At 68.7% G+C, this 56,753-nt stretch carries 51 protein-coding genes, 1 tRNA gene and 3 pseudogenes (2 of these 55 only partly in view); 27 read left to right on the top strand and 28 right to left on the bottom strand.

Translation table 11 applies throughout. The features are described 5' to 3' along the window. The 9 genes from der to L2Z93_RS09575 all read left to right on the top strand — a co-directional run. Nucleotides 1-482: the 3' end of a ribosome biogenesis GTPase Der gene (der, locus tag L2Z93_RS09615; protein ID WP_090592034.1), read on the top strand. Its footprint begins 952 nt before the window's first position; 482 of the gene's 1,434 nt are visible here — the last part of the coding sequence; its start codon lies beyond the left edge, outside the window; its stop codon occupies nt 480-482. A gap of 18 nt (nt 483-500) precedes the next feature. After that, nucleotides 501-1,268 carry a sulfite exporter TauE/SafE family protein gene (locus L2Z93_RS09610; RefSeq protein ID WP_162562010.1) on the top strand — a complete coding sequence of 256 codons (768 nt, stop codon included), beginning with the start codon at nt 501-503 and terminating at the stop codon, nt 1,266-1,268. Nucleotides 1,269-1,480: 212 nt separating this feature from the next. Further along, nucleotides 1,481-2,473: a sulfite exporter TauE/SafE family protein gene (locus tag L2Z93_RS09605; RefSeq protein WP_090592020.1), complete on the top strand. Its 993-nt coding sequence runs from the start codon at nt 1,481-1,483 to the stop codon at nt 2,471-2,473. Nucleotides 2,474-2,564: 91 nt separating this feature from the next. Beyond that, nucleotides 2,565-2,638, top strand: a tRNA-Pro gene (locus tag L2Z93_RS09600). 179 nt (nt 2,639-2,817) lie between these two features. Next, complete coding sequence (locus L2Z93_RS09595) at nt 2,818-3,978, top strand: NAD(P)/FAD-dependent oxidoreductase (protein ID WP_090592016.1); 1,161 nt, start codon at nt 2,818-2,820, stop codon at nt 3,976-3,978. Between the two features lie 21 nt (nt 3,979-3,999). Further along, nucleotides 4,000-6,360 (top strand): AAA family ATPase, encoded by a 2,361-nt coding sequence (locus L2Z93_RS09590; protein WP_234786230.1) that lies wholly within the window; start codon nt 4,000-4,002, stop codon nt 6,358-6,360. Between the two features lie 36 nt (nt 6,361-6,396). Next, nucleotides 6,397-6,939 carry a GNAT family N-acetyltransferase gene (locus L2Z93_RS09585; RefSeq protein WP_090592012.1) on the top strand — a complete coding sequence of 181 codons (543 nt, stop codon included), beginning with the start codon at nt 6,397-6,399 and terminating at the stop codon, nt 6,937-6,939. Nucleotides 6,940-7,243: 304 nt separating this feature from the next. After that, nucleotides 7,244-7,810 carry a metallophosphoesterase gene (locus L2Z93_RS09580; RefSeq protein ID WP_090592004.1) on the top strand — a complete coding sequence of 189 codons (567 nt, stop codon included), beginning with the start codon at nt 7,244-7,246 and terminating at the stop codon, nt 7,808-7,810. 25 nt (nt 7,811-7,835) lie between these two features. After that, nucleotides 7,836-8,690, top strand: a complete 855-nt coding sequence (locus tag L2Z93_RS09575; protein WP_090591999.1) for a hypothetical protein — start codon at nt 7,836-7,838, stop codon at nt 8,688-8,690. On the opposite strand, the gene L2Z93_RS09570 is transcribed toward L2Z93_RS09575, so the two are convergent. Both L2Z93_RS09570 and L2Z93_RS09565 read right to left on the bottom strand, forming a co-directional pair. Further along, nucleotides 8,687-10,279 carry an HNH endonuclease signature motif containing protein gene (locus tag L2Z93_RS09570; RefSeq protein ID WP_090591995.1) on the bottom strand — a complete coding sequence of 531 codons (1,593 nt, stop codon included), beginning with the start codon at nt 10,277-10,279 and terminating at the stop codon, nt 8,687-8,689. The two genes, L2Z93_RS09575 and L2Z93_RS09570, sit on opposite strands and share 4 nt — an antisense overlap. 258 nt (nt 10,280-10,537) lie before the next feature. Continuing rightward, nucleotides 10,538-10,939: a heme-binding protein gene (locus L2Z93_RS09565; protein WP_090591990.1), complete on the bottom strand. Its 402-nt coding sequence runs from the start codon at nt 10,937-10,939 to the stop codon at nt 10,538-10,540. A 168-nt stretch (nt 10,940-11,107) separates the two neighbouring features. Here L2Z93_RS09565 and L2Z93_RS09560 point away from each other — a divergent pair, with 168 nt between their 5' ends. Then, nucleotides 11,108-11,659, top strand: coding sequence for a dihydrofolate reductase family protein (locus tag L2Z93_RS09560; protein ID WP_090591930.1), 552 nt, complete (start codon nt 11,108-11,110; stop codon nt 11,657-11,659). Here L2Z93_RS09560 and L2Z93_RS09555 read toward each other — a convergent pair. From L2Z93_RS09555 to L2Z93_RS09535, 5 genes are read right to left on the bottom strand one after another with little or no spacing between them, the layout of a single operon-like run. Next, the gene (locus L2Z93_RS09555; RefSeq protein WP_090591926.1) at nt 11,643-12,158 is read right to left on the bottom strand and encodes a hypothetical protein; all 516 of its coding nucleotides are present in this window, start codon (nt 12,156-12,158) and stop codon (nt 11,643-11,645) included. The genes L2Z93_RS09560 and L2Z93_RS09555 overlap by 17 nt on opposite strands. A gap of 39 nt (nt 12,159-12,197) precedes the next feature. Beyond that, nucleotides 12,198-14,270, bottom strand: coding sequence for a PhoX family protein (locus tag L2Z93_RS09550; protein ID WP_090591922.1), 2,073 nt, complete (start codon nt 14,268-14,270; stop codon nt 12,198-12,200). A 42-nt stretch (nt 14,271-14,312) separates the two neighbouring features. Further along, entirely contained in the window at nt 14,313-14,582 is a 270-nt protein-coding gene (locus L2Z93_RS09545) for a hypothetical protein (protein ID WP_090591917.1), read from the bottom strand. Between the two features lie 3 nt (nt 14,583-14,585). Further along, a complete protein-coding gene (locus L2Z93_RS09540) occupies nt 14,586-15,509 on the bottom strand; it encodes a diacylglycerol kinase (protein WP_234786227.1) in 924 nt (307 codons plus the stop codon). Further along, nucleotides 15,506-17,116 (bottom strand): FAD-binding oxidoreductase, encoded by a 1,611-nt coding sequence (locus L2Z93_RS09535; RefSeq protein ID WP_090591913.1) that lies wholly within the window; start codon nt 17,114-17,116, stop codon nt 15,506-15,508. The genes L2Z93_RS09540 and L2Z93_RS09535 overlap by 4 nt, the downstream gene beginning before the upstream one ends. Before the next feature lie 17 nt (nt 17,117-17,133). Here L2Z93_RS09535 and L2Z93_RS09530 point away from each other — a divergent pair, with 17 nt between their 5' ends. Then, nucleotides 17,134-17,715 (top strand): TetR/AcrR family transcriptional regulator, encoded by a 582-nt coding sequence (locus L2Z93_RS09530; protein WP_090591910.1) that lies wholly within the window; start codon nt 17,134-17,136, stop codon nt 17,713-17,715. Next, on the top strand, nt 17,712-19,235 hold the full coding sequence (locus L2Z93_RS09525) for a glycerol-3-phosphate dehydrogenase/oxidase (protein WP_090591906.1): 1,524 nt from the start codon (nt 17,712-17,714) through the stop codon (nt 19,233-19,235). The genes L2Z93_RS09530 and L2Z93_RS09525 overlap by 4 nt, the downstream gene beginning before the upstream one ends. Here the strand turns inward: L2Z93_RS09525 and L2Z93_RS09520 are convergent, their stop codons facing one another. The 4 genes from L2Z93_RS09520 to L2Z93_RS09505 all read right to left on the bottom strand — a co-directional run bounded on the left by L2Z93_RS09520 (nt 19,236) and on the right by L2Z93_RS09505 (nt 24,112). After that, complete coding sequence (locus tag L2Z93_RS09520) at nt 19,236-19,853, bottom strand: IMPACT family protein (RefSeq protein WP_090591902.1); 618 nt, start codon at nt 19,851-19,853, stop codon at nt 19,236-19,238. It abuts the gene before it with no gap. Nucleotides 19,854-19,921: 68 nt separating this feature from the next. Further along, complete coding sequence (locus tag L2Z93_RS09515) at nt 19,922-21,148, bottom strand: NAD(P)/FAD-dependent oxidoreductase (RefSeq protein WP_090591899.1); 1,227 nt, start codon at nt 21,146-21,148, stop codon at nt 19,922-19,924. Between the two features lie 88 nt (nt 21,149-21,236). Further along, nucleotides 21,237-23,771, bottom strand: coding sequence for a DEAD/DEAH box helicase (locus L2Z93_RS09510; RefSeq protein ID WP_193438881.1), 2,535 nt, complete (start codon nt 23,769-23,771; stop codon nt 21,237-21,239). 56 nt (nt 23,772-23,827) lie between these two features. Then, a complete protein-coding gene (locus L2Z93_RS09505) occupies nt 23,828-24,112 on the bottom strand; it encodes a hypothetical protein (protein ID WP_306439032.1) in 285 nt (94 codons plus the stop codon). 139 nt (nt 24,113-24,251) lie between these two features. On the opposite strand from L2Z93_RS09505, the gene L2Z93_RS09500 reads away from it, so the two are divergent. Then, entirely contained in the window at nt 24,252-25,283 is a 1,032-nt protein-coding gene (locus L2Z93_RS09500; RefSeq protein WP_090591895.1) for a fused (3R)-hydroxyacyl-ACP dehydratase subunits HadA/HadB, read from the top strand. Here the strand turns inward: L2Z93_RS09500 and L2Z93_RS09495 are convergent, their stop codons facing one another. From L2Z93_RS09495 to tenA, 3 genes are all read right to left on the bottom strand, one after another. After that, the gene (locus tag L2Z93_RS09495) at nt 25,284-25,679 is read right to left on the bottom strand and encodes a PIN domain-containing protein (RefSeq protein WP_090591974.1); all 396 of its coding nucleotides are present in this window, start codon (nt 25,677-25,679) and stop codon (nt 25,284-25,286) included. Further along, nucleotides 25,676-25,903 (bottom strand): type II toxin-antitoxin system VapB family antitoxin, encoded by a 228-nt coding sequence (locus L2Z93_RS09490; protein WP_090591892.1) that lies wholly within the window; start codon nt 25,901-25,903, stop codon nt 25,676-25,678. Before L2Z93_RS09490 ends, L2Z93_RS09495 begins: the two co-directional genes overlap by 4 nt. Before the next feature lie 93 nt (nt 25,904-25,996). Further along, nucleotides 25,997-26,680, bottom strand: coding sequence for a thiaminase II (gene tenA / locus L2Z93_RS09485; protein WP_090591889.1), 684 nt, complete (start codon nt 26,678-26,680; stop codon nt 25,997-25,999). A 178-nt stretch (nt 26,681-26,858) separates the two neighbouring features. On the opposite strand from tenA, the gene L2Z93_RS09480 reads away from it, so the two are divergent. Next, the gene (locus L2Z93_RS09480; RefSeq protein WP_128111742.1) at nt 26,859-28,115 is read left to right on the top strand and encodes a DUF7373 family lipoprotein; all 1,257 of its coding nucleotides are present in this window, start codon (nt 26,859-26,861) and stop codon (nt 28,113-28,115) included. A gap of 93 nt (nt 28,116-28,208) precedes the next feature. Then, nucleotides 28,209-29,387 (top strand): DUF7373 family lipoprotein, encoded by a 1,179-nt coding sequence (locus L2Z93_RS09475; RefSeq protein WP_128111743.1) that lies wholly within the window; start codon nt 28,209-28,211, stop codon nt 29,385-29,387. A gap of 7 nt (nt 29,388-29,394) precedes the next feature. Here the strand turns inward: L2Z93_RS09475 and L2Z93_RS19300 are convergent, their stop codons facing one another. From L2Z93_RS19300 to L2Z93_RS19295, 4 genes are read right to left on the bottom strand one after another with little or no spacing between them, the layout of a single operon-like run. After that, the gene (locus L2Z93_RS19300) at nt 29,395-31,026 is read right to left on the bottom strand and encodes a serine/threonine-protein kinase PknH/PknJ (RefSeq protein ID WP_272938675.1); all 1,632 of its coding nucleotides are present in this window, start codon (nt 31,024-31,026) and stop codon (nt 29,395-29,397) included. Then, nucleotides 31,026-31,796: a DUF4333 domain-containing protein gene (locus L2Z93_RS09460; protein WP_090591880.1), complete on the bottom strand. Its 771-nt coding sequence runs from the start codon at nt 31,794-31,796 to the stop codon at nt 31,026-31,028. Before L2Z93_RS09460 ends, L2Z93_RS19300 begins: the two co-directional genes overlap by 1 nt. Nucleotides 31,797-31,813: 17 nt before the next feature. Then, the gene (locus tag L2Z93_RS09455) at nt 31,814-33,049 is read right to left on the bottom strand and encodes a DUF7373 family lipoprotein (RefSeq protein WP_090591874.1); all 1,236 of its coding nucleotides are present in this window, start codon (nt 33,047-33,049) and stop codon (nt 31,814-31,816) included. A 38-nt stretch (nt 33,050-33,087) separates the two neighbouring features. Next, nucleotides 33,088-35,055 (bottom strand): serine/threonine-protein kinase, encoded by a 1,968-nt coding sequence (locus L2Z93_RS19295; RefSeq protein ID WP_090591871.1) that lies wholly within the window; start codon nt 35,053-35,055, stop codon nt 33,088-33,090. Nucleotides 35,056-35,213: 158 nt separating this feature from the next. Between L2Z93_RS19295 and L2Z93_RS09445 the strand changes: the two genes are divergently transcribed. Next, nucleotides 35,214-35,858, top strand: coding sequence for a sensor domain-containing protein (locus tag L2Z93_RS09445; RefSeq protein ID WP_162562009.1), 645 nt, complete (start codon nt 35,214-35,216; stop codon nt 35,856-35,858). A 98-nt stretch (nt 35,859-35,956) separates the two neighbouring features. Further along, nucleotides 35,957-36,520 carry a hypothetical protein gene (locus L2Z93_RS09440; protein ID WP_090591867.1) on the top strand — a complete coding sequence of 188 codons (564 nt, stop codon included), beginning with the start codon at nt 35,957-35,959 and terminating at the stop codon, nt 36,518-36,520. Here the strand turns inward: L2Z93_RS09440 and L2Z93_RS09435 are convergent. Further along, nucleotides 36,517-37,152 (bottom strand): TetR/AcrR family transcriptional regulator, encoded by a 636-nt coding sequence (locus L2Z93_RS09435; RefSeq protein ID WP_090591864.1) that lies wholly within the window; start codon nt 37,150-37,152, stop codon nt 36,517-36,519. The two genes, L2Z93_RS09440 and L2Z93_RS09435, sit on opposite strands and share 4 nt — an antisense overlap. 53 nt (nt 37,153-37,205) lie before the next feature. On the opposite strand from L2Z93_RS09435, the gene L2Z93_RS09430 reads away from it, so the two are divergent. Genes L2Z93_RS09430 through L2Z93_RS09420 form a run of 3 tightly spaced genes read left to right on the top strand, consistent with a single transcriptional unit; the run spans nt 37,206 to nt 40,096 of the window. Continuing rightward, nucleotides 37,206-37,757 carry a YceI family protein gene (locus L2Z93_RS09430; protein ID WP_234786226.1) on the top strand — a complete coding sequence of 184 codons (552 nt, stop codon included), beginning with the start codon at nt 37,206-37,208 and terminating at the stop codon, nt 37,755-37,757. Nucleotides 37,758-37,763: 6 nt separating this feature from the next. Then, a complete protein-coding gene (deoC, locus tag L2Z93_RS09425; RefSeq protein WP_090591860.1) occupies nt 37,764-38,423 on the top strand; it encodes a deoxyribose-phosphate aldolase in 660 nt (219 codons plus the stop codon). Next, complete coding sequence (locus tag L2Z93_RS09420; RefSeq protein WP_090591857.1) at nt 38,420-40,096, top strand: phospho-sugar mutase; 1,677 nt, start codon at nt 38,420-38,422, stop codon at nt 40,094-40,096. The genes deoC and L2Z93_RS09420 overlap by 4 nt, the downstream gene beginning before the upstream one ends. On the opposite strand, the gene L2Z93_RS09415 is transcribed toward L2Z93_RS09420, so the two are convergent. After that, a complete protein-coding gene (locus L2Z93_RS09415) occupies nt 40,097-40,903 on the bottom strand; it encodes a siderophore-interacting protein (protein ID WP_090591853.1) in 807 nt (268 codons plus the stop codon). 23 nt (nt 40,904-40,926) lie between these two features. Between L2Z93_RS09415 and L2Z93_RS09410 the strand changes: the two genes are divergently transcribed. Together L2Z93_RS09410 and menC are read left to right on the top strand one after the other, a co-directional pair. Continuing rightward, nucleotides 40,927-41,742: a hypothetical protein gene (locus L2Z93_RS09410; protein WP_090591850.1), complete on the top strand. Its 816-nt coding sequence runs from the start codon at nt 40,927-40,929 to the stop codon at nt 41,740-41,742. A gap of 4 nt (nt 41,743-41,746) precedes the next feature. Then, a complete protein-coding gene (gene menC, locus L2Z93_RS09405; protein ID WP_090591846.1) occupies nt 41,747-42,853 on the top strand; it encodes an o-succinylbenzoate synthase in 1,107 nt (368 codons plus the stop codon). Between the two features lie 474 nt (nt 42,854-43,327). Here menC and L2Z93_RS09400 read toward each other — a convergent pair whose 3' ends face one another. The 6 genes and pseudogenes from L2Z93_RS09400 to L2Z93_RS09375 form a co-directional block, all read right to left on the bottom strand. Beyond that, nucleotides 43,328-44,230, bottom strand: a complete 903-nt coding sequence (locus tag L2Z93_RS09400) for an amidohydrolase family protein (protein ID WP_090591843.1) — start codon at nt 44,228-44,230, stop codon at nt 43,328-43,330. An 11-nt stretch (nt 44,231-44,241) separates the two neighbouring features. Continuing rightward, the gene (locus L2Z93_RS09395; RefSeq protein WP_090591839.1) at nt 44,242-46,467 is read right to left on the bottom strand and encodes a 6-phosphofructokinase; all 2,226 of its coding nucleotides are present in this window, start codon (nt 46,465-46,467) and stop codon (nt 44,242-44,244) included. 86 nt (nt 46,468-46,553) lie between these two features. Continuing rightward, complete coding sequence (locus tag L2Z93_RS09390; RefSeq protein ID WP_090591835.1) at nt 46,554-46,943, bottom strand: DoxX family protein; 390 nt, start codon at nt 46,941-46,943, stop codon at nt 46,554-46,556. 25 nt (nt 46,944-46,968) lie between these two features. After that, nucleotides 46,969-48,252: an acetyl-CoA hydrolase/transferase family protein gene (locus L2Z93_RS09385; protein WP_234786225.1), complete on the bottom strand. Its 1,284-nt coding sequence runs from the start codon at nt 48,250-48,252 to the stop codon at nt 46,969-46,971. Between the two features lie 4 nt (nt 48,253-48,256). Beyond that, a pseudogene (locus L2Z93_RS09380) lies at nt 48,257-51,021 on the bottom strand (SDR family NAD(P)-dependent oxidoreductase); the annotation flags it as partial. Between the two features lie 3 nt (nt 51,022-51,024). Continuing rightward, nucleotides 51,025-51,498 (bottom strand): annotated as a pseudogene (locus tag L2Z93_RS09375) (MFS transporter); the annotation flags it as partial. A gap of 135 nt (nt 51,499-51,633) precedes the next feature. Here L2Z93_RS09375 and L2Z93_RS09370 point away from each other — a divergent pair. From L2Z93_RS09370 to L2Z93_RS09355, 4 genes are read left to right on the top strand one after another with little or no spacing between them, the layout of a single operon-like run. Further along, nucleotides 51,634-52,242: a helix-turn-helix domain-containing protein gene (locus L2Z93_RS09370; RefSeq protein WP_202971886.1), complete on the top strand. Its 609-nt coding sequence runs from the start codon at nt 51,634-51,636 to the stop codon at nt 52,240-52,242. Further along, complete coding sequence (locus tag L2Z93_RS09365; RefSeq protein ID WP_090591827.1) at nt 52,235-52,966, top strand: B3/B4 domain-containing protein; 732 nt, start codon at nt 52,235-52,237, stop codon at nt 52,964-52,966. Before L2Z93_RS09370 ends, L2Z93_RS09365 begins: the two co-directional genes overlap by 8 nt. Nucleotide 52,967: 1 nt before the next feature. Next, nucleotides 52,968-53,633 (top strand): FMN-binding negative transcriptional regulator, encoded by a 666-nt coding sequence (locus L2Z93_RS09360; RefSeq protein ID WP_090591823.1) that lies wholly within the window; start codon nt 52,968-52,970, stop codon nt 53,631-53,633. Beyond that, nucleotides 53,630-54,514, top strand: coding sequence for an EamA family transporter (locus tag L2Z93_RS09355; RefSeq protein WP_234786224.1), 885 nt, complete (start codon nt 53,630-53,632; stop codon nt 54,512-54,514). The genes L2Z93_RS09360 and L2Z93_RS09355 overlap by 4 nt, the downstream gene beginning before the upstream one ends. Here L2Z93_RS09355 and L2Z93_RS09350 read toward each other — a convergent pair. Next, on the bottom strand, nt 54,469-55,872 hold the full coding sequence (locus L2Z93_RS09350; RefSeq protein WP_090591819.1) for a YhgE/Pip domain-containing protein: 1,404 nt from the start codon (nt 55,870-55,872) through the stop codon (nt 54,469-54,471). The genes L2Z93_RS09355 and L2Z93_RS09350 overlap by 46 nt on opposite strands. Nucleotides 55,873-55,972: 100 nt before the next feature. Between L2Z93_RS09350 and L2Z93_RS09345 the strand changes: the two genes are divergently transcribed. After that, nucleotides 55,973-56,578, top strand: coding sequence for a PadR family transcriptional regulator (locus tag L2Z93_RS09345; RefSeq protein ID WP_090591815.1), 606 nt, complete (start codon nt 55,973-55,975; stop codon nt 56,576-56,578). A gap of 1 nt (nt 56,579) precedes the next feature. On the opposite strand, the pseudogene L2Z93_RS09340 reads toward L2Z93_RS09345, so the two are convergent. Then, nucleotides 56,580-56,753 (bottom strand): annotated as a pseudogene (locus L2Z93_RS09340) (DMT family transporter); its annotated part runs 636 nt beyond the window's last position; the annotation flags it as partial.

Genomic DNA, 56,753 nt, shown 5'->3' with positions numbered 1-56,753 from the left:
TGATCGAAGCCGGCCGCGCGTTGGTGCTGGTGTTCAACAAGTGGGATCTGGTCGACGAAGACCGGCGCTACTCGCTGGACAAGGAGATCGATCGCGAGCTTGTTCAGATCGCCTGGGCGCCGCGGGTGAACATCTCGGCCAAGACCGGCCGAGCGGTGGCCAAGCTGGTGCCGGCGCTGGACCGTTCGCTGGACTCCTGGGACACCCGGGTGCCGACCGGCCGGCTCAACACCTTCTTCAAGGAGATCGTGGCGGCCACACCGCCGCCGGTGCGCGGCGGCAAGCAGCCGCGGATCCTGTTCGCCACCCAGGCCGCCACCCGTCCGCCGACCTTCGTGCTGTTCACCACCGGGTTCCTGGAGGCCGGCTACCGGCGGTTCCTGGAGCGACGGCTGCGCGAGGAGTTCGGGTTCGAAGGCAGCCCCATCCGGATCAACGTCCGCGTTCGGGAGAAGCGCGGGGCGAAGAGCAAGGGGCGCTAACAGGTGTCGATCGCCCACATGCTGCTGATCGCCCTGGCCGGCGTCGGCGCGGGGGCGATCAATTCGCTGGTCGGTTCGGGCACCCTGATCACCTTCCCGACCCTGGTCACCCTCGGCTTCCCGCCGGTCACCGCGACCATGTCGAACGCCGTCGGCCTGGTCGCCGGGGGGATATCCGGCACCTGGGCCTACCGCCGGGAACTGCGCGGCCAGTGGCATCGGCTGCGCTGGCAGATCCCGGCCTCGGTCATCGGCGCCGGGATCGGGGCCTGGCTGCTGCTGCACCTGCCGGAGAAGGTGTTCGTCACCGTCGTCCCGGTGCTACTGGTCGCGGCGCTGGTGCTGGTGGTGATCGGCCCGAAGATTCAGGCCTGGGCGCGCCGACGCGCCGAGCAGTCGGGTCAATCGGCGGACTACGTCAGCCCACGCAAGTTGGCCGCACTGGTGGCCGGCACCTTCGCCGTCGGCGTCTACGGCGGCTACTTCACCGCGGCCCAGGGCATCCTGCTGATCGCTGTGATGGGGGCGCTGCTGCCCGAGGACATGCAGAAGATGAACGCCGCCAAGAATCTGCTGTCGCTGCTGGTCAACATCGTCGCCGCGGCCGCGTACGTGCTCGTCGCGTTCGACCGGATCAGCTGGACTGCGGCCGGGCTGATCGCCGTCGGATCGCTGATCGGCGGCTGGCTGGGCGGTCACTACGGACGAAGGCTGTCCCCGAACGCGCTGCGCATCGTCATCGTCGTGGTGGGATGCGTTGGGCTGTACCGGCTGTTGACGGTGTAGGCTCTGCGAAGTTTCACAGCTCGAGGAAGGACGACCGATGGCCGATGGTGTGCGTCTCGCACCCGCGCCCTCGGATCTGTGCGCCCTGGAGCCGTTTTGGCCGTCGCGTCGACTGATGGCCTTCGATGAGCGGTGTTGTCCGCGTAGCTGATCTACGCGTCCACCCTTCCTTCGGTCATTTCTGACCACCTCATCGAAAGCACCAGAACATCATGCGTTCGCTCATCATTTTCACCCTTGTCGGCGTCGGCGCTCAGCTGGTCGACGGGGCCCTCGGCATGGCCTTCGGGGTCACCGCCTCCACCCTGCTGGTGCTCAGCGGCGTCGCCGCCGCCCAGGCCAGCGCCGCCGTCCACCTCGCCGAGGTGGGCACCACGCTGGCCTCGGGCCTGTCGCACTGGCGGTTCAAGAACATCGACTGGTCGATCGTGGCCAAGCTCGGGGTGCCCGGCGCCGTCGGCGCTTTCCTGGGCGCCACCGTGCTGTCCTCGCTGTCCACCGAGCGGGCGGCACCGCTGATGGCGGCAATCCTGCTGGCCATCGGCGTCTACGTGCTGCTGCGGTTCTCCCTGGGCCGCCCGCCCGGACTGCGCAGCACCCACACTCCGCACACCGCGAAATTCCTTGCGCCGCTGGGGCTGTTCGGCGGTTTCATCGACGCCTCCGGCGGTGGCGGCTGGGGTCCGGTGACCACCAGCACGCTGCTGTCCCAGGGCAAGACCGCTCCGCGCACCGTCATCGGCTCGGTGAGCGCCTCGGAGTTCCTGGTCGCGGTGTCTGCGTCGCTGGGCTTCCTGGTCGGCCTGCGCGAGGAGTTCCTGGACAATCTGCCGATCGTGTTGGGCCTGGCCGTCGGCGGCGTCATCGCGGCCCCGTTCGCCGCGTGGCTGGTCACCAAGGTCAGCCCGGCGCTGCTCGGCACGTTCGTCGGCGGGGTCATCATCCTGACGAACTCGCAGAAGCTGATCAAGTACTTCGGGATCACCGGGGCCGCGACGACGGCGGTCTACCTGGCGATCCTGGTGTCCTGGGCGGCGCTGATCGTCTACACCTGGCGCAGTTCCCGGGCCCCGGCCTACGTGCCGGACGCGCTGGCCGACGAGGTGGCCCAGGATCCCGAGTACGTCGAGGACCTCGCCGAGATCCAGGGCACTGCCGCGGCCGAGCAGCCCGCCGTCGCGCCGGGGGAGGAGCCGCAGCGGTGAGCGGCGACGCGCACGGGCGACCGGATTGGGGTGCCAGGGCGCGCCTAATGTAGGCTTCCTGAGGCTGCCGGGGCCTTAAGGCTCTGGAGCGCGGGCTGTGGCGCAGCTTGGTAGCGCACTACACTGGGGGTGTAGGGGTCGCAGGTTCAAATCCTGTCAGCCCGACCGCAGAACGACAGGTCAGGGGCGGTTTCGGAGAGATCTGGAGTCGCCCCTGACCTGTTCTCGGATGACGGAGCCCTGCCTTCGCCAAGTTCCCCCGCCGAACTGATCAACCCCGGATAATCGGACGCGATGCGAAACACGCCGACTCCCATCGCCCGCCTACGACACCGGGCCGCCGCATGATCACCGTCCCCGAGCGCGCGTCGGTCGTCGTGATCGGCGGCGGGGTGATTGGCACGTCGATCGCCTGCCACCTCGCCGAATCGGGAGTGCGGGATGTGGTGCTGGTCGAGAAGGGCGAACTGGGCGGCGGGTCCACCTGCAAGGCGGCCGGCGGCGTGCGGGCCACCTTCTCCAATGCGGCCAACATCGCGATCGGGCTGCGCGGGCTGGAGGTGTTCGCCCACTTCCCGCAGCGTTACGGCCAAGAGATCGATTTCCACCGCGACGGCTACCTGTACACGCTGTCGGATCCGGAGAACGTCGAGATCTTCACCGAGTCCGTCGCGCTGCAGAACAGCATGGGCGTGCCGAGCCGGATGATCGACCCCGCTGAGGCCCAACGGATTTCGCCGCTGCTGTCCACCGACGGCATGCTCGCGGCCTGCTGGTCTCCCGAGGACGCGAAGGCCTCCCCGGAATCGGTGGTGGCCGGCTATGCGGCCACCGCCCGCCGGCATGGCGCCCGGATACTGCGGCATTGCGCGGTGACCGACATCGAATCCGACGGCGGGACCGTCACCGGCGTCGTCACCGAGCATGGCGTGATCGCGACCCGGACCGTGGTGTGCGCGGCCGGCGCCTGGTCAGCTCAGATCGGCGCGATGCTCGGCGTCGACATCCCCGTCGTGCCGGTGCGCCGGCAGATCGCGTTCACCGAGCCGATCGCGGATCTGCCGAAGTCATCCCCGTCCCTGACCATCGACTTCCCGTCGAGCTTCTACTTCCATCCCGAGGGCGGCGGCCTGCTGCTGGGCTGGTCGGACCCCGACGAGCAGGTCGGATTCAACGAACATTTCGATCTCGACGACTGGCTGATGGGCCTCGGCGAGGTCGCCGGACGCCGAGCCCCGGCGATCCTCGACTACGGCATCCGCACCGGGTGGGCCGGCCTCTATGAGGTCACCCCCGACCGCAACCAGATCATCGACCGCTGCGACCAAGTCGACGGACTGCTCATCGCCACCGGCTACTCCGGCCACGGGTTCCTGATGGGCCCGGCGACCGGCGAGATCGTCTGCGACCTCTATCACGGCCGCGAACCCGGCTACGACATCCGGCCGTTCCGGTTGGACCGCTTCGCGGCCGTCGCCGGCCGTGGCGAAACGAACATCGTCTGACGCTGTCGATAGGGTTCGACCGTGGGGGCGACGAACGACGGCGTGCTGCTGACCGACGAGTTTCGGGAGGCATTGGGGTTGCTGGCTTCCGGGCAGCACCTGTTTCTCACCGGCAAGGCGGGCACCGGCAAGTCGACGTTGATCCGGCACTTCATGGCCAACACCGACCGCAATGTCGTCGTCGTCGCGCCGACCGGAATCGCCGCCCTCAACGTCGACGGACACACGATCCACCGGCTGTTCGGATTCCGACCCACCACCGCGCTGCCCGATGTGACCTCAGGCTCCTACCGGCCCGGGCGGTTCTCCGCCACGCTCGGCAAGCTGCAGACCCTGATCATCGACGAGGCGTCCATGGTCCGCGCCGACGTGTTCGACATGATCGCCGCGGCGCTGGGGCGGTTCGGCCCGGAACCGGGCGCTCCGTTCGGCGGCGTGCAGATCGTGCTGGTGGGCGACCTCTACCAGTTGCCGCCGGTGTCCACCGAGCTCGAGCAGCACCACTTCGCCAGCACCTATGACACGCCATATTTCTTCTCGGCGAACGCATTCGACCGTCGAGACTTCCCGACCGTTCAGCTGACGACGGTGTTCCGCCAACTCGGCGACGACCGAATGACGGCCATTCTCAACGAGATTCGCGAAGGTGTGCTGCTCGCGCACGCCAAGGAGCACCTCGACTCCCGCGTCGACCCCGACTTCGTTCCGCCCGACGGCGAGATGTGGTTGACGTTGGCGCCGACGAACAGGCTGGTGACGGCCCGAAACCGGCAGCAGCTGGAGCGATTGCCCGGTGAGGAAATGACGCACCGCGCCACCGAGTCGGGTGATCTTTCGTTGTTCGACAAGCCCATCGACGACGAGTTGCGGTTCAAGGTCGGCGCCCAGGTGATGATGCTCAACAATGATAAGGCGGGGCGCTGGGTAAACGGCTCGATCGGCCGGGTTGTCGGGGTGGGCTATGACCGTCATGGCGCCGTGGTCGAGGTTGAGTTCCCCGACGGCGCAACCGCCGAGGTGACCCCGTTCACCTGGGAGGCCACCCGTCCGGTCGTCGACGGCGGAGCGCTGCGTCGGGAGGTCGTTGGCACGTTCACCCAATTGCCGTTCAAGCTGGCCTGGGCGATCACCATTCACAAGAGTCAGGGCCAGACGCTGGACCGGCTGGTGGTGGATCTGTCCGGCGGGATGTTCTCCACCGGTCAGCTGTATGTGGCGTTGAGCCGGTGCACGTCGCTGTCCGGTCTGGTGTTGAAACGCCCTGTGCTGCCGAAGGATCTGAAGGTCGACCGCCGGATCGCCCGTTTCCTGCGGAGCGCCGCCGACACCGGTCGGGGGAGCCGGTTCTGCGCGATCGGTCTGCTCACGGTTGGCGAGGAGGGGCGGATGTCGCGGCCACGCCCGGTGGAGTTGGCGGTGGCGTTCGACGATGGCACGGCGGTGTCGACGCTGATCAACCCGCAACGCGACCTGTCCGACGCCCGCCAGGCGTACGGAATCGAGGTCGCCGATGTGTTGCTGGCGCCGACCCTGCGCGAGGCATGGTCGGTGATCGCCCCGATGCTGGCCGGGCGCACACCGGTGGGCGTGAAGGTCGATGAGACGCTGGATTTGCTGGATTTCGAGCTCAAGCGGTTGGGACAAGTGGTTCCGATACCCCTCGGCGTCGAACTGCCCGGTGTCACCGTCACGGGCAGGACCGCGTTGCAGCGCGCCAGATCCACCCTCGACCAGTTCCACGCGGCCGAGTCCGCCCCCGGTTCCTCACCGTTCGAGGAGCCCGAGGACACCGATATCCTCTCCGGGGTGCTGGTCAGCCGAGATCATGGTCTGGAAACCCCTGCGGCCCAGCATCTTCCGGCCCTATCGGCGTTGCTGCGGGTCAGCCGCGGCCTCGGACCCGTGCTGTTGGGGGCCACTCCCGCGGCTGAAGCGATCTCGGCGGGGGAGACGAGTTGGGAGCTCGCCGCTCGCCGCGCCGCCGCAGACCAACTATTGGCCGCGGCCACCAGGACCCGGCTACCCGACGAGGTGCGGGGCCGGCTGCGGGCTGCACTGGCCTCGCTGGGCGCCCCGGAGCTGGCGGCTGGCCTGGAGACGTCGTCGTTTCCCACGATTGAGGAGTCGCTGGTTCCCGGCGCCAGGATCTGCTTCACCGGCACCGCGGTGGACGGTCGAGGGCGGGTGATGGAACGTCCTGAAATGGAGCGGCTAGCCGCCTCGGCAGGCTTGGCGCCCGTCGCCTCCGTGACCAAGACCCGCTGCGAGGTCCTGGTGGTCGCCGAAGCGGGCACCCAGTCCGGGAAGGCCCGCAAGGCGCAGGAGTATGGAAAACCGGTGTTCACCGCCGCCGAGTTCTTCGACTGGGTTGCGAGGCGATAGCACCGGGGCTGGTCGCGACTGACTACCGTCGAGGGCATGGGTGAGCTGGCGTCTGCGATCCGGATCATCGAAGCTGATCCGGCTGACCCCGCCGCCACGTTCGCCGCGAGTCAGTACTACGCCGAGCTCGCCGCCCGGTTCGAGGAGGGATTCGATCCGGGCATCGGCGGCGCAGTCAGTGACCCGTCGATCGTCCCGCCGCGCGGCGCGCTACTGCTGGCAATGATCGGCGACGAGGCCGTGGGTTGCGGCGCCGTCACCTTCCACGACGCCGACACCGCCGAGATCAAGCGGGTGTGGACGACGCCGTCGGTCCGCGGCACGGGCCTGGGCCGCCGGCTGATCGAGGAGTTGGAGGCCCTGGCCGCCGCGGCGGGGGCGACGACGGTGCAGTTGGACACCAACCGCGCGCTCACCGAGGCCGTCGCCATGTACCGCCGGCTCGGGTACCACGAGGTGCCCGCGTACAACGACAATCCCTACGCCCATCACTGGTTCGCCAAGTCGCTGAGTCAATCCGCATATGGCCGGTCGGACCGCGGCGCGTCCGCTGCTTGGCGGTCCAGAGACTCTCGGTAACTGACGCAACCGCGTAGGAATTGCGGCCACGCTGGGACCGTGATCTGCGGATCGGTCTTCTCGGGCAAGAGATCCCACAGGTCCGGATGATGCCAGCAAAGGTCGTGGCCGGTCGAATCACGATGCTCGCGGATCCCCGCCCGTAGTCGCCGCACCTCGGCAACCAGGTCTGCCCTGGACATCGACTCGAGGTCAGAATCCATGGGTCGAGTATTCACCACTGGGTAGGGATCCATCGGATCCTCCGCGCGAACCTGGCGGAATTCACTCGCCCGACGCCGTGTCGACCAGCCACCATGGACGGGTGCACTACTTCACCGCCGACCTGCATCTGCAGCATCCGAAGCTCGCCGATCTCCGCGGCTTCGGCAGCGTCGCCGCGCACGACGAAGCGGTGATGGCGGCACTGCGTGTATTGGACCCGGAGAACGACGTGCTGTGGGTGCTCGGCGATATCTGTTCCGGCGGCGTCGGGTCGATGGAGTCGGCGCTGAGCCAGTTGAGCACGCTGGACGTGACCATGCACCTGGTGACCGGTAATCACGATCCGTGCGCGCCGATGTACCGAAACGCCCAGCGGCACTTCAGCGCCTTCGCAACGGTCTTCGCTTCGATCCAGCAACACGCCCGGACCAAGGTCGGTGACACCGGAGTTCTGTTGTCACACTTCCCATATCGAGGCACTCCCGATCGCCACGCTCGCGAGCACTTCGATCAGTACCAACTCCCGAATCTCGGGATGTGGCTGCTGCACGGGCATACCCACAGTGCGGAGCGACGGTCCGGGACGCGGTCGATCTGCGTTTCGCTGGAGGCGTGGGAGTTGAAGCCGGCCTCTGCCGACGATCTCGTGCAGGAGATGGCCAGGTGAGCCATCCACTACTCGGGTGCAAGCCATGACCGCGACGGAAGCGGCGGCCGAGCGGGTCGCCGCCGTTCGCGACGATCCCCATGGTCGGCGGGCGCTGCTGCGATCAACCTACGACGTGCCACGTGGTTTGCCGCACCGGCACGTTCCCTACCGGCGGGCCGCATTGGCATTCATGGACTGGCAGTTGCGTCGCGGACTACTCGACCCTGCGACTGGCAGCCCGTGGTGGCGAGCAGCCAATGCGGCGCTGCTGCGCGACTCCTGGGAGGCGCGTGAACTCGCCATGGCGGGCCAGGGCGACCCGAGCACTCCATCGGTGGCGGCCACGGTCGAGTTCATTCGACATCCTTCGGCGCCCCGCTGGTATCGGGCGCACAACCTGAGCATCGTCTCTGCCTACCTGGTCCAACGTGACCTTGCCGGATCCGAAGGACGGGTTGAGCGATTCTTCCTCAACCTGGTCCTGATGCGGGTTCTCTACGCCCATGCGCTTGTCGCCGCACCCAAGCTCGCGCTGAGCTGGTTGGCGCCGGCAGCCAGGCCGTTGGGGGACCCGCGCCTGGGCATGACGGCGATCTTCCTATCGCTGTCTCGCATTCTCCCGCACCGCTATCCCGTGGGTGACAACGTCGAGGAATACGTGCTGTCCGAGAACAGCTTTGGCCACCTTCTCGATGTCGGCGTGATCTCACCGAGGCTGCCGCAGCTGTACGAGTGGGCAGCCTCGGACCTCGAAACACCGGAGTTACGGACGTTGCTCGACGACGGGATCCCGGCGTACTCCTGGGATCCGAACGACCACGACGTGTGGACTCCGACCCCATCGGCTCTGGCCCGCCTGGCGCGTCGAGTGGTGCCCGCCCACCACCGATCGCTCTAGCGTGCTGAGCCCTGTGGCGGGTCTGTCCCGGGTGGGTGTTGGTGGCGGAACCGTTTGTGGAAGTGGGCGAGCATGTCGGCGGGCTGGTGATACGGGTTGACCCGCGGCTGCCCATGATCGAGGTGTTTCGGTGGGGTCCATTCGACGCGGCCGTCGGTGTTGAGGCGGGTGGTCCAGTTCTGTTGGTAGGCCATCCGATTGTCCGGGCCGCAGTCCAGCCCCAGCTCGTCGACATTCGTCTGGCCGTCCTGGCTGAAATTGTCGAGGTGATCGGCCTGGCACCGGTAGGCGCTGGCTGTGCACCCCGGCCGGGTGCATCCCTTGTCCCGAGCGAACAGAACCAACCGCTGATCAGCTGACGCGAGACGCTTGGTCCGACCCAGCCACAACGGCCGGCCACGTCCGTCGAAGATCACCAAGTAATGCAGGGCATGCGAGGCCATCCGCAGGAAATCACTCATCGGAACCATCGACCCGCCCGCAGTCACCGCCCACCCCGTGAGCGCCGCCGGCACGTCGGGGGCCGGTATCGCGGGGGTTCCGGAAGTTTCCGCCTGGCCGGGGGTTTCGGGCCGATCATGCCGCTGCGCGGTGTCCGGGCCGGTGATGGTGACGACGGGGTCGGTGATCGGCCCGCCGCCGAGGTCGGCGGGCACCCCACCGTGGGCCGCGGCGTTCAGCTCCGCAAGTGTCGTCGTCACAATCACGGTGACGGGTAGTCCGTTGTGTTGCCCGAGGTCGCCGGAGGCCAGCAGTGCCCGCATCGCGGCGACCAGGGCGTCGTGGTTGCGTTGCGACACCGTCCGCTTATCGCCTTGGATTTGTTCCTCGCTGGGTGTTCCGGAGACACAGGGGTGTTCATCGTCGGGATTGCACATGCCCGGCGCCGCTAACTTTTCCAGGATGGGTTCTAGGGTGGCCCAGGCTTCGGGGGTCAACCGCGCCCGCAGGTTGCGCATCCCGTCATGGGTTTGGGCGCCGACGGACAGGCCGCGGGCGGCGGCGCGGCGCCGATCGGCGAAGTCCCCGTCCGGGTCGAGGACCATGAGCAGCATGGTCGCCAGTTTGCTCAAATGCGAGGGCCCGTACTGCGTGGCGAGCTCGGCCAACTCCTTCTCGGCATCAGCCCGGGTCTCCGGATCCACCGCCGCCGGGATCTTCGCGTAGGTGTCTCGCACGATGGCGACCTGTTCCGGGCCGATCACCCCGTCCGCCACCCCTTGGGCGACCGACGGCATCACCGGCTCCAAAGGTTGCCCATCCACCGCGGTGCGCGGCCCCAGGTCGGCGGCCTCAGCCAGACGCCGTCGGGCGACGCCGCGGGAGATCCGCAGACGCTCCTCCAACACGAGGGTGAGGTTCGCCGCCCCCAACACCCCCGGATTGCCGTCGGCCACCAACCGGGCGAGCAGTCGGTGGTCGGCCGCCGGGGCCCGCCACGCGAGCGCCTCCCGGCGCGCGAGCACCTCCAAAATCTCCTCCGACGAGAGCGCGTCGAGGGACGCCGAAGCCAGGACGTGGTGGGCGGTTTCGGCCTGCGCGAGGGCGGCGAAGATCGCTTCCCGGTCGGCGTAGGCGTTGCTGCTCATAGCAAGAACGCTATACCTCGGGTCCGACAAGTTCCGTTGCGAGACAACGGAAAACGGGCCCTGTGGATTGAGAGTTCTATGAGAAAATTCGACCCTCGCGCGGGCACCGTCTCACTATCAGCGACACCCGCCCGAACCCCCACATGCTTCCGTCCGAACCCCCGAATGTTGGGCACCCGAACCCCTCGAATGCTGGGGCGCCCGCCCCCCCGAATGCTGGGGCGCCCCGCTACGCGGAAGGCGCCCCAACACCACGAGCTATCCGGCCATGAAGGTGCTGTACGCCGATCCCAGTTCGCCGGGGAGAACGCTCACCCCGCAGTTGCGCTGCACATCACCGAGCGGCGACAAGATGCCGCGCAGATCGAAGTACTCCGTCGGGTTGGCGGTGAAGTAGCTCCGCAGGTTCGCCTCCGCCTCGGGCCGCGGCTGGTTGAACGCCGCGGTGACGGCCTGGTTGGCTCCGGGATGGGCGTTGAGGTAGTCGCGCGCCGAGGTCGTGACGGTGCTGACTGTGCCGGAGATCTCGCTTGCGCTGCAGCCGGGCGCCGGGTTCGCACCCGCCGTCGGCGCCAGCGCCAACAGGGTCGCCGCGCCGCCGATCATCAACGCTCCGGCCCCGGTCCAGATCTTGGGCATGCTGCGGCCAGTGGAATTCATCATGAGAATGGGTCCTTTACATCGTGGACTCAAGGTCCGAGTGGCGGATGCGGCCCCGCCCGAATCCTCGTCTTCACAGGGGTTCCCCAGCTCCATCAAGCCCAAACATGCTGTCGGTGGCCCCGTGCACTATGGGATGCAGACGACCGGACGACGGGGACGGACCGCATGACCACGACCTACTTCACCGCCACCACGCTCGACGGGTTCCTCGCAGATCCCTCGGATTCGCTGGATTGGCTCTTGCGTCAGGATTTCGATGAGGACGGCCCGTTCAACGTTCCCGTCTTCCTGACCGGGATCGGCGCCACGGTGATGGGTTCGACGACCTACGAGTGGATCGTTCGGCGCCTGCGGGAGACCGGTGAGGATTGGCCGTACGAGATGCCGTCGTGGGTGATGACATCGCGTGAGCTTGAACGTGTTCCGGGAGCCGATCTCCATTTCAGCAAGGGCAACATCCGCAACGCACACGCCGAAATGACCGCTGCCGCAGGCGGAAAAGACCTGTGGGTGATCGGGGGAGGAGATCTCGCCGGACAGTTCGCCGATGCCGGTCTCCTCGATGAGGTGGTGGTCTCCTACGCGCCGGTCGTTCTCGGGGCCGGTCGCCCGCTGCTGCCCAGGCGACTGGACCTGGAGCTGATCGACAGCGCCCGGAATGGCGCGTTCATCTGCGGGCGGTACCGCGTCGCCGGCGCCCTCACCGAGGACCAGTAGCGCCGGAAGCCCGGGGCGCCCACATTCGGCTCCACAGTTCGCGGATGGCGACGCCGATCAGCACGACCACGAACGCCAGGGCCGGATTCAGCTGGATAGGCGCGCCGAATCCGGTCAGTCGCACCGCGACCAAGATGACCGTCGCTCCCGCGACCGGTGTCAGGACCGTCATGATCCGGGCGGGCCACCCACGCATGCCGATTGCTTCCACGACGGCCGCGAGAACGGTCACCAGCAGCGCGACCAGTCCGGCGCACACGATGAGGTTCGCACCGTAAAACGCGTCACCGACCAGCCACCCCGACCCGTCGGTCAACGGTGTGTAGGCGGTCCAGCCGAAATCTGACGATCCGAGGCCGGTCCCGAAGATCGAGTCGTCATAGTCGGCGTATCGCCGCGGCATCCCGAACGGGTACAACGAGGACATCAACGCGGCGACGACGAACACCCACCACGACGCGCTCCCGATGGCGCGCCCGAAGCGCGGGGCTGACACCATGCGGCCAAGCGTAAGCCAGCCCCCGCGGCGATGACGAGATCAGACGCCGATGTTCCCACCGTCGCGCCACACCGCGACGACGGCGGGCCGAGGAGCCGACGCCCCGCCGTCCGGCCAGTGCGACAGCGAGCTCTCCAGAGTGTGGTCGTCGTCCTCGCCGGGATGTTGCACGCACACGGTGACCAGGTCGTCGGTGACCACCGGGCCGCAGGTCTCCGCGCCCACCGGAACGGTCAGGAACTGGCGGGTCTCACCGCGACTTGGCCCGTCCAGGGCCACCGCGAACAACCCGTCATTGCTGCCCAACGCGTTTCCGTCGGTGGAGATCCACAGGTTGCCGTGGCTGTCGAACGCCAGGTTGTCCGGGCAGGAGATCGGGCTGACCTTCGTCTTGTCGAATCCGCCGTAGTAGGTGTCGGCGGCGGCCGGGTCGCCGCACACCAGCAGCAGATCCCAGGTGAACGACGTGCCGGTGTGATCGTCGGTGATCTCCAGCACCTGGCCGTTCTTGTTCTCGTTGCGGGGATTCGCCGCGTCGACGCCGGCCTTGCCGTCCGTGCCGCGTTTGTCGTTGTTGGTCAGCGCGACGTACACCTTGCCGGTCAGCGGGTTCGCCTCGAAGTCCTCCGGGCGGTCCATCTTGGTGGCGCCCGCCTTGTCGGCGGCGAAGCGGGTGAACACAGCGACCTCGGCGGCGTTCATGCCGGCGACCAAGGACTCGGCGCCGTCGGCTCCGCTGCGCAGCAAGGGAATCCAGGTCCCGGATCCCTGGAAGGACCCCGAGGACGGCAACGCGCCGGAGCCGTCGATCTCCGCAGCCGGGATGTCACTGGTGAGCTTCGCGACGTACAGCGTGCCCTCGTCGAGGATGGTCATGTTGTGGGCCATCGCTTCGGCGTTGTCACGGGCGGGCCCCGGATCCTGGATCTTCTTCGACGACACGAACTTGTACATGTAGTCGAATCGTTCGTCATCGCCGGAGTAGGCGACGACGGCGCCGTCGTCAGTGACGTAGATGTTGGAGCCTTCGTGCTTGAAGCGGCCCATCGCCGAATGCTTGATCGGGGTGGATTCGGGATCCCACGGGTTGAGCTCGACGACGTAGCCGAATCGGTTCACCTCATTGGGCGCCACGGCCAGGTCGAATCGGGGATCGAAAGTCTCCCAGAGCAATTCCGACGGTTCGGCGGCGACGCCGTAGCGCTTCTGCCGGTCCGCCTCCACCGGGCCGACGGCGGCGGAGCCCTCCGCGGCGCCGAAGTAGGAGTGGAAGTTCTCCTCACCGGAGAGGATCGTCCCCCACGGCGTCACACCACCAGAGCAGTTCGCGAAGGTGCCCAGCACGCGGCTACCCGACGGGTCGGCGGCGGTCTTGACGAACTCCGACCCGGCGGCGGGCCCGGTCAGCGCGAACGGGGTGTCGGCGGTGATCCGCCGGTTCCGCGGGCCGATCACCGGGCGCAGGGTTCCGTCGCTGTCACGCGAGACTTCGACCACACCCATCCCGATGGCGGCGATCTCGATGTCGAACTGGTCGCGGGTCGGCGCCTCCGAGTCGTAGCCGGCGAACATGAACTGCGGTGTCACGTACTCGAAGTTGGTCACCAGCAGGTAGTGGCCGGACTGGCCGGCGATCGGCAGCAGGCCGGCGAAGTCGTTGTTGAAGCCGAACTGGCCGCGCTGGGCGACGGCGGTCTGGTTGGCGACGTCGAACTCCGGGGCGCCGGGCAGCACCGGATCGCCCCAGCGGATCACCACCGACTGCCGGTAGCCGTCGGCGACGGTGACCGCGTCGTCGGTGTTGGCGGCGACGGCGGTGAAATTCATCCCGGGCGGCGTCGGCACGTCGACCGCGGCGGGTTCGGCGACGGGGGAGCGCGAGTCGCAGGCGGCCAGGGCGGAACCCGCGGCGGCCGCGAGCACCGTGACGCCGCTGGCGCGCAGCATGGACCGGCGTGACATCGCCTTGACCACATCGCCGAAGTACGCGTTATCGCTGGTGTTGGGCGCCGGCTTCGAGCAGGCGTCGCCGCACTTGTAGCGGCAGGTGATGTGCTGGCGGCGCGACTTCCCGTCGTGGGTGACAAGCAGGTTCAAGGGCAAAAGCGACAAGAGAGCATCCTTCTCGGGGGCTGGCCGGGGATGCGCCGAAAACTATGGGAGCCAAGCGAGCAGACGGTAAACGGCGGGAAAAGAACCGGCGGCCCACCACCGGCCCCCGAACCCGATCCAGAGGTGCACGAGCAGAGCCAGCCCGACGGTGATCACTGCCGCCTTGACGTACTGGCCGCTCCCTTCGACCGACACGATGAGAAAGGACCACAGGCAATAGACCGGAAGCGTGATGGGAAAGAGCACCGCCGCGACGGCCCAGTGGTAGTGCGCCGCGTAGCGGTCCCACGTCCACTGCCAGATGCGGTACATCGGTTACCCGACCGGCGGCAGGATGACCCGCAACGCCCCCGGCACTGCGCTCACCGTCACCGGCAGCGGCCCGATCAGCTCGCCGTCGGCGTAGGCGTTGATGCCCGGGCACTCGACGCGGGCGGTCCGCACCCGCGTGGTGATGACCTCGTCGAGCTCGACGTGTTTGCCGCTGAACACCTTGGGGAACAGGGTGATGAGTTTCAGCCGGGACGCCGAGTTCGTCATCGTGACGTCCAGCAGCCCGTCCGAGCGGTCGGCGCCGGGGCAGATCCGCATCCCGCCGCCGTAGCTGCGAGTGTTGCCGAAGGCCACCAGGGTCAGGTCGGTCTCGATGGGATCGCCGTCGTCGAAGGTCAACCGGTAGTGCAGCATTCGCAGTTTGGTCAGTTCGGCCACGATCGCGAGGTTGTAGCGCATCCGGCCGTGCGGCCAGGTCATCCGGTTGGTTCGGTCACTGACCAGGGAGTCGAATCCGCTGGCCATCACGCTGCCGAACCAGGTCGGCGGGGCGCCGTCGCGGTCCACCCGCCCCAGGTCGATCGTCTCGGCCCAGCCGGCCGCCACCACGTCGGCGGCCGCGGCCGGGTCCTTGGTGGGCAGGCCGAATTCGCGGGCGTGGTCGTTGCCGGTGCCGGCCGGGATGATGCCGAGCGGCACATCACCGCCGGCCAAAGATTGCAGCGCCAGGTGGATGATCCCGTCGCCGCCGACCACGACCATCGCGTCGGTGCCTGCGGCCAGTTCCTCGTCGACGAGTTCGCGGGCATGCGCCGCGTCACGCCCGACCACGGCGCGCACGTCGATGCCGAGCTGATGGAACCGCGTGATGGCGACTTCCGCGGCATGCTCGCCGTTTCCGTGACCGGAGGTCGGGTTGGCCAGCACGCTCACCCGCTCGATGCGGCGGTTCTGCGGCTCGGTCACGGAATCAGCTTGCCAGGATTCATGATTCCGGTGGGGTCGAGCACGTTTTTCACTGCCCGCAGCACCTGCACGCCCAGCTCGCCGATCTCGGCGGTCATCCACGGCTTGTGATCGGCGCCGACGGCGTGGTGGTGGGTGATCGTCGCGCCGCTGGCCACCATGGCGTCCGACGCGGCGGTCTTCGCCTTGCGCCACTGCTCGATCGGGTTGCCCCGTTGGCCGGCGACGACGGTGAAGTACAGCGACGCGCCGGTGGGGTAGACGTGCGAGATGTGGCACATGACCAGGGCCGGGGTGCCGCTGTCCTTCAGCGAGGCGATCAGCGCCTCGGTGACGGCGGCCTTCAGCGCCGGGATATTGGACCAGTCGGTCGCGGTCTCCAGCGTTTCGCACAGCGCGCCCGCGCTGAGCAGGGAGTCTCGCAGGTAGGGGGCGTTGAACCGGCCGTGTTCCCAGGCCTGGGCGGGGGCTTCGCCGAGCGAGGTTCCGCCGTGGGCGGCCAGCACCGCGCGGGTCTCCTCGTGCCGGCTGCGGGTGTGCGCGTCGTCGCCCTCGAAGACGGTGATGGCCAGGCAGCCGCCGGTGACGCTCTGTTCGCCGATGCTGTCGGCGGTGGCCAGGTTGATCCCGGTCTCCACCTCGTCGGACAGCCGGATGACGGTGGGGCCGGCGCCGGTCTGGGTGACCGCGCGCAAAGCCGCTGTGCCGGTTGCGAAGTCACCGAAGGACCAGGCCTCGTAGCGGGTGGTTTCCGGGACCGGGTGCACGCGCAGCCGCACCCGGGTGATGACGCCGAAGGTTCCCTCCGAGCCGACGATCAGCTCACGCAGGTCGGGTCCGGCGGCGGTGCCCGGGGCGCGGCCCAGATCGAGTTCGCCGGCCGGGGTGAGCACGGTCAGTCCGCACACCATGTCGTCGAACCGGCTGTAGCCGGCGGAGTTCTGTCCGGAGCTGCGGGTGGCGGCGAATCCGCCGATGGTGGCGAACTGGAAGCTCTGTGGGAAGTGGCCGAGGGAGAACCCGTGCGCGCTGAGCAGTTCCTCGGCCTGCGGGCCGGTGACGCCGGCTTCCAGTTCGGCGATGCCGGATTCGGCGTCCAGCGCGACGAGCTGGTCCAGTCGGCGCAGGTCCAGCGAGATGACGCTGGCGAAATCGCCGCGCACCGGGTCCAGGCCACCGACGACGCTGGTGCCGCCGCCGAAGGGCACGATCGCCACGCCGTGCTCACCGCAGTAGCGCAGCACATCGGCGATCTGCTGCTCGTCGGCGGGCAGCAGCACCGCGTCGGGGGCGTCCTGCTCGGTTTCCTTGCGGCGCAGCAGGTCCATGGTGGATTTTCCGCCGGCGCGCAGCAGCCGGTCGGCGTCGGCGGTGCGGCAGTTGCCGTCGCCGACGATCGCGGTGAGCGCGGCGCGGTGCTCGTCTGACAGCGACGACGGGCGCAGCCGGACCTCGTCGGGGGACAGTTCCTCGCTCTGCGAGCCGTCGATGCCGAGGGCGGCGGACAGCAGGCCGCGGATTCCGTCGGACAGCGGTTTGGCGGCGGCCGGGTCACCCCAGGCGTTCCACTTCATCGGGGGCGTCAGGTGGTCGTCAATCGAAGTCATGAGTTACAGTATTACAGATGATGTCAACTAGTAACGATGAGGTGGAGGATTTGGGCGACCAGATCCTGGACGCCGCCGTCAGCTGCGCGCAGGCGATGGGCTTCGACCGGGTGACCCTGGCGGCCATCGCCCGGCACGCCGGCGTCAGCCGCCCGACGGTGTATCGCCGCTGGCCGGACACCCAATCGATCCTGGCCGCCGCGCTGACCCGCCAGATCGTCCGGGCCTGGCGCGAGGTCGCCGTGCCCGGCGCCGGCAGGCAGGCGTTCGTCGCGCAAACCGTCGCCGTGGCCAACCGGCTGCGTCACGACGAGTTGATCGCCGCGGTGCTGCGCAGCGGACCCGACCTGGCGATGGTGTACATCGCCGAGCGGATGGGCTCCAGCCAGTACGCGATCGTGGACCTCGGCGCCGCGCAGATCAAGGCCGGTCAGGACGACGGCAGCGTGCGCGCCGGCGACCCCCGCCAATTGGCGGCGATGTGCCTGCTCATCACCCAGTCGACCATTCAGTCCGCGCAGATGGTGGCCGAGATCCTCGATGAGGACGCCCTGTCGCGCGAACTGGCCGAAACGCTCGAAAGGTATCTCAAACCATGACCAGCGCCCTGAACGCCGCACGCCGCAGCGCTGAACTCACCGCCCTGGCCGACGGCGAGACCGTCGACGTCGTCGTGATCGGCGGGGGCATCACCGGGACGGGCATCGCGCTCGACGCCGCCAGCCGAGGGCTGTCCACGGTGCTGGTGGAGAAACACGACCTGGCGTTCGGCACCAGCCGGTGGAGCTCGAAGCTGGTGCACGGCGGGCTGCGGTACCTGGCCACCGGAAATGTCGGGATCGCCCGGCGCAGCGCCATCGAACGCGGAATCCTGATGAGCCGCAACGCCCCTCACCTCGTGCGCGCGATGGCGCAACTGGTGCCGCTGCTGCCGGAGATGAGCCGCGGCTCCCGGGCGCTGGTGCGCACCGGTTTCCTGGCCGGCGACGGGCTGCGGAAACTCGCCGGGACCTCCGCCGGCACCCTGCCGCGATCCCGTCGAGTCGACGCCACCCGCGCGGTCTCGTTCGTGCCCGCCGTTCGCCGCGACGGCCTGGACGGCGCACTGCTGGCATTCGACGGGCAACTGATCGACGACGCGCGGCTGGTCACCGCCGTCGCGCGCACCGCCGCCCAGCACGGCGCCCGCGTCCTCACCCGGGTCGCGGCCTCCCACGCCACCGGCGAGGGGCTGCGGTTGACCGACCAGCTGACCGGCGAATCCTTCGACCTCGGGGCGCGCGCGGTGATCAACGCCTCCGGGGTGTGGGCCGGAGAGGTGGACTCGACGATCAAACTGCGCCCCAGCCGCGGAACGCACCTGGTGTTCGACGCCGCCGCGTTCGGCAATCCGACCGCCGCGCTGACGGTGCCGATCCCCGGCGAGCTGAACCGGTTCGTCTTCGCCATGCCCGAACAACTCGGACGGGTGTACCTCGGGCTGACCGACGAGGACGCTCCCGGCCCGATTCCCGATGTGCCACAGCCGACTTCGCAGGAGGTCAGCTTCCTGCTGGACACCGTCAACACCGCGCTGGCGACCAAACTCAGCACCGACGACGTGTTGGGCGCGTACGCCGGGCTGCGGCCGCTGATCGACACCGGGGGAGGCCGCACCGCCGACGTGTCCCGCGACCACGCGGTCATCGAATCGGAGTCCGGTCTGCTCAGCGTGGTCGGCGGCAAACTCACCGAATACCGGTTCATGGCCGAGGATGTGCTCGATCAGGCCGTGGCCAAACGCGGATTGACCGGCGGGCCGTGCCGGACGCGTGATCTCCCGCTGATCGGCGCCCCCGGCAACCGGGGCGCCGCGGCCGTCGGTGGCGACCTGCCGGATTCGCTGGTGGCCCGCTACGGCGCGGAGGCGGCCAATGTGTTCGCCACCGCGACCTGCGACCGCCCGACCGAGCCGGTGGCCGACGGAATCGACGTCACCCGAGCAGAACTCGAGTACGCGGTCACCCACGAGGGCGCGCTGGACGCCGGGGACATCCTGGATCGCCGCACCCGCATCGGCCTGGTGGCCGAGGACAGGGAGCGCGCGGCCGCCGTCGCCGAAGAGTTCACAGGCCGATGATCAGCGCCAGATGTGGCGCAACCGCTCCGGACGGCCACGACCGGCGGTGATATCTCCGACAGCGGAGGCGAATTCGTCGGGGTCGGCGCACGCGACGGTGAGTTCGGCTCGTCGACCGTAGGCCACCTCGAGGATTTCGTATCCGCGGGAGCGCAGTTCGGATTCGACGCGCCCGGCCTCGGCGTGGTCGGCTTCCAGCCGGCACACCTCCCAGCGCACCCGCGGCCGCAGCGCCGTCTGATCGATCGCCACGGTCACCGCGCCCGAGTAGGCGCGCGCCAATCCGCCGGCGCCCAGTTTGACCCCGCCGAAGTGACGGGAGACCACCGCGGCCACATTGACCAGATCGCGGCCCTTGAGCGCCTGCAGCATCGGCAGTCCCGCGGTGCCGCCGGGTTCCCCGTCGTCGCCGGAGCGTTCAATCCGGGACTCCGGCTCGTCACCGACGATGTAGGCGAAACAGTGATGCCCGGCGTCCGGTTCGGCGCGACGGGCCCGGGCGATCAGCGCGTTCGCGTCGTCGACACTGTCGGCGCGGCGCAGCCGGGTGATGAACCGTGACCGCTTGACCTCGGTTTCCACCACCGGCCGGTCGGCGGGGTCCAGCGAGTACGGCATGCCGGGCAGCCTATGAGATAGGCCGCTAAGTCATAAAATGCGCCGACGCCGCTATGACTTCCGGTTGATCACAGATCAGCCAGCGGGACCTCCGGGTCGGCGAGCCGCTGCGGGTCGACGGGCCGCTTCGAGCGGATCAACTCCTTGATGTCGTCGAGGCCGTCCCAGAGGTTGACGTTCATACCGGCCAGCACGCGCCCGTCCGCGCCGAGCCAGAACGCGGTGAACTCCCGTTTGCCGACGTCGCCGCGAGTGACGACCTTCTGGTAGCCCTCGGAATGTCCGACGTACTCCATGCCCAGGTCGTACTGGTCGGTGTAGAAGTACGGCAGTTCGTCGTAGGCCGCGTCGCGGCCGAGCATCGCCGCCACGGCGGTGGCCGGCTGTTTGAGCGCGTTGGCCCAGTGTTCGGTGCGGATCCGGACGCCCAGCGACGGGTGCTCGGCGGCGGCGATGTCGCCGACGGCGAAGATATCCGGGTCGCTGCTGCGCAGCGCGGCGTCGACGGCGATGCCGCCGTCAGCCAACTCCAGGCCCGCGGCGTCGGCGATGTCGATGTTTGGGGCGGCGCCGACGGCGATCAGCACGGCGTCGCATTCGACGGTGGCGCCGTCGTCGAGTTTGAGGCCGGTGGCCTTCCCGTCGGTGGTCACGATCTCGTCGACCCCGGTCTTGGTGCGCAGATCGACGCCGTGCTCGCGGTGCAACTCGGCGAACACCTCGGCCATTTCGGGCCCGAGCGCAGCAAGCAGCGGCAGTTCCCCGGATTCGACGACGGTGACTTCCACGCCGCGCTGGCGGGCCGAAGCCGCGACCTCCATCCCGATCCAGCCGCCGCCGATGACGCCCAGCTTGGGGGCGTAGGTCAGCGCGTCGCTCAACTTCTCGGCGTCACCGATGTCGCGGAGGTAGTACACGCCGTCGGCCTCGGCGCCGGGAAGATTCGGATGCTTGGAACGCGATCCGGTGGCCAGCAGCAGTTTGTCGTAGCTCACCGACTCGCCGTCGGGGAGCGTGACGGCGTGGTTGTCGCGGTCGATCCCGGTGACCTCCGCCCCGGGGCGCAGCGCGATGTTGTGGTCCCGGAACCAGGCGGCGTCGTGGACGGTGAAGTCCTCCAGCGACTTCTTTCCGGCCAGGAACTCCTTGGACAGCGGCGGCCGTTCATAGGGGAGTCGCTCCTCGGCGTCCAGCAGCAGCACGTGCCCGTCGAAATCGTTGTCACGCAACGCTTCTGCGGCTTTTGCTCCGGCCAGACCGCCGCCGACGATGACGAATGTGGTGTTCCTGGACATGGTGTTCCTCCCTGTCGTCTTTCACGCGCGCCGTAGACGCAGATCAGTTGACGGGTACCCGGGGCGCCTCCGGGCGAAACGGGGGTGCTCAGCAGTCCAGCTGCCCCGCGTCGACGATCCGCAGCACGGCCACGCCGGCCTCGTCGGAGGCCGCCAGGTCCACCTCGACGTCGAAGCCCCAGTCCCGGTCGCCGGCCGGGTCGTCGAGGATCTGGCGGACCCGCCACCCCTGGGGGCCACGGTCGATGATGAGCAGCGCCGGTCCGCGGGCGTCCGCGCCGGTCCCGACGTCGGCGTGCTCGGCGAAATAGTCCTCGCCGACCTCGGCCCACCGGTGCGCGGGCCAGCCCGAGCCGCTGTCGAGTTCGCCGAGCCCGGCCCAGTCCCGGCGGGCGAACAGCTGCACCCGGCGAAACAGAGCGTTGCGGACCATCGCGGTGAACGCGCGGTCGTTTCCGGTGACCGGACGCGGCGCCGCGGCGACGGTCACCGGCGCGTCCAAAGGTCGGTCCGGGTCGGTCAGCTGCTCCCACTCGTCGAGCAGGCTGGAGTCGACCTGGCGGACCAGCTCGCCGAGCCATTCGACGATCTCGGTCAGCTCCTCGGTGCGCGCCTCGGCGGGGATGCCGGAGCGCAGCGCCTTGTAGGCGTCGGACAGATAGCGCAGCACCGCGCCTTCGGAGCGGCTGAGCCCGTATTCGCTGACGTACTCGCGGAAGGTCATTCCGCGTTCCCACATTTCGCGGACGATCGACTTGGGCGACAGGTGACCGTCGGCGGCCCACGGATTGGTGCGCAGATACACCTCGAAGGCGTGCCGCAGCAACTTGTCCAACGGCTTGGGGTAGCTGATGTCGTCGAGCAGTTCGATGCGCTCGTCGTACTCGATGCCGTCGGCCTTCATCGCGGCGATCGCCTCGCCGCGGGCCTTCTTCAACTGCGCGGACAAGATCTGCCGTGGATCTTCCAGCGTCGACTCGATCACCGAAACCACTTCGAGGGCAAAGGATTCCACCGCGGCGTCCAGCAGCGAGATCGCGGCCAGCGCGAAGGTCGACAGCGGCTGGTTCAACGCGAAGTCCGGCGGCAGGTCCACCGTCAGCCGGTACCTCCGGCCATCCGGGTCGGGGGAGTCCAGGCGCTGCATCACCCCGGCCTGCAGCAACGCGCGGGCGATGCCGATCGCCTCCCGGATGAGCCGCAGCTGCCGCTTGCGGGGTTCGTGGTTGTCGGTCAGCAACCGGCGCATCGCTTCGAACGGATCGCCGGGGCGGTCCACCACGTCCAGGATCATCGCGGTGGACACCCGCATGTTCGACGTCAGCGCTTCCGGTTCGGCGGCGATCAGCCTCTCCATGGTGGTCTCGCTCCACGGCACCATGCCCTCGGGGACCTTGCGGCGCAACAACTTTCGCCGCTTCTTCGGGTCGTTGGCGACCTTGGCGAATTGTTTGAGGTTCTCCACCTCGTGGTCCGGAGCCTGCACGACGACGGTTCCCGCGGTGTCATAGCCGGCCCGTCCGGCGCGGCCGGCGATCTGGTGGAACTCGCGGGCCTTGAGCAGCCGGGTGCGCACACCGTCGTACTTCGACAGCGCGGAGAAGTCCACCGTGCGGATCGGCACGTTGATCCCGACGCCGAGGGTGTCGGTGCCGCAGATGACTTTCAGCAACCCGGCCTGGGCCAGTTGTTCCACCAGCCGGCGGTATTTGGGCAGCATTCCGGCGTGGTGCACCCCGATGCCGTGCCGGACCAGCCGCGACAGGGTGGCGCCGAAGCCGGAGGTGAACCGGAACCCGCCGAGGAAGTCGGCGATCGCGGCCTTCTGTTCCTTACCGCAGATGTTGACGCTCATCAGCGCTTGGGCGCGTTCCAGCGCGGCGGCCTGGGTGAAGTGCACGACGTAGATGGGGGCCTGGCCGGTGTCCAGGAGTTCCTGGATCGTCTCGTGCGCCGGGGTGGTGGCGTAGGAGTAGAACAGCGGCACCGGGCGCGCCGCCCCGGCGACCAGGGCGGTGGGGCGGCCGGTGCGCCGGGTGAGGTCCTCGCGCAGGAAGGTGACGTCGCCGAGGGTGGCCGACATGAGCAGGAACTGGGCCCGCGGCAGTTCCAGCAGCGGCACCTGCCAGGCCCAGCCGCGGTCCGGGTCGCCGTAGAAGTGGAACTCGTCCATCACGACGAGGTCGATGTCGGCGTCGGCGCCTTCGCGCAGCGCGATGTTCGCCAGCACTTCCGCGGTGCAGGTGATGATCGGCGCGGCGGCGTTGACGGCCGCGTCCCCGGTCAGCATCCCGACGTTGGCCGCGCCGAACACTTCGCACAGCGCGAAGAACTTCTCGCTGACCAGCGCTTTGATCGGCGCCGTGTAGTAGCTGCGGCCGCCGGTGGCCAGGGCGGCGAACAACGCTCCGGTGGCCACGAGCGACTTGCCGGAACCGGTCGGGGTGGCCAGCACCACGTTGGCGCCGCTGTACAGCTCGATCAGCGCGTCTTCCTGCGCCGGGTACAGCGGAGTGCCCGCGTCCTGGGCCCAGCCGGCGAACTCCATCAGCAACGCGTCGCGGTCGTCGCCGCGGGCGCGCAGCCCGGACAGGTCGTCGGGGTCGTCAATGAGGGCGGCCATGATGGGTCTCAGACTTCCATCATGGCCGCCGCGGGGGAATCCGAGGGGTGACGGTGCTACAGGCGCGGAGCCTGGCTGATCTTGCTGTCCGGGGTTCCGACGGTCTGGCAATAGGTGTTGATGGAGGTACGGACGGCCGCGAGCTCCAGGTTCGCCGGCGCGTTCTTGCCCTCGTCGGTGAGCATCTTGGTGATGGTCTCGTTCTGGTCCTTTTCCTCCGAGGCGAGGAAGTCCTTGCACGAGGTGTCCCCGCCCTGGTTCAAAACCCCGCCCGAGGAACACCCGGTCAGCACGGCGGCGGCGGCAAGGCCCGACATCACAATCATTGGCATGCGTTTCATGCAGACACAATTCCCGCTTTGCGCGCCCGTCAAACAATCCGGGCTCCGGTTGTGGCGCGCGACACCTTTGACCTGTCCCGATGCGGGAGAGCAGGCCCTGTCCGGTTTACGATCTCCCCAAACGACAGTCGGAGAAGCAATGACAACCGCAGCGGACGCCCCGGCCCTTTCGGAGCGCGTGGGCCATTTCTACCAGGCCGATCACACCTACCCGGTCGACCGCACCAAGGTGGTCGAGTACGCCCGCGCGGTGCAGGACTACAACCCGGTGCACTGGGAGGACGACGCCGCCGCGGCCATGGGCTACGGCGGCCTGGTGGCGCCGCTGGCGTTCACCTCCATCCCGGCGATGGCCGCGAACCGAAAGCTGCTGCGTGAGGTTGTGGTCGGCTATTCGACCTACGTGCAGACCGAAGAGGTCTTCGAGCAGCATCGCCCGGTCGTGGTCGGTGAGGTGCTGCAGACGGAGGTGGAGCTGACCTCGGTGCGCCGGGTCGCCGGCCGCGACATGATCACCATCACCAACACCTTCGTCGACGAGGACGGCGAGACCGTGCACACCATGCACACCACCGTCGTCGGCGTCACCGCCGAGGAGGTCGACCCGCGGATCAACGACGCGGTGGCCAAGGTGATCATGCACGACGTCGACGTGTTGTCCCTGGAGGAGTCGGCGGCCAACTACGTCAAAACCGTTCGCCCCGAAGGCCAGCAGCGCATCTCGACCGTCGGCCAGACCCGCAACGTGGGCTCACTGAACTTCGACGACCTCAATGTCGGCGACCAGCTGCCGGTGCACAACACCAAGGTTTCCCGCGGCGACCTGGTGAACTACGCCGGCATCGCCGGCGACGTGAACCCGATCCACTGGGACGAGTCGATCGCCAAGCTGGCCGGTCTGCCCGACGTCATCGCCCACGGCATGCTGACGCTGGGCCTGGGCGCCGGGTACGTCTCGGCGTGGACCGGCGATCCGGGCGCGGTGTCGCGCTACGCGGTGCGGCTGTCCGCGCCGCTGATCGTGCCGGCCGACGGCGGCGGGGCCATCGAGTTCAGCGGCCGGATCAAGTCGCTGGACCCCGAAACCCGCAGCGGCGTCATCATCGTTGGCGCGAAGTCGGGGGAGAAGAAGGTCTTCGGCATGGCGACGATGAACGTGCGGTTCGCCTAGTCATTCGAGTTCACGCGCGTCGAATCCCGACCGGACCTCGGCGATTCGGGCGTAGTCGCGGTCTTTGTGCAGCACCCCGGCGCCGTGGTGGATCGCCGTTTCGGCGATGAACAGGTCGGGCAGCGCCGTTCGGTGCCACATGCCGTGGTGATGTGCCAGGTCGCGCTGCAGTCGGCTGACCCGGTCGAAGACGTCTGGTGGAGCTTCGAGCACGGGATACGCCTGCCGCAGGGAGTGGAGTTGATTGTCGTAGTCCCGCGCGGACCGCGTCGAATACAGCCATTCGAGTTCTCCCATCTGGCACATCACCAGATCGGCTGGATCGATTTCCGGGGGTATTGACGCGCCAGCAAGGAGCCGGACCTGCGCGCTCTTATCGAGTATCCATTGCGTCATCGCCACGCCTCGTCGCCGAGCAATGCCTCGGTGTCCACTGCGCTGCCGGCGCGAGCAAGGTGATCGGCGATTCGCCGTCGGCGCGCTTCCCGCTCCTCCTCAGCAGCGGCCACCAGCCGCCGCAATGCCTCTTCCACAGTTCCGCGCACCGTGTCACCGGTGGTCGCCTGCGCAGCGCGCACCAATTCGTCGTCCAGTTCGATCGTCGTCCTGCGGATCGTCATAAGTACATATTACTACTCTATGTGTACATATGCCGATTCCGCGATCCCCGGTCGACGATTAGTGACGACGACAACTCGTCGGGTCCCTAGACCTCAGACCGGCCAGGACTCCCGCCGGTACGCCGCGTCCCAAAACATCCACTCGTACCGCGAGGTGGTCACAAAGTGCTCGCGGGCGGCGGCCTCTTCGTCGGCGGCCAGCCCGGCGCCGACGGCGTCGGTGAGCTCCAGCACCTCGGCGACGGTCGCGGCGAACTCCTCGCCGCCGTAGCTGCCGATCCACAGCGCGTACCGCGGATCGGGGGAGCCGCGGCCGAGTAGCTCCGCGCCTACCCGCGCGTAGATCCAATAGCAGGGCAGCACCGCGGCCAGTCCCTCGGCGAAGGCGCCGCCGTAGGTCGCCGCGAGCAGGTAGCTGGTGTAGGCCCGAGTGGTGGGCGACACCGGCACCCGATCCAGATCGGCCGGGTCGAGCCCGAGCTGGGGGAGCAGTTCGCGATGCAGGCTCAATTCGACGTCGTACACCTCGGCGGAATGCCGAGCGAACATCGCGGTGGCCGCCAGCGTCGGCGCCTTTGCCGAAACCAGCGACAACGCCCGGGCGTACTCCCGCAGGTAATGCACGTCTTGGGCGACGTATTCGGCGAACACCGCCGGGTCGAGAGTTCCGTCGGTCAGCCCGGTGATGAACGGATGCGTCAGAATTTCGGCGTAGATCTGCTCGACGTCCGACCACAGGCGCGCCGACCAGGATCCGGATGGCTGGGTGTTGCTCACCGCTGCCAAGCTACCGGGTTGCGACACCGTGCGGAGTTGCCGTCATGTTCGCGGGTCAGGTACCGGTAGATTCCTCTGCTATGGGGCGGAATCGGTTGCGGTGGGGAGTCATGCTCGGCAAAAGCGTCCCGCACGACTTCATTTGCTGCCCCAAGAGGCGAAATAGAGGATGGTTCAAGTGAGATTCTTGCGGCGATCGCGTTTCGTGGTTGCAGCGGCAACTGTTGCGCTGCTGGCAGGGTGTACCAGTGTTGACACTGGATTCGCGGTCCGGGACGTCAACTACGATCCACTGGCAGTAAACGCGACCCTCCTCGACACAGGGCCGTACGCCACCGAACCGACTGAGCTCGGAAGCGCCGGAGATGTCAACACCGGCCGGCGGCTTGAGTCCGTGCGGCTGGCAGAATACGTGACTCTGCCGTTCGACGCTGACCCGACGCTGGTAGTGGGCGGCGCGGTCCGAACAGGTGACTCCGGACCTTTGGTCGGGGCGAGCTCATTCGACCTCGGCGACCTTCTGGGTTCACCCACCGCACCTGCCAAGTCGATCAACACCGACGAGCTCATCGCAGGTTTCGGGTATCGGGCAGGGATGAAGGAAGGCGTCTACAAGGCCACCAATAACGTGCTGCGCTTCGCTACCGCCGACCAGGCTCAGCAGACCGCCGACCGAATGATGACCGCAGCCGCAGTTGGATTCATGGACGAGTCGATTACACGGCCGGTCGAGGTCCCGGGTCACCCCGAAACCCGCGCGCTTCTTGAGCGGACCAGTCCTACGTCTAGCTTGGCCTATGTCACCGCGATCACCGTCCGCGGGGACATCATCATCAGCCAGTACATCACCGGATCGAGCACCGAATCTGACGCTTTCGGTGGCGGTGAGAAGCTCGCGGGCAAAATCCTAGACCTGCAGATCCCGCTGCTCGAGAAGTACCAACCGACCCCTGTCGACAAGCTCGCCGAATTGCCGCAGGACCCCACGGGTCTCCTGGGCCGGACGGTGCCGATGGCGCAAACCGAATCGTCCACCGTGAAGGCGAAGGTCGGGACCTACGGCCCTCGATCGGCGCTGGCCTACCAATTGGATATCGGCACATCGTCGGCGGCCTTTGAGTCCGCTGGTATGTCCACCATGCTGCTGCGGGGGACCCGGATCTTCGTCACCAATGACAATGCCAGCGCGCGCGAACTCACCGACGTGCTAGGAGCCGAAGCGCTTTCGGACAAGCGCATTGCTACGGAGGGGATCAACGGGTTCCCCTCCGCGGAGTGCTATGAGGTGAAAAAGGATGAGAAGCTCTACGAAGCACACAATTACTGCATGGCCGCAGTCGGCAAGTACGTGATCGTATCCTCGGCCGACGAGACGCGGGCTGCACGTCAGATGCTGTCCGCGCAGTACGTGCTCCTGCCCGACGACGCGAAGTAGAGGCCTATGCGGTCAGTTTCCACATGGTTGCGGGTAGCGGTGTCGGCGACTGCACTGGGAGTCGTCAGCGGTTGCACCAGCATCGAATCCGGTATGCCCGTTCGCGATCCGAACCACGACCCTTTGGCGGTCAATGCGGTATTGCTGGATCCAGGCCCCTTCTCCACTGAGGTGCGCCCACTTGGAAATGCCGGTAGCTTCCACGCCGGCAGACGACTTGAGTCCATCCGCCTCGGCGAGTATGTGGTGAGCCCCGCACAGGTCGAACCCAGTCTGCTCAAGGGCTCTGTCGGATATCCCGACGCCTCGGGTCCTCTCACCGAACAAGCGAAACGACTGATCGAATACTTCCATCAGAGCGAAGTCGCAGAAGCGGTGGACCTGAATGACGTGGTCGCCGGATTCGGCTTTAAAAACGAGGTCAAAGAGTCGTACTCCTATAGCGGCGGGGCCGCGGTTCTGCGATTCAACACCCCTGAGGCTGCCCAACGCAATGCCGACGCCCTGGTTGCCGCCGCCAAGACGGACACTAAAGGCACCGATCCCCGCATGGCCGCGATCCCCGGACATCCGGAGACGAGCGCGGTCATGGTCAACCGCGAGTTCGGACGCGGTAACACGTTTCTCACCGCCGTGACTGTGCGCGGCGATTTGCTGTTGTTGCAGTCGGTCAACGGTAGGGACCCTGAGCTGGATTCGCTGGCGTCCTCTTTCGGGACCGGAGAGGCATTAGTTGGACGAATCCTCGACCGCCAGATTCCCCTGCTGGAGAAGTACCACCCCACACCTGTCGCCGACTACGCCAACCTCCCCGAAGACCCGACGGGCCTGCTTGCCCACACGGTGCCGTTCAATCGGGACACGAGCGCGTACGAGACGCGCAAGGAGGGAACGTACGGGCCGCAGAGCGCTCTCGCCTACCAGGGTGATCCGCTCGCGATAGCCGAGGCGTTTGAAAGCTCTGGCACCACCAGCGTGCTGATCCGCCGAACCAGGATCTTCCTCACCCGCGATAGCGCCTCCGCCACAGAACTCGCCGAGGCTCTGGCCGCTCAGGCGCAGGGAGACAACCGGACCTTCGACGGGGGGATCGACGGGTTCCCGACGGCTCGCTGCTACCAAGCCAGTGATGGTAAAACTCCGCGCGATCTGACGTCCAATTACTGCCAGAGCGTCGCCGGCAAGTATGTGATCGATGTATTTGACGACGGGGACGCCCGCAGGATCCGACAACTGCTGTCGGCGCAGTTTCTACTGCTTCCCCAAGGCTGACGCGCGACTACGCAGTCGGAACCCGATCCGCGATCTGCGTCGCGATGGTTTTCGCGTCATCAAAGTAAGCGTCCCCGGACCGGCAGACAAAGGTATCAATCAGCACATTCCGCCGTAGTGCCAGCGCGTGTTGACAAGACTTCGGATCAACACCGCGAGTGCTGGTCACTGTCAGCACGTCCGAACGTGTGTCAACCTTGCTGATGGCCCAATTATCGCGAACAGCCGTGTTGTCCGGTCGAGGAATCGACCCAGTCGTGCCCAGGCATGGCGGCCAGAATTGACGTTGGCGGTTGACCGCTTCCTTGGCGAGATCCTCGGAAGGAAACGCGACGACAGACTGGATAACCCCGACACCGTCCGAGCCCGTTGGTTGGCCATATTTTTGGCTCAGCGCTTTTGAATAGCCGCTATTGGAGTACTGCGACTTCTGCAGCGGATACATCGCATTCGTGCACGAGTCCGACATGGTTGAGCGGGAATCGTCGTACAGATCGGAATAGGGGTCTTGGTCCTGCGCCTTCAGCGGTGTTCCTGCGATCGCGTCGATCTCCTCCGTGCTCAGCAAGAACTTCGACAGATCGTCATCTGGCACGATGGGCGCGGCCGATGCTTCCACCGAAGGTCCTACCGGACCATTCTGGCCGGAGTCCGAGCCCGTCACCATCACGCCGACGGTCGTGCCACCGAATAGGAGCAACGCCACGCCACCGACTGCTAGCCAACGCTTGCGCTGACTCGAAGCTTTAGGACTCGGGTGCCCGAGAGCCGCAATTGCCGCCGTCGGGCCATCGGCGGACACTGTGCCGAATGCCGCCCGGGCAGCGGCCACAAGATCCAGGCACGACCCGAACCGCTGGGCGGGGTCCTTAGCCATCCCGGTGGCGAAGACGCCGTCCAGCGCGGCGGGCAGCCACGGCGCGGTCTCGCTGACCCGCGGCGGGGGAGCGGTCAGGTGCGCCATCATGGTCGCCGCGACGCCGGTCGCCGAGTCGAACGGCAATCGCCCGGTCAGCATTCGGTAGAGCGAGCAGGCCAGCGAGTATTGGTCGGCGCGGCCGTCGACCTTGACGCCCTCGATCGCTTCGGGACTGGCGTACGGCATGGTCGCCATCACCGATCCGGTTGCGGTGTGATGGGCGGCGTCGTCCAGGGCGCGGGCAATCCCGAAGTCGCCCAACAGGACTCGCTCGTCATCGCCGATCGGACCGGCAAGCAGGAAGTTCGCCGGCTTTACATCCCTGTGCACCATGGCTCGACTGTGCGCGTAGTCCAGCGCGTCGGCGACCGCCGCCGCAATGTGCAGGGCGCGCTGGGTGGTCATGGTCCCGGCCTTCAGCGCGTCGTCGGCGTCGGTGCCATCGACGAACTGCATGGCGATCCACAGCTGCCGATCGCGGGTTTCGCCTCGGTCATACACCGACACGATGTTCGGGTGATCGAGCACCGCGGCGATGTCCGCCTCCCGCAGGAATCGCGCACGGAATTGCGGATCCGCGGATAACTCGCTTGAGAGCACCTTGAGGGCGTCAACCCGCGGCAACGCCGGATCGTCGACCGCATACACCGTGCCCATCCCACCGGACCCGACGGCCCGGCGGACCCGATAGCCGGCGATATAGGAGCCGCTGGGTAGCACTATTGCGGCGCGCCGACGCCGTAAGTGCCGGCATTGTCGAGGAAGGTCACGGTGACTGTGCGGTCGACACCGCCGACCTTGGCCGTGCAGTCAAACGTGTGTCCGGTCTTGACGACGGGGTTCTGACCGCCATTGCAGAGGACGTTGTTGACGTTGGAAGCTCCGTAGCCGCTGGACGGATCGGTGAGGATCTGCAACACGCCGGCCTGCACCGAGTTAACGTCCAGGGTGCGGGTCCAGAAGAAGCCGGGCTTCCAGAATCCGGTGATAGCCACCACCGCGATGATGAGCACCAGTACGCCACCGACGATCGCCAGGAGCTTCTTCTTGCTCTTTGCCGGGGTGGGTTCAGCGGTCGGCTCGGCGGGGGCGCCGTGCTGCTGCGGGGGCGCCGGCACCGGTCCACTGCCGGCGTTGACCTGCGAGGTGGGGGCCGGTGCACCGGGGTACGGGCCGGTGGGGGCGTAGCCGGGCTGCGGGGGGTAAGCGCCGGTCGGTTGGGCCTGGCCGGAGCCAGGGTAGGGGTGCTGCGGCGGGCCCTGCTGGTACGGGCCCTGCTGGTAGGGGCCGGGCTGCTGCTGACCCGGCTGGTGCGGCTGGTACGGCGACCCGGGCGGCGCCCAGCCGCTCTGGACGGGGCGAATCTGCTGCGTCTTCTGATCATCGGCAGGCGACCCGGCCTGCGGCAGGACCGACGTCGACTCCGCCTGAGGCGGCGCGGCCGGCTCGGATCCCGGTGTGGCTTCGTTGGGGTTCGCATTTTCAGTCACTATTGGATCCTTGTCTTCTACTGCGCGGTCAACATCATGTAGGCGGCGGTCACCCGCTGGCGCACGTCATTTCCCTGCGGACCATTCCAGTTCACCACGTGGCGGTCCTGCACCACGCCGCACCACGTGTCCGGCCAGCCGTAATCGCCTGATGCCGGCTTCGTCACGCAGCGTGAATTCGGCAGCCCCGGCAGCGCGTCCGACGCCGCATATCCACGTTCTGAGATGTCGTCAGCCCAATAGTCCAACAGTCGCTGAGCAGATTCCTGGTCTTTTGCACGGGTGATGAAAACCAACTCGACACCGAGGAAGTCGACTCCGGTCTCGGCGAACAACTTCTGAGACTTCAACACGTCAGACTCGAACTGCAATGCGCCATGCGGGCCATACGGTCCAACAGTTCCGTCAAGCTGGTCTTCCGGTTTCTCTGGGACGCGCACCAACAAACCGGTGGGATCCCGCTCGAGTTCCGGCAGCTTGTCGACAGGCGTCGGCTGGAATTTGTCGAGTTCGGCGCGCTCCTTGTCGAGCGTCGTCGCCAGCAGGTTGGTCGTCGCCTCCATACTTTCGACGGTCGTCACGGTCGGGGCAAGCACGAATGGGCCGTGCGGAACGAACACCGTCGCAACGTACGACGCCGCGAAGCTGGCGCTGCCGCTGGTGGTGTACCCGCGACCCGGCTCTTGGTAACGAGGGATCGGGACCGGAGTGATAGGCAACGGGTCGCCGCTGTAACTGTCGTTCTGGGACAGGGATGCTTCTGCCAGGTCCTTGGCCGCTGCGGCTGCGTCCTCCGGGGTGGCGAACCGCATCACTGCGTTCTGGAGGTACTTCTTCCGCGAGCCATCAGTGAATTCCGTGGCCGTGAGCGAGTAGCCCGTCACGTAGTCATGCGCCTCGAGTGCCGATCGCAACCCCTTGTTGTCGAGGCGAAGTGCAGCGGCTTCCGGATTCCACAGCATGCCGGTTTTGTCACCACCGTGGTTGTTGATGGACGGGTCGATCTCGACCGGATAGAGCAGGTATTCGAGCATCCGACGTCCCTCAAGCGCGGCGCCGCGCTCCCGCGTTTCGGCCAGACCCAGCGGCTCGCGCGGGGTCGTCGGGTAGTTGCCCGGTTCCATCAACCCGGGCACTGCAACGGTGTCATCGAAGTTCGGATCTTGGACTGCCGATCCATTCGTGAGGTCGGCGCAGCCGCTGACAAGAATGCCCACCGTGGCGACGAACACAGCCAGTTTGGTTTTCGGCATCGGTACTCGTTTCACAATCGTTGTTCCTGGTCGGGTGGTCACTTGACCTGCTTGGCCAGCAGATTGACCAGTGCCGTATTCAGGTACCGGGTAGCCGCCGGTCCCGCTGAGGTCAACGCTGAGATGATCTCCGCGTCATCGACGATGACCACGGTCGGCCGCATTTCGAAGAATCTCTTGGGCAGACCTGCGTAGCCGCCGTTCCGCGCTCCCGAGTCAGTGCGCAGCAACAGCACGAACTGACTATCGACATCGCTGAGCGTCGAAGTGTCGGCGGGGACCTCCACCTGACCGGCGCCGAACTCCGCCTTGGCCGAACCGACGGTGAACCCGAGTCCCTCCAGATAACCGCCGGTCGGCGACGACGGCGATATCACCGTCAGGCCGGAAGTTGAGAAGCCGAACACTGTGATCGTGCGCTCGTCGAAATCATGCTGCTGTCGGACGGTATTGGCTTCCATCGTCAGATCTGTCGACAGCTTGGCTGCTGCGGTCTGCTCGCCGAGCACCTGGGCAATCCAATTCAGGCGTGCCGTCGGCGTCCATGCTTTGTTGCCGGCCGGGCGGGCCACCGTCGGAGCCACCTTGGACAGCGCGTCGTAGGTGCTTGCGTCCGAGGAAGTGTCTACGATCACGTTCGGTTTCAGCTGGCTGATCGCATCGGCGTCGGCGCGGCCCATAACGGTCGGCGAGCCTTCGATCAGAGGACGTAACCAACTCGGCGTTTCACCACCGGGCGCGACCAAGCCAACCGGCTGCAGCCCCAGCGACAAGATCGTGTCAGCGTCTCCCAGGCTTCCCGCCACGATGGCCGACGGTCGCGCGTCGATCTTGGCCGACCCGTAGGCGTGCACGAAGTTCTGCGGGGGGTAGGGCCCCTTGGCGGCGGTGCCCGACGGCCACAACGCGATGCCGGCGACCACCGCGATCACCACGGCCAGCACGCCGGCGGCGGCCAGCCACAACTTCTTCTTCGACTTCTTGGCGGGCGCCGGCGCACCGGTGCTGGTGGGGTAGGTCAGCGGGCTCGGGCCGCTGTTGCCGGCGGCGTAGGCCGGGCCGGACGGCGGGTAGCCGCCGGTCGGCGGAACGGGGCCGGAGAACTGGCCCGGGGCGGGCACCGGTCCGGAGAACTGCGACGGCGGCGGGACCGGCGTCTGGGACTCCATCCCAAACGCGGCGGCCGCGGCCGCGGCGAGCTCACGGCCACTGCTGTAGCGCTGGGCCGGGTCCTTGGCCAGCGCCTTGGCGATAACCTCATCGATTGCCGGCGGCAGGCCCGGCATCACATCGGTGATTTTCGGCGGCGGGGCGCTGACGTGGGCCATCATCACCGCGGAGGTGGTGCCGTCGGCGCCGTAGGGCGCGCGGCCGGTCAGCAGCCGGTACAGCGTGCAACCCAGCGAATAGAGGTCGGAGCGGAAATCGATCGGCTGGCCCTGCAGCGACTCCGGAGACGCATACGCCACGGTCACCATCACCGAGCCGGTGGCGGTCAGCCGGGTGGCGTCGTCCAGGGCGCGGGCGATGCCGAAGTCGGCGAGCAGCACGCGTTCCCGCGGGCCGGGCTCACCGGCCAGCAGGAAGTTCGCCGGCTTGACGTCGCGGTGCAAGATATTGCGCTCGTGGGCGTAGTCGAGGGCCTTGCCGACCTCGGAGACGATCCGCACCGCGCGGGCCGGGGTCATGGTTCCGGCGCGCAGCGCGGCGTCGGCGTCGGTGCCGTCGACGAACTGCATGGCGATCCAGAGCTGGCCGTCCTCGGTCTGGCCCCGGGTGTAAACCCGCACGATATTGGGGTGATCCAGGGTGGCGGCCAGGTCTGCTTCGCGCAGGAACCGGCTGCGGAACTGGTCATCTCGGGACAGTTCCGCGGACAGCACCTTCAGTGCGTCGCTGCGCGGCAACGACGGGTGCCGGGCCAGGAAGACCGCGCCCATGCCGCCACTGCCGAGTTGCCGCTCAATGGTGTATCCCGACACCACCGCGCCCGGTTCCAAATTCATCGCGCACCCCCCGCTTTTGTGGCCGAAGCCCGATCACGGGTACTGAGGCCGCTCGGCCGCTCGTTCAAACGCACCCCGAAAGTCAAACACACCGCCCAGCGGTGATCGCGCAGCAATTCGCGCAAGGCGGGTCCGTGGCGCGCCCATACGATCGAGCCGTGCCATCGACCCGCGCCGCCTTGCTGGGCTGCCTGCTGGCGGTCTGCCTGGGTTGCCGGGCGCCGGTGTCCGAGCAGGTGGCGGAACTGTGGCCGCTGGATCTCGAACAGGTTCGGACACTGTCCGGCGCCGACTGGATCGAGCGGGATTTCGACATCAGCGCGCCCGCCGAGGACGACGGCGACCAGTACGGACCGTGCCAGGCGCTGTCCGAGGTCCGCTCGGTCTACGGCGACGACTGGCGGTCATTTCGGGCGGTCGGCGACTCCGGTCAGGAACCCACGCCCCCGCCAACCACGCAGCCCCCCGAACCCGGCCGGGTGCAGATGCCCGTGATCGCGAAAGTCGCGATGGTCGTCCTGGCGAATCAGTCCGTCGCCTCCTATTCGGACGCCGACCGGGCACGGGAGGTGTTCGATCGGCGCGTCGAATCCCTGCGGGAGTGCGCGGCGTCGGATCAGCCGGGTTTCAGCGGCGCCGTCACGGAGTCCGACGCGCAGACAGTCGTCTACACCAGCAGCGTCAGCGCCGCGGTATTCACCGTCCGCGCAACCGATCTCGTCAGCGCGTGGGTGATGGCCCGGCCCGACAACGAGAGCGTGGCCACTCGGATCGTCGCGGCGATCCTGGGCGAGGACGACTGAATCCTCCGCACGACGGCAGGCGGGGGCCAACACGCCGCTGCCGGTGTGCGGCGAAATCGCCAACTGTCGATGACGGGCGTGAGAACGTATTGGACACTATGGACAACTACGAGTTCATCACCTACGAGGAGTGGGGCCGCAAGTTCTTCGAGGTCGCGGTGACCGAAGAGCGCATCGCCGACTCCTTCGCCGCCATCGCCGGGGACGCGTTCACCCTCGGGCCGATGGCCCAGGGGCCCGGCAAACTGGCGAAGGTGACCGCCAACGTCAATATCGGCCAGCCGAAGGCCACCCGGCACCTCGGCGAGGCCATCACCTTCACCATCCGCATCCCGCTGGACATCGAACTGCTGGTGGACCTGCGGCTGGACAAGCAGCGCTTCAACGTCGACGGCGAGGTGCTGGTCCGCGCCGTGGCCCGCGCCGCGGAGCCGCTGTTGCTGATCCTCGACGTCGCCAAGCCGCGGCCGTCGGACATCAGCGTGCACGTGTCGTCGAAGTCGCTGCGCGGGGAGATCGTGCGGATCATCGGCGGCGTGGACGAGGAAATCCGCCGCTTCACCGCCGCCCATGTCTGCGACCAGATTGACTCACCGGAGTCGAAGAAGGCGCAGGTCATCCACGTCGGCGACATGATCGACGAGACCTGGCAAGGTATCTAGCCGCGCCCGAGCGCGGCCATGGCGGCCACCGACTCCTGCAACTGGTCGTTGAGCAATAGGGCCATGTCCCGCGAGGTCATCCCCGGAACGGTCACCTCCGCGCCGAGGTCACTCCAGGCGCAGCGGGCCACGCCCACCCAGAGTCCGGCGATCAGACTCACCTGGCGGTCGCGCGGATCCAATCCCAATCGCCTGGCCACCGGGTCCGCGACCTGCTCCAACAGCCTGGTCATGATCTGCATCTGCAGCCGCGGGGCGTCCTTGACGGTCGACAGCAACACCGCGACCCGGTCCACGCCGATGTCGGCGCCGCTGTTGGCGACATTTTCCAGGGCGACGGCGTGCGCGCGGCACAGCGCCGCCAGCACCGGCACATCGTCGGGAAGCCGGAGGAACTCGGCCTCGATCGCCGCGGCCATGCCCTCGACCAGGGCGACCAGCAGTTGGTCCTTGCTGGGGAAGTGGTTTGCGACGGTTCGCGGGGAGACGTCCACCGCTCCGGCGATCTGGTCGACGGTGGTGTTCTCGTAACCGCGGTGGGCGACCAGCCGGACCGCGGCGTCGACCAGCTTCGCCCGCGTGCGCAGACGTTTCGGCAACCGATGCGGCGCGTCAACCGGTCGAACCCCCATGACTGGGGATGCTAGTTGATACCTGTGCGTTCGCCCGCCGATAGGGTGAACCGGTGAGCAACGAATCCTGGCGGATCGGTCCGGAAAACGGCGCGTTGACGATACTCACCGGTGTCGGCGGGCGCGCGGCGAAGATGGGGCATCGGCTGACCATCGACCTGACGTCTTGGTCGGCGCAGGCCGACTGGGTCGACGGCGCGCCGGTGTCGGCGAGCTTGACCGCCGAGGTCGACTCGCTGCAGGTCCGCAAGGGTGAGGGTGGGGTCACCCCGCTGTCCGGGCCGGAGAAGGGCGTGGTCCGCTCCAATGCGCTGAAGGTGTTCGACGCCAAGAAATACCCGTCCATCGAGTTCAGCTCGCAGGATGTCACCGCCATCGACGGCGGGTACCGGGCGGCCGGGACGCTGCGCATTCACGGCGCCGAACGGCCCGTGACCGTGGAGGTGAGCGTCGCCGACGACGGCGGCCAGTGGCGGCTGGAGAGCCGGACGTCGCTGCGGCAGAGCGATTTCGGCCTCAAACCGTTCTCCCTGATGATGGGCACGCTGAAAGTCGCCGACGAGGTCACCGTCGAGTGTTCGGCGACACTGGCGAAGAACGGCTGACCGGCGATGCCCGCCGACCGCGCGACCGTCGCCGCCCTCATCGACCACACCCTGCTCAAGCCGGAGGCCACTCCCGACCAGGTCGACGCGCTGATCGCCGAGGCGGCCGCCCTGGGCGTTTTCTCGGTGTGTGTCTCGCCCAGCATGCTCCCGGTGCGGACGCCGGACGGACTCGCGGTCGCCACGGTGTGCGGCTTCCCGTCCGGCGCGCATCAGCCGGCAGTCAAGGCCGCCGAGGCCGCCGATTCGGTGGCCCGCGGCGCGGACGAGGTGGACATGGTGATCAACCTGGCCCACGCGGTCACCGGCGACTTCGAGGCGATCCGCGCCGAGATCGCCGCCGTGCGCGCTGCCTGCCCAGCACCGGTGCTGCTGAAGGTCATCATCGAGTCGGCGGCGCTGACCGATGAGCAGATCGTCGGCTGCTGCCGCGCCGCGGAGGCCGCCGGCGCCGACTTCGTGAAAACCTCCACCGGGTTCCACCCGGCCGGCGGGGCCAGCGCCCACGCCGTCGCGCTGATGGCCGAGACGGTGGGGGATCGGTTGGGCGTCAAGGCTTCCGGCGGTATCCGCACCGCGCAGGACGCGGTGGCGATGATCGCCGCGGGCGCGACCCGGCTCGGTTTGTCGGCGTCGGCGGCGGTGCTGGCCGGGCTGCCGGAGTGACCGATCCGATCGCGACGGCCGCCGATTGGCGTCGCCACGATCCCGATCCGGTGACCCGCGCCGAGCTCGGCGCGCTGATCGATTCCGCCCGCGCAGGTGACCCCGACGCCTTCGCCGAGTTGGCTTCTCGGTTCACCGGCCCGCTGGAGTTCGGCACCGCCGGCCTGCGCGGGCAGGTGGGCGCGGGCCAGTCCCGGATGAACACCGCGGTGGTGATCCGGGCGACGGCCGGATTGGCGGCATACCTGCGTGACCGGGTCGGCCCGGACGCCCGGGTGGTGCTGGGATGCGACGCCCGCAACGGCTCCGCGCAGTTCTTCGACGCCGCCGCCGAGGTGCTGTCCGGGACGGGGCTGACGGTGCTGGCGCTGCCGAAGCGGCTGCCGACCCCGGTCACCGCCTTCGCGGTGCGCGCGACCGGCGCCGATGCCGGGGTGATGATCACCGCGTCGCACAATCCGGCGGCCGACAATGGCTACAAGGTGTACCTCGGTGGCCGCGCCACCGACGCCGACGGGTGTGGGGCGCAGATCGTCGGGCCGACCGACGCGCAGATCGCCGCGCTCATCGCCGCCGCGCCGCCGGCCGACGAGGTCCCGCGCAGCGCCACCGGCATCGTCGACCTCGGCGCCGAGCTGCTGGATGCGTACCTGGACCGGGTGGCCGGCTACCGCCGCGACCCCGGGCCCTCGCCGGTGCGGGTGGTGCTCACGGCCATGCACGGCGTCGGCGGCGCCCCGGCGCTGGAGGCGTTGCGCCGCGCCCGTGTCCCCGACGTGCGGGTGGTCGCCGAGCAGTTCGAGCCGGACCCGGAATTCCCCACCGTGGGCTTCCCCAACCCGGAGGAGCCCGGCGCACTGGACCGGGCGCTGACGCTGGCGGCCCGAGTGGGCGCGGATCTGGTGATCGCGCTGGACCCCGACGCGGACCGCTGCTCGGCGGCGGTCCCGGACGCCGATGGCCGGTGGCGGCAGCTGTCCGGGGATCAGATCGGCGCGCTGCTGGGGGAGCAGGCCGCCGCGGACTCCTCCCGGACCGGGGACGCCCTCGCGTGTTCGGTGGTGTCGAGCACCCTGCTGGCCAAGATCGCGGCCGCGCACGGCCTGGCGTCGGCGGTCACGCTGACCGGGTTCAAGTGGATTGCCCGCACCCCCGGCCTGCGGTTCGGCTACGAGGAGGCGATCGGCTACTGCACCGACCCGGAGGCGGTCCGCGACAAGGACGGCATCGGGGCCATGCTGCGGCTGGTCACCCTGGTCGAGGGCCTGGGTGGCCGAGGGTTGCGCCCCACCGACCTGCTCGACGAGTTGGCCCGAGCGCACGGTCTGCACGCCACCGCCGCGGTGAGTCTGCGGTTCGACGACACCGCCGAGATCGCGGCGACGATGGCGCGGCTGCGCGCCGCCGCGGTGCCGGAGTTGGCCGGCGCCGCGGTGGTCGACCGCGAGGACCTGACGCAACCCGGATCGGGCCTGCCGGCCACCGACGCGTTGATCTACCGCACCGACGCGGGGGACCGGGTGATCGTTCGGCCGTCGGGCACCGAACCGAAGCTCAAGTGCTACCTGGAGGTGGTGCTGGGCTGCCGGGACGGCACGGTTCCGCACGCGGCGGCCGCGGACCGGTTGGCGCTCCTGGAGGCCGAGGTGCGCGCCCTGCTCGAGCGGCGCTGATCAGAGGCCTTCGCGTTCCAGCGCGTCGTCGACGGCTTCCATCGCGGCCTTGACGCTGGCGCCGTCGGCGACCGCCCGGCGGTAGAGCTCCATCATGGCCTCGGCCACCGGGGCGAACCGGGCGTTCCACGCTTCGGCGTCGGCGCGCCAGTAGCCGGTGATGTCGTAGCGATCCGGGGTCCAGCCCAATGCGCGAAAGTGCTTGCGCGCCAACCGCGCCTGGCCCGACTCCCCGGCGAACCAGAGATAGCCGGGACTGTCCGGCGCCGCGAGGCCGGCCGCCATCTGGACCAGCCCGCTCGGGCCTTGCCCGTTGCCGCCGTCGGCGGCGTGCAGGCTCACTCCCGGGTGCGACGGCAGCAGGGCGAGGTCGGCGTCGTCGATCACCTCCACGACCACGATGGCCCGCCCGGCGGCAGGCAGTTCCTCGACGATCCGGCACAGCGCCGGCAGCCCGGCGAGGTCGGCGATCAGCAACTGCCAGCCGGCGTCCGGTGGTGGGCGGTGCCAGCTGTTGGGGTGGTCGAGCAGCACCCGGTCACCGGGTTGGGCTCGGGTCGCCCAGTCGGCGCCGGGCCCGTGACTGTGCAGGCACACCTCGACCTCCAGCGCGGCGCCGCCGTCGCGCAGCGCGCGGATCGAGTAGGTCCGCCCGGGCCCGTCGGGGCCGCCGAAGTAGATCCCGACCGCGGCGTCGGCCTCCGGCGGCGCCGCCAGGGCGCCCGGATCATCGACGTGAACGGTGATCCGGCGCATCCGCGGGCCGCGCGCGACATTCCGGATGACCGTTGCGGTCGAGGAGCTCACCGGAGTCAGGTTAACTATCCGGCATGGGCAACGAGCGAGGTTCCGCCGCGGGCGCGCCATCCACCGAGGCGGCGCTGCAGCGCGCCGCGGTGACCATGCGGGAGTTGCACACCGGGGACGAATGCGTGGCCGGGGCAGCGCTGTTGGCCGGCATCTGGGGCACCGCGCACGAGGCCGCGCCGCTGCAGGCCGACGTGCTGCTGGCCCTCGGTCACGCCGGCGGATGCGTGCTGGGCGCGTACTCGGGCGACGAGCTGATCGGTCTGACGGTGGGGATCGCCGGCGCGCCCAACACCCCGGAGTTGTATTCGCTGATCGCCGGGGTCGCGGGCTCGGCGGCCGGCCGGGGCGTCGGGGTGGCCCTCAAACTGGCGCAACGGGATTGGGCGATCGAGCACGGGGCCACCCGGATGCGGTGGACCTACGATCCGCTGATCCGGCGCAACGCGCATTTCAATCTGAACCGGCTCGGCGCGCACATCGACGAGTTCGTGCCGGACTTCTATCCGCCGATGACCGACGCGGTGAACGCCGGGGACCTGACCGACCGATTCGTCGTGGTGTGGGACTTCGCCGATCCCCGCCCGTCCGTCACGGCGCCGCCGGAAGCGACCGTCGTGCTGGCCGCCGGACCGGATCTGGAACCCCTGCTCAGGCCGGCCGCGCCGGGGCCGTGGCTGGTGCAGACCCCGCCGGACATCGAAGCCGTGCGGCGCAGCGATCCGGCGCGTTCACACCAGTGGCGCCTCGGTGTGCGGGCCGTCATGCAAGACGCCCAGCGTGACGGCTACCGGGTGATGGGTTTCGTCGACGGCAGCTATCTATTGGGAAGGGATTGACGCGTTGTCCAGTCGAATTGAGTTGCGGCGGGTCGACATTCCGCTGGTCCGGCCGTTCAAGACCTCGCGCGCGGTGGAGACGGCGCGGGAGGTGCTGATCGTGCGGTGGACCGCCGACGGGGTGGACGGCTGGGCCGAATGCGCCGCCGACCCGTACCCGGCGTTCTACGCCGAAACCCTGGACGGGGCGCGCACGGTCATCGCGGAGGTGCTAGCCCCGCTGCTGGCCGCCCACGACGGGCCGATCTCCGGCGCGCAGGCGCACGGCCTGCTCGCCGACGTGCCCGGCAATGTGCTGGCCCGCGCGGCGCTGGAGTCCGCCGTGCTCGACGCCGAATTGCGCCGCCGCGGTATGCCGATGGTCGACTACCTGGGCGGGCAGCGCACCCGGATCCCGGTCGGGGTGTCCGTCGGCATCCCCGACAGCATCGATGTGCTGCTGGACTGGGTCGGCGGCTACCTCGACGAGGGGTACCAGCGGATCAAACTGAAGATCGCGCCCGGGTGGGACCTGGAGCCGGTGGCCGCGGTCCGGGCGAGGTTCGGCGATGAGTTGGCGTTGCAGGTCGACGCCAACCAGGCCTACCGGATGAGCGATCTGACCACGCTGCGCCGACTCGACGAGTTCAACCTGGTGCTGCTGGAGCAGCCATTCCCGGCGCGGGACCTGGTGTCACACGCCAACCTCGCGGACCGGATCGCCACCCCGGTGTGCCTGGACGAGTCGATCAACGGCCTGCACGACGCCGCGACCGCGCTGGCGCTGGGCGCCTGCAGCGTGGTCAATATCAAGCCGGCGCGGGTCGGCGGTTACCTGGAGGCCCGCGCGATCCACGATCTGTGCCTGGCCCAGGGCATTCCGGTGTTCTGCGGCGGGGTGCTGGAATCCGGGATCGGCCGCGCCGCCAACCTGGCGCTGGCCGCGCTGCCGAATTTCACGTTGCCGGGCGATATTTCGGCGACCAAGCGGTACTTCGACACCGACATCACGCAGCGCTTCGAGCTCGACGACGGCTGCGTGGTGGTTCCGCCGGGGGCCGGCAGCGGCGCCGTCGTCGACCTGGACGCGCTGGAGGCGATGACGGTGCAGCGGCTGACCGTCGAGCTCTGATCCGTTCTCCAGCTGATCGCTGGTCGCTGGCCGCCGGCGCCATCGACTGAGAACTGACGCAGGGCAGTGAGAACTCCTGGCGGGGTCCTTCATCGACTGAGAACTCATGGCGGCGTTTGAGAACTGAGGTCGCTTCGTGAGAAGTGTTGGCGGCCTTTTCCATCGATTGAGAACTGGTGTACACGTTGTGCGAGTAACCCCCGCCCGTATTTCTCACTCGATGAAAATCACCTCCCAGATTTCTCAACGACGTACCTCAGTTCTCACTAGCCGACGTGGCTTCTCACTGGATATGCCTGTGCGCCAACGTTTCTCACCAATGTACGACGTTTCTCACTCGATGAAGCTGTGCGCCAACGTTTCTCACTGACGTGCAGCATCTCTCACTCGATGGATAGTGCGCCAACGTTCCGATGAGGCCGCCAGCCAACACTTCTCACCAACCGACCACACGGCACCCCGCCCGGATCACGGTCAGCCGAACAGCGCCCGGGCGTTGCCGTGGAGCACCCCGGAAAGCCACTCGTCGCCGAGGTCCAGGTCGATCAACGACTCGATGGCGTGCCGGTAGCGGTACGGGATGTTGGGGAAGTCGCTGCCGAACAAGATCCGATCGCCCAGGTCGCGCAGCCGCGGCAGCTCCCCGCGCGGGAACGGGTCCATCACCTCGGTGAAGTCGGTGAACACCATGGTGGTGTCCATGCGCACCGACGGGTGACGCTCGGCGATATCGAGGAACTCGCGGTACTCCGGGACACCCATGTGCGCGATGATCAGCACCAGGTCGGGGTGTCGCCGCAGCACCTCGGCGACCGGTTCCGGGCCGGTGAAGGGACCGGGTTCGGGTCCGGAGCCGGCGTGGATGACCACCGGGACCTGCGCCTGCTCCAGCGTCGACCAGACCGGCTCCAGCAGCGGGTCGCGCGGGTCGTAGCCGCCAACCTGAATGTGGGACTTGAAGATTCGGGCGCCGGACGCGATGGCGGCCGGCACATAGTCGGCCGCCGACGGCTCCGGGTAGAAGGTGGCGCTGTGCAGGCAGTCCGGGGTGCGGGCGGCGAATTCGGCGGCCCAGCCATTGAGCCACTGCGCCATCTCGGGTTTGTGCGGGTACACCAGCGAGCTGAACGTCTGCACGCCGAAGCCGCGCAGGGTGTCCAGCCGGACCTGCTCGTCGTGCCGGTAGGTGATCGGCCAGGGCGCGCCGCGCTCGCCGACGCGGTCGAAATACCCCCACACCTTGCGCATCACCTGCTGCGGCATGAAGTGGGTGTGCACGTCGACGATCCCCGGCAGCCCGAGGTCGTCGATGATCGCGCGCACCGCCCTCGCCTCGCCCGGATCGGCGGGCAGCGCCGAGCCGTCGACGTCACACACCGAAACGCCCCTCAGCTGCACATGATTTCGGCGAGCCGAATGTGCTGCATCCAGCGCTGCTCGACCGGCCGTTCGACGTCCTTCTCCACCAGGATGGGGTAGCTGGTCAGGTCGGTGAACTGCAGGTGACCGGACTGCATGCCGAGCATGGCGCTGGCCCGTGATCCGGATTCCAGCTTCTCGCTCAGGTACTTCAGGCAGTGCGCGGTCAGGGTGGTGGCGTGGATCCGGTCGAACGGCGACGGGTCGCCGCCCTCCTGCACGTGGCCCAGCACCGCGGCGCGGGCGTCGAACAGGTTCCCGCCTTCCTTCTCGAACAGCGCGGTGAGGAATTCGGTGGTGTACACCGGGTCGGCGCCTTCACCGCGGACCACCATGCCCAGCCGCTTGCCGGAGCGGAAGTTGGTCTCCATGGTGCGGATGTCGGCGGTGAGGTCATCGAGCCGAATTCCGGTCTCCGGCATGTAGATCCGCTCGGCGCCCGAGGACAGGCCCGACATCAGCGCCAGGTAGCCGCAGTCGTGGCCCATCACCTCGACGACGAACACCCGCCGGGTGGCCACCGCGGACTGCTGGATCTTGTCCAGGTCGCCGATGATGCTGTTCAGCGCGGTGTCGCTGCCGATGCTCAACTCGGTGCCGGGCACATTGTTGGCGATCGTCATCGGCATGCAGACGATCGGGATGTCGAGGTCCTTGAACTTGGTGCGATGGGTGTGCAGCGCGTAGGCGGCCTTGTACGCCGACCAGCCGCCGGCCACCAGCAGCGCGTCGACGCGGTGCGCGGCGAGCTGTTCGGCGATCAGCGGCATATCCGCGTCGGTGGGCACGTACCGGTTGGTGCCGAGTTCCGCGCCGCCGTCGGACACCCAGCCGCTGACGTCCATCCAGCGCATCTCCTGGATGTCGCCGCGGCGCAGGCCGCGGAAACCGCGCCGGACCGCCAGCGGGGTGGCGCCGTGGTCCAGGGTCAGCCGGACGAACGCCCGGGCCGCGGAGTTCATCCCGGGGGCCGGGCCGCCGCCGTGGATGATCGCCACCCGGTGCCGACGGCCGGTGGCGGTGTTGGTCTTCGGGGCGGCCTGCTGGATGGTCCGCAGGATCCGGTAGGAGTTGTGAAAACTGCCGCCGCGCAACCGCATCGCGCCTTCGAAGTCGCGCTCCTTGATGCGTTCGGCGACCGCCCGGGTGCGTTCCACGCATTCCATCAGCGGCGAGGCGACCACCCGGTTCTCCCGCAGCCCGATCAGCTGCGCGGAGGTGCCGGGCTCCTCGTTGATGAGTTGCTCAACGGCCGCGGCGCCCATCAGGGTGCCCAGGTACCGGTCGAACGCGCTGGGGGAGCCGCCGCGCTGGACGTGCCCGAGGATGGTGATGCGGGCGTCCTCGCCGAGTTCGGTCTCCAGCAGGTCGTTGATGGTCTGCGAGGTGATCGGGTTGCCGTCCAGGTCGGCGGCGCCCTCGGCCACCACCACGATGCTCTGCCGGCGGCCGATGTCGCGGCCGGCCTTGATATCGCGACACATCTCCGCGGCCCAATTCTCCGCCGGCGGCTGTTCGGGCAGGAACACCCAGTTCGCGGCGGTGGCCAGCGACGCCATCAACGCCAGGTAGCCGCAGTGCCGGCCCATCACCTCGACGACGAAGGTGCGCTGGTGGCTGGAGGCGGTGCTGCGCAGCGCGTCGATGGCCTCCACGATCCGATGCAGCGCGGTGTCCGCGCCGATGGTCATATCGGTGCCGTACATGTCGTTGTCGATGGAGCCGACGACGCCGACCAGCCGCAGCGACGGATGCGCGGCGGCGGCCTCGGCGGAGATCTCACCGCTGTCGACCAGTTCGGCGAGCAGTTCCGGCCATTCGCCGCGGAACACGTCGCAGCCGGTCAGGGTGCCGTCGCCGCCGATGGCGACCAGCGCGTCGATGCCCCGCTCGACCATATTGCGGGCGGCCGCGCGCCGGCCGTCCCGGGTGCGGAATTCCTTGCAGCGCGCGGTGCCGATGACGGTGCCGCCGCGGCGCAGGATGCCGCCGGTGTCGGCCGGGTCGGCCTGCTTGATCAGGTCCCCGCCGTACACCAGGCCCTTGAGCCCTTCGTGCACCGCGAAAGAGTTCACCCCGTGGAACGACGCCGCTCGGATGGCGGCCCGCACCGCGGCGTTCATCCCGGGGGCGTCGCCGCCACTGGTGAGCACACCGATGCTGCAGGGCCGGGACCCGGCTGAAGCCTCAGACATGCGTTGAAACTTACCGAAGAATCACGCGGTGCTCAGGGCAAGCCGAATCCGCGGGCCGCCGCCCGGGGGAAACCGTGTCCGGGGCGTTACTTGCGGGACACCGCGATCGAGCCCGGGCCGGTGAAAACCAGCAGGAAGAACGCGAAGCAGAACAGCACCGCCGGCTCACCCTGGTTGACGATCGGCCAGAAACCCTCCGGCTGGTGCTGCCAGAAGTACGCGACGGCCATGGTGCCCGAGCCAATGAACGCGGCCTCCCGGGTGAACAGGCCGATCAGCACCAGCACACCGACGACGAGTTCGATCAGTCCGGACCACCAGGCCGGCCAGCTGCCGAATTCCATCGGCGGGCCCAACGGCCAGCCGAACAGTTTCATGGTGCCGTGCATCGCGAACAGCAGGCCGATCACGGCGCGGAACAGGCTCAACACCGCGGGGGCGGCGCCGTCGAGCTTGGAGGTCAGCGAATTTGCCATGGCTGACGGTATCGCGGCGACCGCCTCAGTGCAGCAGTCCGATTCGGCGCGCCTCGAAGGCAAGCTCGTCGCGGTGGTCGGGGTGGGCGATCGCGATCAGCCGCTTCGCGCGTTCGTGCAGACTGTGGCCGCGCAGTTCGGCCACGCCGTATTCGGTGACGACGTGGTCGACGGTGTTCTTCAGCGTGGTGACGACGCTGCCCGGGGTCAGGGTGGCCCGGATCCGCCCGACGCCCTTGCTGGTCGTCGAGTGCAGCACCAGGAACGCCTTGCCGTTCTCGGAGTACATCGCGCCGCGGGCGAAGTCGGCCTGCCCGCCCGAGGACGACCAGTAGCGGCCGGCGATGGTCTCGCTGGCGGCCTGGCCCATCAGGTCGACCTCGGTGGTGGCGTTGATGGAGACGAAGTTGGGTTCCTGGGCGATGACGCGGGGGTCGTTGGTCCAGTCCACCGCGGACATGCTGACCGCCGCGTTGTGGTCCAGCCAGCGCAGCAGCTCGGGGCTGCCGATGGCGAAGGTGGACACGTGCTTGTTGCGGTGGTGGTGCTTGCGGGCGCCGGTGGCCGCGCCGGAGAGCACCAGGTTCATCAGCCCGTCGGCCATCACCTCGGTGTGGATGCCGAGGTCGCGGTGGTTGTGCAGGGCGCCCAGCAGCGCGTCGGGCACCGACCCGATGCCGACCTGGATGCAGCAGCCGTCGGAGATCCGGTCGGCGACCAGTTCGGCGATCGCCAGGTCGGTCGGCGACGGCGCCCGGCTGGCGATGTCGGGAAAACCGGCGTCGGTGCGGGTCCAGCCGGCCAGCTGGCTGTGGTGAATCAGGTTGCTGCCGTAGGTGAACGGCACCTCGGGGCTGACCTCGAGGAAGAACGGCACGTGCCCGATGAAGGTGGCGGTGTAGTCGGAATTCGTGCCGAGGCTGAAGTAGCCGTGCTCGTCGGGACCGGCGGCGCGGGCCAGCACCAGCGTCGGGTCGACCCGGCGCAGGATCAGCGGCATCTCGGAGAAGTGGTTGGGCACCAGGTCGCAGGCGCCGTCCCAGAACGCCTGCCGCGACCCGGGCCCGAGGTAGTAGCCGACGTGGCGCAGGTGGTCACCGCACTCGCCGCGGATGTAGCGGTGCGGCGCCAGCGGGTCCATCTGGTGGATCCGCACCCCGGTGAACCGCTCGCAGTTGTCCTCGAGAACCTTGATCAGGGTCGGCGGCTCGCCGAGGGCCAGCGGCGCCACCAGTTGGTCGCCGTCGTTGACGAAGTTGAGGATGTCCTCGGGCGGTCCCGGGGGCAGCATGTTCGCGGGCTGGGGCATGGCATCACTCTGCCTCGGCCCCTTCCGCGTCCGGCAACTGCCCCACCAGATATTCGGCCAGCCCGCCGATGGTGGGGTAGTCGAACACCGCGGTGGCGTTGATGGTGAACGCGCCGCCAAACTGGCTGTCCAGCCGGTTGCGCAATTCGATCGCCATCAGTGAGTCGGTGCCCAGGTCCAGGAACCGGCTGGTCGCCGCCGGCGGCTGGGCCAGCCGCAGGAAGTTCTGCACCTCGCTCTGCAGGAACTCGGTGACGAATCCGGCCCGCTGGGCGACCGGGATGTCCTGCAGCTTCTTGAGCAGTTCGCTGTCGCCGGTCAGCTCGCCGGCCGCGCGCGGCAGCACCAGGTCCAGGATCGGCGGACGGGAGCTGCCGAGCACCTTCGCGGCCCGCTGCCAGTTGGCCTTGATGATCGCCGCCTGCCCGACGCCGCTGGTGACGACCTCGGTCAGCGCCGCCAGCGCCGCCGACGGCTCCAACGGGATCAGCCCCTGCGCGGTGATGTTCGCGCGCGCGGCCTCCGAGGATGCCATGCCGCCGTCGCCCCACGGACCGAAGTTGATCCCGGTGGCGGGCAGGCCGCGGGCGTGGCGACCGGCGACCAGACCGTCGAGCAGCGCGTTGGCGGTCGCGTAGTTGGCCTGCCCGGGCGAGCCGAACAGGCTGGACACCGAGGAGGACACGATAAAGAAGTCCAACGCGTCGTCGGCAGTCAGGCGGTCCAGGTGGCACGCGCCGTAGGCCTTGGCCGACAGCGTGGTGTGGAATCGGCCCAGATCCTGGCTCGACAGCAGCGCGTCATCCAGCACGCCCGCCAGGTGCGCGATGCCGGCCAGCGGCGGCAATTCGGCGCGGATCCGGTCCAGCAGCGCCGACACCTGGGCGCGGTCGCCGACGTCGGCGGTGTGCACGTGGATCCGGCACTTGTGCCGCTCGGTGATCTCGTCGATCTGCCGCTGGGCGTCCGGGTCCGGGGAGCGGCGGCTGGTCAGCACGATGTCGCCGGCGCCCCGCTGGGCCAGATACGACGCGGTGTGCAGACCGATCGCGCCGAGGCCACCGGTGATCAGATAGCTGCGGTCGGCGCGCGGCGCCAGCGGCGCCGGGATCTGCAGCACGATCTTGCCGATGTGCCGGGCCTGCTGCATGCGCCGGAACGCCGCCCGCGCCTCGGTGATCGGGTAGATCTCCGCGGGCAGCGGTGTCCACTCGCCGTTGGCCAACCCGTCGGACACCTCGGTGAGCAGGTCGCGGATCCGGTTGGGGTCGGTGAACATCACCGTGTCCAGCGCGACGATCTCGTAGTCGATGTCCGGACGCGCCTCCGCCATCTGCTCGGCCGACCAGATGTCGCGCTTGGCGATCTCGGCGAACCGGCCGCCCTGCGCGGTGGCCTTCAGCGTCGCCTCGATGAACCCTTCGTTGGTCAGGCTGTTGAGCACCACGTCCACGCCGGCGCCGTCGGTGTCGGCGAGGATCTGGTCGGCGAAATCCGTTGTCCGCGAGTCATAGACGTGCTCGACACCGAGTTCGCGCAGCGTGGCTCGCTTGAAGGCGCTGGCGGTGGCGAACACGGTGGCGCCTTTGGCCTTCGCCATCTGCACGGCCGCCAGTCCGACTCCGCCGCTGGCCGCGTGGATCAGCACCTTGTCGCCGGGGCGCACCTGCGCCCAATCGAACGCCAGCCGGACCGTCAGCGCCGCAGCCGGGATGGTGGCGGCCTCCACCGCGCTGACCCCGTCCGGGATCGGCGCCAGGAACTGGCCCGGCACGTTGAACCGGCTGGCGAACGCGCCCTGCATGGAGCCGTACACCCGTTGGCCCACCTCGACTCCGGTGACCCCGTCGCCGATCTGGGTCACCACGCCGGCGAAGTCGCCGCCGATCGGGCCCGGGTCACCGGGGTAGAGCCCCAGCACGTTCAGCACATCGCGGAAGTTCAGGCCCGCGGCCTCCACCCGCACCTGAACGTATTCCGGGTCGGGTGCGGCCACCTCGGCCTCGGTCAGCCGCAGGTTGTCGATCGCGCCGCGCTCGGTGGGCGCCAGCACGAAGTCGCCGCCGTGCGGGACGCCGAGCAGGCCGCTGCGCGCCCACGGCAGCAACCGTGAGGCCAGCAGTTTGCCTTGGCGCACCGCGAGTTCCGGCTCGTTCACCGGCGCCGCCAGCAGCCGGGCCAGCGCCCGCGCCGCCTCCGGTGTGCCGTCGCCGTCCACCAGTCGGACCCGCAGCGCGGGCTCCTCGTTGATGGTGGTCCGGCCGAAGCCCCACAGCGCGGCCTGGACCGGGTCGACGGGTTCCCCGGATTCACAGGCCACCGCCCGTTCGGTGACGATCCACAGTCCGCCGGGCAGTTTCACCCGGCCACCGGCCGCGGTGTGCACCGCGCTGAGCAGGTTCTCGATCTCGGCGTCCAGCCGCGCCGCCGCGTCGGCGACGGATTCGCCCGGCGCGGTTTGGCGCGGCCGCCACACCACGCCGGCGAACGGCACCCCCCGCGCTCCTGCGCGTCGGCCAGCACCTGGCCCAGCGTCATGGCGTCGGCGCTCGGGTCGAACGGGATGCAGCTGGCCAGCTGGTCGGCGAGCTCGTTGAACCCGGCTCTGCCGTGGCGCCGGGCCTCTGCCTCGCTCGTTCCTCGCTCGTTGAACCCGGCGATCAACCAGGTGCCGTCCACCGTCCCGAGTTCGGCCGGCAGTGGGACCTCGTGCCAGCCCACCGTGTAGAGCAGCCGGGTCGCGTCGCCGCCGAGGCCGCGCAGCAGCGCTAACCCGGCGCCCGAGCCGAGTCCGGAGATCTTGCCGGAGTTGGTCCCGTCGGAGAGCCCGCGGAGCATGGCGTTGTAGGGCACGGTGGCCAGATCGCTGCACGCGGCGGCGCCGGCCAGCAGCGCCAGGCCGGCGAGGAAGTAGCTGTGGTCGGCCCGAATCAGGCCCATCATCGCGGTCAACGCGACCACCAGCCCGGTGAGCACGGCCAGCGCCGTTCGTCGTCGGGCCGCGGCGTTGACCAGGACGCCGGTGGCCGGCGCCAGCAGCGCCACGCACACTCCGGCGATGGTCAGCGCCCGGCCCAGCCAGCTGGCGGGTGTGCTGTCGCCGGGCAGCCCGGCGCCGACCTGTTCGGTGAGATAGACCGAGAAGACAAAGGTGATGACGACGGCGTTGAGGCCCGTCGCCCCGAAGTCCCACAGCGCCCAGGTGGCCACCGCGGCGCGCTGACTCCGCGGGGCCTCGCGGTTCACGCCGGCGCCTCAGCTGCCACGGGGCAACACTATGCGCAGCCGCCGGCGGGCGGTGCGGCGACGCGGTGGTCGGCCGCGCGCACTCGCGACGAAACCGTGAACCACAGAACCAAATAGTGCAGTATCATGCACTACATGGATGACGACGCCGCCCGGCTGGCCGCCGCGATCGGCGCCCGGGTGCGCCAGGAGCGCCAAACCCGCGGCTGGACGCTGGATCAGTTGGCCACCGCGGCCTCGGTGAGCCGGCGGATGGTGGTCAGCGTCGAGCAGGGCGCGGTCAATCCGAGCGTCGGCACCCTGTTGCGCCTGGCCGACGCGCTGGGCGTCGGACTGCCCGCGCTGGTGGCCGCCCCCGAACGCGCGCCGGTGCGGGTCATCCGCGCCGGTGACGGCGCCACGCTGTGGACCGGTGACGCCGGCGGCCGCGGGGTGCTGGTGGCCGGCACCACGCCTCCGGATGTGGTCGAGCTCTGGGACTGGACCATGGCGCCGGGGGAGCGGCACGCCAGCGAGGCGCACACCCCCGACACCCGGGAACTGATCCACGTGCTCGACGGGACCCTGACCGTCGAGGTCGACGGCGAGTCGTTCGAGCTGAATTCCGGTGACGCCGTGTCCTTTCCGGGCGACGTCGACCACGCCTACGCCAATCCGCACGCCGGCCCGTGCCGTTTCACCTTGGCGGTGTTCGAGCCCGGCGTCGGCGCCACGCCCACCCGAACGGAGCCCTCCCATGACTGACGCCGCGACACTCGCCGAGTTCCTCGCCGGCGCCCGCGTCGACGCCGCCGTGCTGACGTTGCGGCCGGACTACCGCGCGGTGCTGATCGCGGTGGACGGACTGCCCGCCGGGCCGTCGGACCCGGCGACCGAGGCGCTGCTCGCCGCCGCGGAGGCCTCGGCCGCCGCGCTGCTCGCCGCCGGACCGGTCGAGGAGTCGCCCAATATCGCCTCCTGGCGCGAGGCGTACCGCGCCTTCGGCGCCAAGCCCGCGCGCACCCGCAACAGTGTGGAGGCGCTGACGCGGCGCGCCGGGACGGGGTTGCCGCGGGTGAATCGGCTCACCGACCTCTACAACGCGATCTCCGTGCTCCATCAGCTGCCCATTGGCGGCGAGGACCTGTCCCGCTACGTCGGCCCGCCGCAACTGATCCGGGCCGACGGCGCCGAGACCTTCGACACCGTCGCGGGTGGGGAGCTTGTCGTCGAGCATCCCGATCCGGGCGAGGTCGTCTGGCGCGATGACGCGGGGGTGACCTGCCGCCGGTGGAACTGGCGTCAGGCGCGGCGCACCCAGCTCACCGACGAGACGACCTCGGCGTTGTTCATCCTGGACGCGCTGTCTCCGATGTCCGACGATGAGTTGCGTTGCGCCGCTGATGATCTCATCGCGAGGCTGCGGGCGCTGCGGCCCGACGCCCAGGTCGCGGTCCGTTGGCTGCCCGAGACCGCAGGGGAGAGCTGAGATGCTGATTCATCCCTGGGACGCCACGGTCGACGACGACGAGTGGCGGGACTGGCTGGCCGGCACGGACCGGTTCGGCGTGCTCGCGGTCAACAATCTGGATCCGGCGCAAGCGCCGATCCTGATCCCGACCCACGCCAGCTTCGTCGGCGGTGAGTTGCTGCTGCACCTGGCCCGGCCGAATCCGGTGTGGCGGCACCTGGAGGCCGCAGCCGAGACGCGGTTCGCGCTGTTCGGCGACTACGCCTACATCCCGGGGTATTGGCGCGCCGAGGATCCGGACCGCAGCGCCGACGGGGTGCCGACCAGCTACTACACCAGTGTCCAATTCGTCTGCCGCCCAACGATTGTCGATGATCCGCAGGGCAAGTCCGATGTGCTCAACGCGCAATTGGCCGACTTCCAGCCCGAGGGCCGGCACGGCGAGGCCGCTGTCGGCGAAGCGCCGTACGGGCGGATGCTGCTCGGCATTCGCGGTGTTCGGCTGGCGGTGCTGCGGGTGGAGGCGAAGTTCAAGTACGACGACGACGATCCGGTGCAGACCCGGGAACGCGTCAACGCCGAACTGCGGCGCCGGGGCCGCCCACTGGACGTTCCGGCGGCCGCCGCCCAGCGCCGCCGTCTCCGCGAGATCGGGGACTGGAAGACGTTCCGGGACAGTCGGTGAACGCCACCGGATCCCCCGCGACAATCCCGCCGTGGATCCTGGCGGTGGCCGCGATGCTGTCGGTCCAGCTGGGTTCGGCGCTGTCGGTCGGGTTGATCGCGCAACTGGGCGCGGCGGGCACCGCGTGGCTGCGGCTGAGCGCCGGCGCGGTCATCTTCGTGCTGCTGGCCCGGCCGCCGCTGCGCGATGTCCGCCGCCGGGACGTGGCGCCACTGCTGGCGCTCGGGGTGGTGTCCGGGCTGATGAGCGTGGTGTTCCTGGCGGCGATCGACCGGATCCCGCTGGGCACCGCGGTGGCCATCGAGTTCCTCGGACCGTTGATGGTGGCGGCGGTGCGCAGTCAGAGCCGCCAGGCGCTGATCTGGCCGGCGTTGGCGATGGCCGGTGTGCTGCTGCTCACCGAGCCGTGGCACGGATCGGTCAACCTCGCCGGGGTGGGCTTCGCCGCGGTGGGGGCGGTGTTCTGGGCCAGCTACATCCTGTTGACCCAACGGATCGGCGATCGCTTCTCCGGCATCAAGGGCTTGAGCCTGACCATCCCGGTCGCCGCGCTGGCCGCCGCCGTCCTCGGCGTTCCGCAGGCCGTCGGGCACATCGATCTGACCGTGATCGCGGCGGCGTTCGGGCTGGCGCTGCTGCTGCCGGTGATCCCGTTCGCGTTGGAGATGGTCGCGCTGCGCCGGATGACGCCGGCCGCGTTCGGCACGCTGGCCGCGCTGGAACCGGGGTTCGGCACGCTGATCGGATTGATTGTGCTGCACCAGAAGCCGTCGGTTCCGCAGTTGCTGGGCATGGGGTTCGTGGTGGTCGCCGGGGCAGCGGCCCAGCGCGGCGGTCAGCGGCCGCTGGTCGACCCGACGCCCGCGCAGGCCGGCGCGTAGTCCGGGGCGGCGACCGGGGGCCGGGCCCGGTGCTTGGCGACCGGGCGCGGCCGGGCCGGGTTCATCTCCGGATGCCGGGCCGACGCCGCGACCCGGTCGAACGCGCGGACCGCGATCAGCCCGATTGCGATGGCCACCGCCGCCAGACCGGCGACCGTCCACCAGGCCGAACTCAGCCCGGATCCGGGCGCGGAGTCGAAGTACAGGATGGCGCGCAGGCCCCGCACCACCGGCCGCATCGGCTCGACGTGGGCGATGGCGCGGTAGAAGCCGGGAACGGCTTCCAGCGGAACGGTGCCGGCCGAGGAGGGCATGGCGAGCGCGACGAAGAAGAACATGTTGATCAGTGGCCCGAGCGCGCCGAAGCAGGCGAACACGGTGAGCGCGCCGATGCCGACGGCGGCGACCGTCGTCGTGCCGAACAGCCACAGCGCCCAGGGCCGGTCGATCGGCATACCCAGCACCGGCCCGGCCATCAGTTGCGCGAGCGCCGCGGCGATCGGCGCCGAGACGACCATGATCAGCCATTTGCTGACCAGGCTTTGCAGCCGGCTCAGGTGCAGGTACGGGCGGCGGCGCACGACGGGCCCGATCTCGGTTGGCAGGAACCCGCTGGAGGCGTCGATCAGCGGCTGGATGGCCGAGGCCCCCACCAATCCGAGCAGCACCAGCACGACGGCGTAGTAGAAGGCGCTGGTGCCCATGCCGGTGTTGCCGGGCAGCGGGTCCAGTGGCGCGGCGACCACCGAGAACGGCGCGGCCAGCGCCGAGGCCGCGGCGGTCGTCGTCTCCGGCGGCGCCGCGGTGAGCAGTTCGCGGCCCAGTTGCTCGGCGGCGGCCGACAGCACCGGGTTCAGCTGGCCGGAGATCAGGCCCGCGACCATCGCCCCGGTGGCCGGGTTGGTGTCCAGGCGCACCACCGGATGCACCGGCGTTCCGGGGGCGCCGCTGCGCAGCGCCGCGATCTGGGCGTCGAAGTCGGCCGGGATGCGGACCGCGCCGTAGAGCGAGCCGTTGCCGATCAGCCGCTTCTCCTCGTCGGGGTCCAGTCGGCGCAGTGCGATGGCCTCGGAGTCGACCTGCGCGGTGATGACGGCCGCCAGTTCTTCCGCCGGGGAGCCGTGCGGATCGGCGATGGTTTGCGGCTCGACGACCAGCCCGACCGGGAGGTCGCGCACATTGCCCGGCGGGTCGATGGTGCCGCCCAGGTACACCGCGGGGACGGTCACTGCGAGCACCAGCACGACCAGCATCGGCAGCATCCAGGTGCCCGGGTGGGTGACGAATTCGCGCAGCACCCGCAGCCGGTCCACCCGGCGCCGCGGCGCCTGCGCGCCGGTCTCGGAGCCCATCGTCATCTCGCCTCCACCTACTCAATTAGTTGATTAAGGCGACGATAAGCAAGGCAAGTTACCTAGTCAAAAATATGACTAATCGTTTTGTTGTTATTCTGCGCACATGGCACTGCGCGATGCGATCCTGGCCGCTCTGCTCGACGGCGAGGCCTCCGGCTACGACCTCGCCAAGGATTTCGACAGCTCGGTGGCCAACTTCTGGATGGCCACCCCTCAACAGCTGTACCGCGAGCTGGAGCGGATGGCCTCCGACGGGCTGATCGCGGCCCGGCTCGTCGAGCAGGACCGCCGGCCGAACAAGCACCTGTTCTCGCTCACCGACGCCGGCCGCGAGCAGCTTCGCCGGTTCACCGCCGCGACGCCGAAGCCGGGCGCCATCCGCGAGGACCTGCTGGTGGCCGTCCAGGCGATCGACGTCGGCGATGCCGCCGCGGTGCGCGAGGCGCTGATCGCGCGGATCGGCCTGGCCGAAGCCAAACTCGCGCACTATGAACGACGTCAGGCCGAGCTGCTCGACGGACGCAATGAGGAGCAGTTCCTGGCCGGGGCGGCGCGCGTGGGCCCGTACCTGAACCTGATCCGCGGCCTCAGCTTCGAACGAGAGAATCTCGCCTGGTGCCGCCGGGTGATCGCGGTGATCGACCGGGAACGAGCAGCAGAGCCAACGCCGCGGCCAGCAGGACCAGACCGAGCCAGCCGGCGCCGGTGAGCATTTCGCCGAGGAAGACCATCGCCGTCAGGGTCGCCACCGCGGGTTCGATGAGGGTGATGGTGGTCGCCGTCGTCGCGTCCACACCGGCCAGCCCGCGGCTGAACAGCAGATAGCCGACGAACATCGGGATCACCGCCAGATATCCGATGACCAGCAGCGCCCGCGGCGACGT

The organism is Mycolicibacterium brumae, assembly GCF_025215495.1.
Taxonomy (GTDB): domain Bacteria; phylum Actinomycetota; class Actinomycetes; order Mycobacteriales; family Mycobacteriaceae; genus Mycobacterium; species Mycobacterium brumae.
This window is presented reverse-complemented; position numbering and strand designations above follow the sequence as displayed.

Coding starts and splice junctions, on each gene's coding strand:
- L2Z93_RS09370 (WP_202971886.1), top strand. CDS start 51,634: ATGGATGACGACGCCGCCCGGCTGGCCGCCGCGATCGGCGCCCGGGTG.
- L2Z93_RS09575 (WP_090591999.1), top strand. CDS start 7,836: ATGACCGCGACGGAAGCGGCGGCCGAGCGGGTCGCCGCCGTTCGCGAC.
- L2Z93_RS09605 (WP_090592020.1), top strand. CDS start 1,481: ATGCGTTCGCTCATCATTTTCACCCTTGTCGGCGTCGGCGCTCAGCTG.
- L2Z93_RS19295 (WP_090591871.1), bottom strand. CDS start 35,055: ATGAATTTGGAACCGGGCGCGGTGGTGTCGGGATACACCATTGAGCGG.
- L2Z93_RS09525 (WP_090591906.1), top strand. CDS start 17,712: ATGACCAGCGCCCTGAACGCCGCACGCCGCAGCGCTGAACTCACCGCC.
- L2Z93_RS09505 (WP_306439032.1), bottom strand. CDS start 24,112: ATGAAACGCATGCCAATGATTGTGATGTCGGGCCTTGCCGCCGCCGCC.
- L2Z93_RS09410 (WP_090591850.1), top strand. CDS start 40,927: ATGGGCAACGAGCGAGGTTCCGCCGCGGGCGCGCCATCCACCGAGGCG.
- L2Z93_RS09500 (WP_090591895.1), top strand. CDS start 24,252: ATGACAACCGCAGCGGACGCCCCGGCCCTTTCGGAGCGCGTGGGCCAT.
- L2Z93_RS09515 (WP_090591899.1), bottom strand. CDS start 21,148: ATGTCCAGGAACACCACATTCGTCATCGTCGGCGGCGGTCTGGCCGGA.
- L2Z93_RS09495 (WP_090591974.1), bottom strand. CDS start 25,679: ATGACGCAATGGATACTCGATAAGAGCGCGCAGGTCCGGCTCCTTGCT.
- L2Z93_RS09565 (WP_090591990.1), bottom strand. CDS start 10,939: ATGAATTCCACTGGCCGCAGCATGCCCAAGATCTGGACCGGGGCCGGA.
- L2Z93_RS09365 (WP_090591827.1), top strand. CDS start 52,235: ATGACTGACGCCGCGACACTCGCCGAGTTCCTCGCCGGCGCCCGCGTC.
- L2Z93_RS09360 (WP_090591823.1), top strand. CDS start 52,968: ATGCTGATTCATCCCTGGGACGCCACGGTCGACGACGACGAGTGGCGG.
- L2Z93_RS09385 (WP_234786225.1), bottom strand. CDS start 48,252: ATGCCCCAGCCCGCGAACATGCTGCCCCCGGGACCGCCCGAGGACATC.
- deoC (WP_090591860.1), top strand. CDS start 37,764: ATGCCCGCCGACCGCGCGACCGTCGCCGCCCTCATCGACCACACCCTG.
- L2Z93_RS09390 (WP_090591835.1), bottom strand. CDS start 46,943: ATGGCAAATTCGCTGACCTCCAAGCTCGACGGCGCCGCCCCCGCGGTG.
- L2Z93_RS09350 (WP_090591819.1), bottom strand. CDS start 55,872: ATGACGATGGGCTCCGAGACCGGCGCGCAGGCGCCGCGGCGCCGGGTG.
- L2Z93_RS09570 (WP_090591995.1), bottom strand. CDS start 10,279: ATGAGCAGCAACGCCTACGCCGACCGGGAAGCGATCTTCGCCGCCCTC.
- L2Z93_RS09475 (WP_128111743.1), top strand. CDS start 28,209: ATGCCCGTTCGCGATCCGAACCACGACCCTTTGGCGGTCAATGCGGTA.
- L2Z93_RS09535 (WP_090591913.1), bottom strand. CDS start 17,116: ATGACTTCGATTGACGACCACCTGACGCCCCCGATGAAGTGGAACGCC.
- L2Z93_RS09435 (WP_090591864.1), bottom strand. CDS start 37,152: ATGGGGGTTCGACCGGTTGACGCGCCGCATCGGTTGCCGAAACGTCTG.
- L2Z93_RS09585 (WP_090592012.1), top strand. CDS start 6,397: ATGGGTGAGCTGGCGTCTGCGATCCGGATCATCGAAGCTGATCCGGCT.
- L2Z93_RS09490 (WP_090591892.1), bottom strand. CDS start 25,903: ATGACGATCCGCAGGACGACGATCGAACTGGACGACGAATTGGTGCGC.
- L2Z93_RS09595 (WP_090592016.1), top strand. CDS start 2,818: ATGATCACCGTCCCCGAGCGCGCGTCGGTCGTCGTGATCGGCGGCGGG.
- L2Z93_RS09455 (WP_090591874.1), bottom strand. CDS start 33,049: ATGCCGAAAACCAAACTGGCTGTGTTCGTCGCCACGGTGGGCATTCTT.
- L2Z93_RS09530 (WP_090591910.1), top strand. CDS start 17,134: ATGATGTCAACTAGTAACGATGAGGTGGAGGATTTGGGCGACCAGATC.
- L2Z93_RS09610 (WP_162562010.1), top strand. CDS start 501: ATGCTGCTGATCGCCCTGGCCGGCGTCGGCGCGGGGGCGATCAATTCG.
- L2Z93_RS09545 (WP_090591917.1), bottom strand. CDS start 14,582: ATGTACCGCATCTGGCAGTGGACGTGGGACCGCTACGCGGCGCACTAC.
- L2Z93_RS09510 (WP_193438881.1), bottom strand. CDS start 23,771: ATGGCCGCCCTCATTGACGACCCCGACGACCTGTCCGGGCTGCGCGCC.
- L2Z93_RS09555 (WP_090591926.1), bottom strand. CDS start 12,158: ATGGTGTCAGCCCCGCGCTTCGGGCGCGCCATCGGGAGCGCGTCGTGG.
- L2Z93_RS09395 (WP_090591839.1), bottom strand. CDS start 46,467: ATGTCTGAGGCTTCAGCCGGGTCCCGGCCCTGCAGCATCGGTGTGCTC.
- L2Z93_RS09560 (WP_090591930.1), top strand. CDS start 11,108: ATGACCACGACCTACTTCACCGCCACCACGCTCGACGGGTTCCTCGCA.
- L2Z93_RS09440 (WP_090591867.1), top strand. CDS start 35,957: ATGGACAACTACGAGTTCATCACCTACGAGGAGTGGGGCCGCAAGTTC.
- L2Z93_RS09520 (WP_090591902.1), bottom strand. CDS start 19,853: ATGCCGTACTCGCTGGACCCCGCCGACCGGCCGGTGGTGGAAACCGAG.
- L2Z93_RS09345 (WP_090591815.1), top strand. CDS start 55,973: ATGGCACTGCGCGATGCGATCCTGGCCGCTCTGCTCGACGGCGAGGCC.